Raw genomic sequence first — 57,671 nt, 5'->3', positions numbered from 1 at the left:
GTACAGAAATTGCACCTACAGGATCATCAACTTTAAGTTTTTTATCAATAAAATCAATTGAGAAAACAACTACAACACCCGCTATTATTCCAATAATAAAAGCTCCCATTGGGCTAACCGCAGCACATCCTGCAGTAATAGCAACTAAACCTGCTAATGCACCATTAAGTGTCATTGAAATATCAGGTCTTCCATAATATAACCAAGTAACAATCATAGCGGTTAAAGCTGCCGCTGCTGCTGCTAAGTTTGTTGTAATGATAATTCGTGAAACATTATTTGCGCTATCTCCTGAAATAGCTAACTCAGAACCTCCATTAAATCCAAACCAACCTAACCATAAAATAAACACACCTAAAGCGCCAAATATTAAATTATGACCAAGAATTGCATTTGATTTTCCATCAGTATATTTTCCTATTCTAGGACCAACTACAATAGCTCCTACTAAAGCAGCCCATCCACCTACCGAGTGAACTACAGTTGAACCGGCAAAGTCAATAAATCCAAGTTGAGTTAACCAACCATCTCCTTGCCATACCCAGTGCCCTGATATTGGATAAATTATAACCGTCATTATAAATGAAAAAATAATGTAGGTGGAAAATTTAGTTCTTCCGGCTACAGCACCTGATACAATAGTTGCAGCAGTAGCAGCAAAAACAGTTTGGAAGAATAAATTGTGCATATCTTCAGCATTGTCATAAAACAAATTCGGTTTACCTATAAAAGATCCTATTGATTCTCCATACATAACGGTATAACCTAAAGCCCAAAAACCCAGACTACCAATGCATAAATCCATAAAATTTTTCATTACTATATTCCCGGCATTTTTTGATCTGGTAAATCCTACTTCAACAAGAGTAAATCCAGCTTGCATAAAAAACACCAAAATTCCCGCGACTAAAATCCACATTAAGTCTAATACAGCGTTAGCATCCATAATATTATATTTTTTTAAAGTTTATTGATTAGTTGTAAATTTTGATTATTTAAGAGAATCTGACCCTTTCTCTTTGGTTCTAATTCTGTACGCTTCCTCTATATCAGAAACAAAAATTTTACCATCTCCTACTTGGCCTGTGTAAGCCGTTTTAAGAATTGCTTCTACAGTCCTTTCAAGGAATGGATCGGAAACAACAATTGACAAAAATCTTCTCTGAATATCTGAGGTACTATAAGTTATTCCCCTATAAACATGTCCTTCTTTTTCATTGCCAACTCCGGTTACATCCCAGTAACTAAAAAAATTGACCTCAATTTGATGTAAAGCTTCTTTAACTTCACCAAATTTAGATTTTCGAATAATTGCTTCAATTTTTTTCATAATAAAGTGGTTTTTTATAATTGATTTCGTATCAAAAGTATGTATATATATTTTCAACCCCTAATTTTTTAGGGGTCAACTATTAATTTTTATATTTTTTTAATTATAGCCCCGTAATTTTATGGGTATAGAAAATAAAATTGATTTTTTTGTTAAAAAAATGATAAAAAAAATAAAATCTTACTTTAATTTTAAGAAAAAAACATAGATTTATATGAGTTTTGAGAAGTATAAACCTAAAAAAACCGCTAAAAAAGCTAAAATAAGTGAACCAAGTGTGTATGGAATAAAACTCAAAAAGTCTCCGTTCTTTAAAAATAGATGGTTCTCATAAGCAAATGTTGAAAAAGTAGTAAATCCACCACAAAATCCTGTTGCCAACAATAATGATTGACTATCAGACACGTTAGATGTTTTTGCTAAGTACCCTAAAATCAATCCAATTAAAAAACTGCCTAAAATATTTGAAAGCATTGTACCATACGGTATAGCACTCTCAATATTATTTAACCATTTTCCCAGTAAATATCTTGCAACACTACCCAAACCTCCACCAACAAAAACTAAAAAAGAATATTTCATATCTTATAATTTTACATCCTCTGCATCAACCCAACTCCATTTACCGGTTACAGTACCTTTATTTAGTTTAACTATACCCGGATTTGCTCTTATAATTGTTTTCAATGTAGTTTCATCTCCAAACAACATTTCAAAATTAAAATTATATTTGTTCTTTAAAGCAATAAACTCTTCATTTGAAGATGATGACAACAGATAAACATGACACCCTTTATCTAAAGCTTTATCAGTCAGATTTTTAATATCAGAAAATCCATTTTCATCACTTTTACTCAAAGTATTTGCTATAATTAACAGTACATTTTCACCCGCTAAAACTTTATCGGTTACATCTTCACCTTCATTTGATTCCAAATAAAAATCGTGAATTGGAGGCTCTTCAGTTCCTTTATACTCCATTCCTTCAGGTATATTTTTACCAACTGCATAGGGTCTGAAATCTATAATTGGCAAATGTACCAACACATGATATGTCAGATATAAAAAAACAAAGAACGATAAAAAAGTTACCCATTTTGAAAAATTGACATTAAATAAAGGCTTAATATCTTTAACTCGAAAAACCAACAACAGTACAATAACTATTAATACTACATTTTTATAAAACGTTCCCCATTGTGATAATTTTACCGCATCTCCAAAACATCCACAATCCGACACTTTATTATAATAAGCTGAATACCATGTTAGAAATAAAAATACCAACATAATACCCAATAAACTCCAAACCGTTAATTTTGGTAAATAACCAACAAGCAACATTACCCCAAGCATTATTTCTACCAATATTAAAACTATTGCAAATGGTATTACATACGGAATTAAAAACTCTAAATTAAGAACATCAGCTCCAAAGTATTCTTCAAATTTATATGCAGAGCCTAACGGATCTACCAATTTTACAAAACCTGAGAAAATAAATGTTAACGCAACTATTAAACGAGCTAATTGAACTAAAAATTTCATTTTTTCTATTTTTGATGAATATGAATTAAAGCAAAAACCGCATAATTTATCATATCTTGATAATTTGCATCTATTCCTTCAGATACTAGTGTTTTTCCTTTATTATCTTCAATTTGTTTTACTCTTAACAATTTTTGCAAAATTAAATCGGTAAGTGAACTCACGCGCATATCTCTCCAAGCCTCACCATAATCATGATTTTTATCCTCCATCAATTGCTTGGTAATTGTTACATGCTTATCATACAATTCTACGGCCTCATCAATAGTTAAATCCGGCTGCTCAACAATTCCTTTTTCCAATTGTATCAAAGCCATTACAGAATAATTAATAATACCAATAAATTCAGAAACTTCACCTTCATCAACTTTTCTGGTAGAATTTTGTTGAAGCTGACGAATACGCTGTGCTTTGATAAAAATTTGATCTGTTAATGATGGTAACCTTAAAATTCTCCAAGCACTACCGTAATCTTTTAACTTGTTGATGTATAATGAACGACACTTTTCAATAACCTCGTCGTATTGTTTTGAAGTTTGTTGCATGTAACTTTAATTATTTCCGTAAATTTCGGACAAATTTAATGAAATAAAAATCAATTATTTAAATAATGAAAAAGATTGCGGTTTTTTGTGGTTCAAGTTTAGGCTTTAAAGAAATTTATAAAAATGATGCAATAAAGTTAGGAAATTATTTTGCCAAAAATACTATTGGCTTAGTTTACGGTGGTGGCAAAATTGGAATGATGGGTGTTTTAGCCGATACAATTATTGAAAACAAAGGTGAAGTGATTGGCGTTATCCCGGGTTTATTAAGGCATGAAGAAGTTGCCCATAATGGAATTACACAAATGTTTGTTACTAAAACCATGAGTGAACGTAAAATAAAGATAAGCAAATTGGTTGATGGCTATATTGCTTTACCCGGAGGTTTTGGAACATTAGATGAAATTTTTGAAGCACTTACACTAGGTCAGCTTGGTATTGAACAAAAACCCGTTGGTATTTTAAATACCAATGGCTTTTTCGACCATTTAATTAAACAGCTTGATGTAATGGTAACTGAAGGTTATTTAAAACAATCTAATAAAGAAATGTTAATAGTTAGCAATTCTGTTGAAGATTTAATTACCAAAATGTACACATACAAAGCTCCGGATATGAGTAAAGTAATTAATAAAGTTGTTAGTTAAAATGAGTAGTATAAATTGTAACGGAAAATTAATAGACTTAACTTCTCCCAAAGTAATGGGAATTTTAAACATAACACCCGATTCTTTTTTTGATGGTGGAAAATACAATAATTCCGAAACCATTTTAAGCTGTGTTGAAAAAATGCTGAATGATGGAGCTACTTTTATTGATGTTGGAGCGTACTCTTCACGTCCTGGAGCAAAACATATTTCCGAAGAAGAAGAACTTGAACGTATTTTACCTGTTATTAAATTATTGACCGACACATTTCCTAAAATCGTTATTTCAATAGATACATTTAGAAGCAATGTTGCAGAAAGATGTATTGATAAAGGTGCTTGTATTATAAACGACATCTCTGCCGGTGATATGGATGAAAATATGTTTAACATTATTGCTAAAATGCAAGCACCCTATATAATAATGCACATGCAAGGTACGCCTCAAAATATGCAAGCCAATCCAAATTACACAAACATTGTAACTGATGTTCTATTTTATTTTTCAAAAAAAATTGCTGAATTGCGTAAACTTGGTGCTAATGATATTATTACAGATGTAGGTTTTGGTTTTGGAAAAACCATTGAACATAATTACACATTATTAAAACATTTGGAATTATTCAAAAATTTAGATTGTCCAACACTTGTAGGTTTATCTAGAAAATCGATGCTTTACAAACCTTTAAAGATTTCACCTGAACTGGCTTTAAATGCAACAACCTCAGCAAATACCATTGCGTTGCTAAACGGAGCAAATATTTTAAGGGTACATGATGTTAAAGAAGCCGCTGAAGCCATAAAAATTGTTGAATTATTAAATAATTAAAATGAAAAGGTTACTTATACTTTTAATCTCTATTTTATTTTTCAGCTGTGCAAAAAAGGAAGTTAAAATTCCTACGCTTTCTGAAAAAGGAATCCAAGAAATATATAATCATTCACAAGTTTGGATGTTTTTTGAAGTTGAAGAAAATGACACATTGGCTAATATTAACAGAAAAAATACCATTAGTACAACACATTGGCTTTTTAACATAGACAAAAGATTACCTTTAAAAACAATCATTCCTTCAATAAAAAAATTAAAATACAAACACTCCAATTCTTTACATTCTGAAGAAGGAATGCATAATTATTTTAGTTATTCTGATACTATTTCAAAAAAACTCTCCTTTTTAGAATTTGATGAAGTTGAATACATGCAAGACAGTATTATCTCAAAAAATTATATCAAAAAAAACAGTGATACTTTTTTAAGTTACAATAATATAAGTTTAACTTTTAATCCAAATTCTGTTTGGATTGATGATGCTAAAATTGAAAAAAATGAGTTTAAGGAAACCTTATTAGAGTTCATTGATTTTTCTTCTGAAAATAATAAAACGATGCTTCATCTAAACTTTAACCAAAATATTTTATACCAAGATTATCTGTATTATAAAACACTCATAAACAGTATAAGTAACAATAGTATTGCTACAAATAATATTGAATTTATATTCGACAAAAATAAAGTTCCGGATTGTGGCTGTGAATAACTTAAATAGTATACAATCTTTTTGTTATTTTTACAAAAAACAAACCCAATGTTAGATTTTTTAAACATTTCTTTTCTCGATATATTAGATATAGTTTTAGTTGCACTTCTATTATACTATGTTTACAAATTACTTAAAGGAACTGTTGCCATAAATATTTTTATTGGAATTGCATTAGTTGTGCTTATTTGGAAAATAACTCAGGCTTTACAAATGGAAATGTTAAGCGGTTTATTAGGCACGTTAATAAGTGTTGGTGCCATAGCTATTTTAATAGTTTTTCAACCTGAAGTACGTAAGTTTTTATTAATGATTGGTTCTACTAATTTTACCAATAAACGTAATTTTTTAAAGCAAATTAAATTTTTAAAAACCGAGATTCATACAACAATGGATGTTGAATCGATAATTGCAGCATGCGAAAGTATGTCTGCTTCCAAAACCGGAGCTTTAATTGTATTGGAAAGAACGCACAATTTAGATTTTGTAAAATCTATTACAGGCGACAAAATGAATATTGAAGTTAACAAACCAATTTTAGAAAGCATTTTTTTTAAAAACAGCCCTTTACATGATGGTGCTATTATTATAAAAGAGAATATTATAGTTGCAACCAGAATAATTTTACCCCTTTCTAAAGAAGCATTGCCTTCCAGATTTGGTTTACGACACAGAGCAGCTATTGGAATTACCGAAAAAACGGATGCACTTTGTATAGTTGTATCTGAAGAAACCGGAAAAATATCGTATATAAAGGATGGTGAATTTGTGTTGTTTAAAAATACAAATGAATTAATTGAAACTATTAGGTACGATTTGAATTAAGCAACTTCATTTGCAAACTGCATATCGTATAAATTTTTATAGTATCCATCTCTATTTAAAAGTTCTAAATGTGAACCTTGCTCAACAATTCTACCTTTATCCATTACAATAATTCTATCTGCTTTTTTTACTGTTGTTAACCTGTGTGCTATTATTATTGAAGTTTGATGTTTTGTAATTTTATCGGTTGCTTCTTGTATTAATTTTTCTGAATACGAATCTATTGATGATGTAGCTTCGTCTAAAATTAAAACACTTGGATTGCTAACATATGCCCTTAAAAACGCTATTAATTGACGTTGCCCTGCCGAAAGCATTATACCACGTTCTTTTACATTGTAATTATAATCATCAGGCAAACTCATAATAAATTTATGTATTCCTATTTCTTTTGCAGCTTTTTTAACTTCATCTAAAGTAATTTCATTATTACTTAATACAATATTGTTGTAAATAGTGTCTGAAAATAAAAAAACATCTTGTAAAACTACTGCAATTTGATTTCTTAGTGTCTGTAAAGTGTATTGCTCAATATTATGACCATCAATACATATTTCTCCCTTATCAATTTCATAAAAACGATTTACCAAATTTATTATAGTAGATTTTCCTGCACCTGTAGCTCCAACAATTGCAACAGTTTCACCGGCTTTAACATTAAAAGAAATTCCTTTTATAACTTCTTCTCCTTTAACATAACTAAAGTATACATTTTTAAAAGCCATATCTCCTCTAAAGTGAGTAGCTTCAACATTACCTGTTTTGGTAATTTGACTTTGAGTGTCTAATATTTCAAAAATTCTATCACCGGCAACCATACCCATTTGCAAGGTATTAAACTTATCGGCTATTTGACGTAAAGGTCTAAACAACATTTGAGACATCATAATAAATGCAATAATTTCACCTGCATTTGTATTTCCGGAATTAACAATATCTAAACCGCCATACCATACAATTAAACCAATAGCAATTGACGATAAAATTTCTGCAATTGGAAAGAAAATTGAATAATACCATACCGTTTTTACATGAGCTTTTTTATGCTTATTATTTATTTCAACAAAGTTATCATACTCTATCTTTTCTCGGTTAAACAGTTGTACTATTTTCATACCGGTAACTCGTTCCTGAACAAAACCATTTAAATTAGCTACCTGTATTCTAACTTCTTGAAAGGTTGATTTTATTGCTATTTGAAATATTTTGGTTGCATAAATTAATATTGGAAGTATTATAAATGCAATTAGTGCCAATTTCCAATTCATCCAAAGCATAACAGCAGCTACAACTATCATTTTTAACAAATCACTTATTATCATAAATAACCCTTGTCCAAAAAAATCAGCTATAGTTTCCGTGTCAGAAACTAATCGGGTTACCAATTTTCCTACTGAAGAGTTATCAAAATAAGCCATTTTAAACTGCAACATATGCTTTTGCAATTTTACTCTAATATCTTTTATAATATGCTGCCCCAACCAATTTACCTTGTATATAAAAATGAACTGTAAAAAGACTTCAAGTAATAAAAACAATAACATTAATAAAGAAAAATATAAGATTCCTTCTTTATCTTTATTTTTAAAATATAAATTAACTATTTCATCTAATAAAATAGGTTTTACTACAGAAACCAACGATAGTAAAATTGCAGACAAGGTTCCAATTATAAATTGCCAACGGTATTTTTGTGCAAACGTCATAAGACGCATAAATATTTTGGCATCAAAAGCTTTTCCTGTAACTTTTTTACTCATGTATAAAAATTGTTTTTGGATAGGTTACTTGGGTTAAAAACAACCCTTGTGCCGGTGCAGAAGGTCCGGCCATACTTCTATCTTTACTTTTAATTATTTGCTTAAACTGTTCTATACTTATTTTTTCTGTTCCAATATCTAATAATGTTCCAACTATTGCTCTAACCATATTTCTTAAAAATCTGTCAGCAGTAATATGAAACACAAGTAATTTATCATTTAAAATCCATTCAGCTTTAATTACATCACAGTCATACGTTTTCACATCAGAATTAGAACGAGAAAAACACTTAAAGTTGGTGTAAGTTAGCAAAATTTTTGCAGCTTCGTTCATTTTAGTAATATTTAACTTTTTATTAATTAACTGCCATGTAGTTTCAGTTAAAAACGGATTTCTGCCTATATATATTCGATATTCGTAACTTCTACTTAACGCATCAAATCTGGCATGTGCATTTTCATTTACTTCAGTAATATTGTAAATACAAATATCATTTGGTAAAAGTGCATTTACTTTATAAAGTACTTCAGAAATTTTAAATTCATTTTCAACATCAACGTGTGCAAAAAGCTGTTCGGCATGTACTCCGGCATCAGTTCTACCAGCACCAACTACCTCAATTGGTGTTCTAAATATTGTAGAAAGAGCTTTATTTATTAATTCTTGAACAGTAGTTGCATTAGGTTGCACTTGCCAACCATGATAGTTTGTTCCTTTATATGCTAATTCGATAAAATATCTCAATTGAAATACTATTTTTGTATTGGCGCAAATATACAGCATATTTGTGAGTTAAGGATTTTAGGGATTTATGAAAAAAATAGTATTGCTTTCTGATACTCATGGATACATTGATGACCAGATTTTAAAATTTATAAAACAAGCTGATGAAGTATGGCATGCCGGAGATATTGGTACTATTGAAGTTGCTGATACCATAGCAAATTTAAAACCTTTACGAGCCGTTTATGGAAATATTGATGGTAAATTAATTAGAGCTGAATACCCTTTAGATACTAAATTTATTATTGAAGATGTTTCTGTTTGGATTACTCACATAGGCGGTTATCCAAATAAATATGATTTTAGAGTTAGAGAAGAGTTAGCTAAAAATCCACCCAAATTATTTATATGTGGTCATTCACATATATTAAAAGTTATTTTTGACAAAAAATTAAACATACTTCATATGAATCCTGGCGCAGCAGGCAAACAAGGTTTTCACAATGTAAGAACCATGTTGCGTTTTGAAATAGATAAAGGAGCTATAAGTAACTTAGAAATTATTGAATTAGAAAAACGTTAATACTGAATTGGAACCGAAATAAAAATTCGTGTTCCTGTATTGGCAGATTTAATTTCAAATAATCCTTTTAATGCCTTTACTCTGGCTTCAACATGGCTTAACCCAATTCCGTTTTTTTCATCTAAAATAGCAGTATCAAAACCAATACCATCATCAAATACAATAACTTGCAATTGCCCATTTAACTGCTCCAATTTAATTGTACCGTTTTTAGCTTTACTATGTTTTAGTATATTATTTACCAATTCAGTAATAATATTGAATATTTTAATTTCAAAATTTTGATCAAATCGTTCTATATTTTTTGATTTACAATGTAGCTGAATTTCCGAGTTGGATGATTTTTCGCACAAATCTTGAACCGCAGTAGCCAAACCAAATTTTAATAAAACAGACGAAATTAATTTATGAGAAAGATCTCTTATTTTTTCTGATGCTTCTTCAATAATTTTTTGAGATTTTTCTATTTCAATAGGCGCATCACCTTTTAACTGTTTTTTACTGGCATATAAATGCAAATTTGCGGCCGAAAGTAAGGCACTAACATTATCGTGTAAAACTGTTGCAATTTTTTTTCGTTCTTCAATACCTCCATCTAATGTTGCTACCAATATTTTAGATTGTGATTCGCTTTTGATCTTTTCTATTTTACTTTGATGAATTAATTGTTTTTGATTTATTTGTAATTTATAATTCTTTTTACTTAACCTGTAAAGTTTGTAAAGAATATACAATCCTAAAAGTGAAATACCGGTAACTAAACCTAAACCAATTGATAAATACTCTGCTTTTAAACGTTTTGATTTTTCAATTTCTGCTTCTTTTTCTTTAGTTGCAACATTGTATTTAGATTCTATTTCGGCTATTTCTTTATATTTTAATTCTTGTTGTAAAGAATCGTTCAAAGAAAAATACCTGTCTTGAAATTCAAAAGCTTTCTCAAAATCATTTAATCCACTATAAGCGTAAGCCATATTAATAAATGCAGTACATCTCGTTTTTTTTTGAAGTTCATCTTGTCCATATCCAACAATATCTAAAGCTTTTTGAAAAGAATTTAAAGCTTCTTTGTATTTACCTTGCATGTAATAAATACCTCCTAAATTATTAAGTATTCCTGCTTCAATTTCTTTATTACCTAAAGCTTCTTGGTAACTTGCCGCTATTTTTGAATGCTCAATAGCTTTATCGTACATTTCTTTTAAGTAATAAATTCCTGATAAATTAGCATGAATTTTAGCTTTTGAATCTTCATCATTAGAAATTTTTTCACTGTTTAATAATGCTTTTTCATAATTTATCATTGCACTGTCAACCTCTCCTTCTAATTGAAAATTACCTCCTTTTTTAAAAAAAATATCTTGCAAATTTTTGTAATCTTCTTTTACCAATGGTAACAATTTATCGAAATATCTGTTCGATTTTAAATAATCGCCGTTTTCTCTTAAAATATCAGCTAAAAGTTTATTACTTTCAATTATCAGCAACGTATCATGTTTTTTTTCAGCTTCATTAATAAAAGCATACAAATTATTTAAAGCATCCTCTGTATTTCCACTTTCCAGTAATTTTTTAATTTCTTTTAATCTAACATCATCCGTGCTAAATAATTTATTTTCAATTAAATAATCTAAATCATAACTATATGCGAAAGAACTTATACTAAAAAATACGAACGAAATTAGTAGTGTAATGTTTTTAAATAATTTCATGCTAAACGCTTAATTAATAAATTAAACAATATTATTTTTAACTGCATAAATAGCCAATCCTACCACATTTTTTACATTTAACTTACTAATTAAATTTTTTCTATGTGTTTCAACTGTATTTACACTAATATGAAGTAATTTACTTATTTCTTTAGAATTGTATTGCTTTGCTATTAAACGAAGAACTTCTATTTCTCGAGGGGTTAATGAGCTAAAAAATGAACCATCTTGTGAGGGTAAATCACTTTTCGTTAATTGTTTTGTAAATGTTGACAAGAGTTTTTCTTGAATACTTTTACTAAAATATTGTTTCCCATTATAAACTGCGTTTATTGCTTCAACAATATTTTCTCCGGCACATTTTTTAGCCAAAAAACCATTAGCACCAATTTTCAACACTTCTTTAATTAGTTTTGTTTCATCATAGCTTGAAAGCACTATTACTTTTTGTTGAAAACCTTGCTCTAAAAAATTTTGCAGAACTCCAATTCCATCAACTTTCGGCATATTGATATCTAAAATTAAGATATCGGCTTCATTGGAAGCAAACCAGTTTAAAACATCTTTACCTGTTAGAGAGTATCCAACAACTTCAATGTTTTCTTCAGAAGATAAAACTGCAATTATACCATCAATTAATATCTTGTGGTCATCTGCAATATGAACTTTAATCTTTTTCATGAAATTCCCCCTATTCAAAAGTATTTAATTTCTAAACTTTAATTATACCCAAATGTAATGATATTTTTACATCACTGAAAACCGTTAAAAATAAAAACCATTCCAATTTAAATTGAAATGGTTTTTGTGCACTAAATATACTAAGATGTTAGGCTTACCGTAATCTATCAACAGATTTTACAAGTTCTTCATCCTTTTTAATTGCTTTATTGGCTAAAACCACTAATACAATTGTAAAAATTGGAATGAGCAACCCAATACCTTTCTCAGAAACGTTAATTTCTCCAGATAAATTTTGTGAAAAATACACGAGTAATCCTAATAAAATAAAATTGATCAAAATTGCTAATCGCCCCAACACAAACTGTAATTGTCTGTTTTTATACTTGAAAATTGCAATAAAAGTAATTAAAGCAGACACAAAAAATAGTGCAGACGTAATTATTAAAACTATATTTTCTGACTTAAATGAATCTATTACATAAAACTTGTTTCCAGATTCTTCTACCCAAAGATTAAACACAAATATTAATCCCGCTGACAGTAAGGTAGCAATTAATAAATATATTGATTGTATTCTTTGAATCATAATTATAATAATTGAGTGCAAAAATACGTTTTATTTTTAAAGATTTATATATAACTTATATAAAATAAATTTATATATTTGCACTACTGTATTTTTAAACAGCTATACAGTAGCTACAACTAAAACAACTATCACCACTTATAATTCACAATAATATTCTTAATATAACAAGAAGAAAATATTAATACATTAACAATTATTACAAATTAACATAATGTTTGAAATTTCCCAACTAAAGGAGAAAACTCTTGTGGAATTACAAGAGATTGCAAAAACAATTGGAGCAAAAAAATATAGTCAGTTAAAAAAATTAGATTTAATATATTTAATTTTAGACATACAGGCAGCTAAACCAACAAAAATTGCAAAACAAGAGCCTTTAACAAATGAAAATAAGCCTAAACGTAGAAGAATACAAAAGAAAGTGTCTCCTAACAAAGAAAACAAGGCTATACCTACTAAACTTCCTGAAAAAGAAAATGTAACAGAAACCAAAGTTAATGTTCCTAAAGCTACTAAAGAAGTTAGACAACACGTAAAACAAACTACTAACTCTGATACAGTGATACCAGATTCTAAAAAAAATACTGTTACTACAGAAAACAAAGTTGACACTTCAAATAATCAACAAGAAAAAAAACAGGTTCAACCTAAACAGGTAAATAAACCCAGACCACAAAATAAGCCTCAAACAAGGCAACAAAAGGACCCAAAAAACCAACAACAAAGATCTAATGGAAACAGATATAGAGATCCGGATTATGAATTTGAGGGAATAATTGAAAGTGAAGGGGTTTTAGAAATGATGCCTGATGGATATGGTTTTTTACGCTCTTCAGATTATAATTATTTATCATCACCAGATGACATTTACTTATCTCAATCTCAAATTAAATTATTTGGTTTAAAAACCGGAGATACTGTTAAAGGTATTGTTAGACCACCTAAAGAAGGAGAAAAATATTTTCCATTAATTAGAGTATCAAAAATTAATGGTTTACCCCCAAATGTTGTGAGAGACCGTGTTTCTTTTGAACATTTGACTCCGCTTTTCCCTCAAGAAAAATTTAATTTAGCAGGAAGATCGAGTACTTTATCAACTAGAATTATTGACCTATTTTCACCATTAGGAAAAGGTCAAAGAGGTATGATTGTTTCTCAACCAAAAACAGGTAAAACAATGCTTCTTAAAGATATTGCAAACTCAATAGCTGCAAATCACCCTGAAGTGTATCAAATTATTTTATTAATTGACGAAAGACCTGAAGAGGTTACAGATATGCAACGTAGTGTTAAAGGAGAAGTTGTGGCTTCAACTTTTGATGAACCTGCCGACAAACACGTAAGAGTAGCTAATATTGTTTTAGAAAAAGCTAAACGATTGGTAGAATGTGGGCACGATGTTGTAATTTTATTAGATTCTATTACGCGTTTAGCTAGAGCATACAATACTGTAGCTCCTGCTTCCGGTAAAATTTTATCGGGAGGTATTGATGCCAACGCTTTACATAAGCCAAAACGTTTCTTTGGTGCTGCTCGTAATATTGAAAATGGAGGTTCGTTATCTATTATTGCAACGGCATTAACCGAAACAGGTTCAAAAATGGACGAAGTTATTTTTGAAGAATTTAAGGGAACAGGTAATATGGAATTACAATTAGAAAGAAATATTGCTAACCGAAGAATTTACCCTGCTATTGATTTAGTTAAATCAAGTACTCGTAGAGACGATTTACTTTTAGATGCTAAAACAGTACAAAGAATGTGGGTATTACGAAAATATTTGGCCGATATGAATCCTGTTGAAGCTATGGAATTTATTAAAGATAAAATTCAATATACAACTTCTAATGAAGAGTTTTTAATCTCAATGAATGGATAAAATAACTCTTAACTATATAAAATAAAAAAGCGAGCATTTAAGCTCGCTTTTTTATTTTCATACTTTTAAATATAATTTAAAAGAATTTAGCTCTGTAATCTTCAATATCGGCTGTTTCTTGTAATACTTTATATAATTGGTATTCCCTTCCTTTTAAATTACCTAATATCTTTTTACGAAAAGTATCGTAATTTTCTAATTCAACAGGAGTCTCACGTTTTGTAACCTTAACCATAAATACTCCTTTTTGTCCTTCAATTTTATCAGAAATTTCATCTAATTTAATTGTAGACATTGCTCCAACAACAGCCGGTTCGTTTCCTACACCTGAAAGTAGCGGACTTGCTAATGTAACTGATGAAGCAGACCTAATAGTGCTATTATTATTTTTAGCAATTTCTTCTAAAGAGTTTCCATTCATCTTTCCTTTAATCAATGCTGCTTTTTTCTTATTTATTAATTCAGGTCTAACTTTTGAAATTACTTCTGAATTTACAGCAGAACCATCTTTTTCAGTTTTACCACTTAAAAGAACAACAGCATAAGCTCTTTTTCCTAAAATATCAACATCAAAACGTTTTGAGTCACCAATTTCTCTTTCGCTGTCAAAAGCCCAAGTTACAACATGACGTTGATTACTTAATCCAGGAATATTTTCGTCTAAAACTTTTAAATTTAAAGCAGATTGAATTTTATAATCATTTTCAGAAGCTATTTCTTTTAACTTAACACCATCTGCTAATTTAGATGCTATGGTCTCTGCTTGCTCAAATATCTTATTTTCAGTTTCTTCAGAAGCTTCAATTATACGTCCAAATGTTGCTAACTTAACAGCCTTTTCAGGTTTTGTTTGCTCATCTATTCTAATAATATGAAAACCAAAAGAAGTTTCAACCACATCTATACTTCCTGTTTTGTTCTTATAAATAAATTCAGCAAAATCTTTATCAAAAGACTGAGAGAAAGCTTGATTTTTACGAATCCAACCTATATCACCACCTTTACCTTTTGTTCCATCAGTATTTATTTCATCAGCTATTTCAGTAAATTTAGTTTTATTATTTTTTACCAATGCAAATATACTATCAGCTGTTTTTTTGGCTTCTTCTTTAGTTTTTGTTGATGTAGATCTGGTTGATCCTGAATAAGGAACTAATATATGGCTTGATTTAACCGAGTCCGGCAATTGTATAACTTCAACTACTTTAGAAATTTTATAGTACCCGTTATCTTTATATGGACCTACAACATCTCCTTCAGAAGCATCAAAAATAGCATCCGCTACAATTGAAGCTACCTGACTTTTATATTTATAACTATTATCAAAAGACAAATCAGATTTATTGTCATTTAAAAAAACTTCGTAGTGTGTAGCATTTTTTAATCCTGCAATTTTAACGGTAGTTTTAGCTGCGTTACTGTATTCTTCTCTATCTTCAATAAAATTCTCTACAGTTTGTTTAACTTCTGCATCATCAGCTTCTGATGGCTCAATATTTAATTTAATATATTGTAAAGAGCGTGTTGCCTCAGGTTTAAATTTAGCCGGATTTTCATTTACATATTTTTCAATTTCACCCTTAGTTATTGTAACTAAACTATCTGGTATTGATGTATAAGGAATGTATACATATTGAGCGTCCATTTTAGTATTATTGTACAAATAATCTCTTTTCCCTTCTTCTAAAGAAACTCCTAAACCTGCTGAAACTAATGAAGTATAAGCCTGACGTTGTAAGTTTTGCTTAATTCTTTTTTCAGTTTCTAACCAATTTAGCCATGCAGTACTATTTCCTGCTTCAGCATCATCTTTCATATTCGCTATATATTCTTTTAGCTTTTCTTCATTAAAAAGATTTGCTTCATTTCTAAATAAAGGTGAATTTTGAATTTCAGGCAAAGCAACCATTGCGTCCCAAATATCTTTTTCTCCAACAACAATACCTGCTTTTTCCAACTGACTTTCAAATATTTTTTCACTTATCATAGAATTCCAAACAGCATTTACAGCTTGCATTTGCGTTGCTCTACCACCTGATTGTGTTCTATAATTCTCTACTTCACGTGCAAATTCTTCTCTGTCAATTTCCTCGCCATTAACTTCTCCTACAGCATTTACTTTGCTTGAACTAAAAAATTGTTGAATTGAGCTAGGATCAAGTACAAATGCAAATAGCGCCAATCCTACAATAAGGATTAAGAACATTGAACGATCTCTAATTTTTGATAAAATTGCCATTATAATATTTCTTTTAATTATAGTGTGCGAAAATACGATTTAGTATTTAATTATGAAAGTGAATTAATTAATATTAATTATGAAAAAAGGCTTATTTTGAGTAAAAATTATGAATCAATCTGCTTTGTCTAAAACTTTTAGATAAACTTCCATAATTTTAGAAGAATCTACCTTCAGCATTTCAAATTGCAAGTTATTTATTTCAATTATTTCACCTTCTTTTGGAATATCTTCATTAAAATAAACAATAAAACCGCCTAAGGTTTCGTAGGCTTCATTTTCTTCAATATTCAAATCGTACGTTTCATTTAAATAATCTACCTCCAAACGTGCGGAGAACTCAAATTCTCTGTTATTGATTTTATTTTCCAATAATTCTACAGTATCGTGTTCATCTATAATTTCTCCAAAAAGTTCTTCAACAATATCTTCAACAGTTATAATGCCTGAAGTACCTCCAAATTCATCTAAAACAACTGATATGCTTTTTTTCTTCTTTATTAAAACATTAAGCACATTATTTATCATCATACTTTCCGGCACAAACTCTACCGGCAGTATCATTGAACGTATGTTTTTAGGCCTTTTAAACAACTCGAATGCATGCGCATAGCCTACAACATCATCTAACGAACTTCTATAAACCAATATTTTTGAGTAACCTGTTTTAACAAATAGTTTTTTTAGGTTAGTTATACTTTCATTAATATCTACAGCAACTATTTCGGTTCTGGGAATCATAATTTCTCTTGCCTTTACATTATCAAATTCCAACGCATTTTGAAATATCTGTATTTCAGAATCTACCTCTTCACTATCGTTTGCATGTCCTAATTGTTCTGTAATGTAATTTCCTAGTTCTTCTTTACTAAACTCCGTTTGTTTAACATCTTTTGTTGTATTGAAAAACAGTTTCAATAAAAAATCAGAAATAACTGTGATAAAATCAGAAATAAAATGAAATATTATATAAAAAAAATAAGCAAACGGTGCAAAAAACCATAACATTTCATTTGCATAAATTCTAAAAATTGCTTTTGGTAAAAACTCTGCTGTTACTAATATTATTAAAGTTGAAACTACTGTTTGAATTAGTAATATTGTAAACTCATTTAAATTAGAAACAGGTAATAATCCTGTAATAAGTTCACCCATAAAAAAACTATAAACAACCAAAGCAATATTATTGCCCACTAACATTGTTGTTATAAATTTTGATGATTTCGAAGTAAGTTTAGTTAATATTTTAGAAACAAAACCTTCCTTTTTTTTCTGTAGCTCTACCTGAAACTTATTTGAAGAAACATAAGCTATTTCCATTCCTGAGAAAAAAGCCGATAGTAAAATTGAAATTAATATTACTGCTATTTGAAGTTCCAATTTATTTAATTTCTATTTTTATTTTTTTTTCTGAAATGCTTTCTAAAAAAATACATAAAAACTGCCAGTACCGAAAAAACCAACATTAAATATGCTCGCTCTCTGTTTGAGTTCCAATTTAAAATAGTTTCTATAATAAAAACTACTGCTATTATTAAATACCCTATTTCAAATACTTTCCAAATTTTTTGCATTATTTATTCTCTAACGTTTATAACTCCACTCTGATTTTTAACCCACCACGTTTTTAAATCTTCTGACGCTTCAAAACCGGTTCCATAAATGGTATCGGTCAAGGTATAAAAAATAAACTTTTTTTCTGTAAAAAAATAATGTGTTTTTTGATCCCAATAAACCTGATCAGTAATTAGCTTATGCTTTTGTGCATAGTTATAAATTATAACATTATCTCTAATTTCAGACACTTCCGTATTGCTATAACTTTTAGCATAACTTCCTTCAATAGTAACCGAATCTCCATTCTTTTCAATGGTTGAAATTTTAATTCCTTTTGGAAATTCTGAATAAGGATGCTTATCTCTATTACTAAAATCAAGCATTAAAGGCGCTTTCATTTTAATATCAACTCTCCCTGAATCTGTATGAACATGATTAATATTATACGCCTCTCCTATTGGTAAGTTTTTATCAGCTAAAAAATCCCTAATCTCTTTAATATCATTAGTGCATGAAAAAAACATTGCTGTTGTTAAAACAACAGCAATGTTTTTTATTTTATGTACAATTGATTTTGTCATTCAACAAATATATCAATTCTAAAATTTTAAATCTAATTTTATGGAACTCTAACTGTTTCGTTAATCCAACATCCAATTCTATGTGTAGAACCAGATTGAACACCTGCTACAAACAGATCTTTTTTAGAAGGTATATTTTGAGAATAACTAGATATTAATTTATTAGCTAAACTACTTACACTTGGGTCAATAGATTTTGCTTTAACAGCCATATTTAAAGCTGCCACATATACCATTCTTTTTGAAACAATATCGGTACCACAAGAATTTGCACTTGAAGCGTACATAGTTGAAATTAACAGGTAAGCATTACCCATAGTCGGTTGGTATTGTAATGCTTTATAACAATAACTTCTTGCTTCGCTTTTTTGACCTTTTTTACTCAAAATTTGAGCAATTTTCAATAAATTTCCGGCTTTCTTATAAGAATCTGTTTCTTGATCTACGGCTTTCTTAAAATAATCCATCGCTTTATTTGTTTCTCCTTTTTTCATTAAAATACCTGCATAAAATACAGATGCTTGAGGAGAAGGGTCTGCATGAACATAAGCTTCTACCAAAGTATCATAAAAAGGATCATCAGTACATTCTTTATTATACATTCTTGACACTGCTCTTTTTAACCACACAGGATCATTTTTCTTCTCTTCAAAATATTTTTTATTTAAAGGTATCAAGTTCTCACAAGTAGAAATTTCAGATATTTTTGCATCCAATCCTGATTCAACTAATGTAAGGTTAGTTAAAATTTGCTGATATAAATCTCTGTTCTTTTTGTCCTTTGCACTTAAACTTGTTGAATCTTTAGCATTAATAGCATCAATTTTTTTAGAATACTCAGCTCTTTTTAATTCAAGACCTTCTCCTACTTCATCATAAGTATCAAAAACTTTTTGTGCATTAGTATCTTTATTTCTATTTAAAATAATATCAAAATATTTATACATATTTTTAGAACCTAACGCAGTTGGGTCTTCTTTAAAAGCTTTTTCCAGCCAACTATAAACTTCGTCTTCAGAAGCGCCTTGCTCGGCTTTGAAGGTTGCCATATCATCGTAGATGTCTGCTTTGTCTTTTGGGAAATGCTCTATACGTTGCAAATAAACTCTCTCTACAAGTTTTTCAGCTGCTGGTTTTTCGGCAGGTGTTGCTTTTGCCAATCTGTCTTCAGCAATTTTAATACCTAATTTATATATGTTAACTGACAATGTAGGGCAGTTATCCATACACCAAATCCAATTTTCATAAGCTGCATCATACTTTTTTGCTTTATAATCTCCTTTAAACAAATTGTATTTTATATGACATTGGTCTGCCTGTGAAAATACAACCGGTATTGAAATCATAAAAAATAATAAGGCTAAAGTTTTTTTTATTTTTTTCATCTTCTCATCCTTTTAAATTAAAATATTTGTCTTTTATTGAACCATTTATCATTTAATGAAAGGCTTAATCTAAAATTAAAATAATTTTCTTCAACTAACCCTTTTGTGGCTTTACCTCTTTTTCCAAATTCAAAACCAAAGTTTAAACTAGATAATTGTTTGGTTACTGGTAATCCTACACCAAAAGATATGCCAAAATCTTTTATAGATGTAAAATCAGTTCCATTACCTGATGAATCCACCAACAACCCAGTATTCTCAAATTTAAATCCCGCTCTATAAGTAACTCTTTCCCAATAACTTGTTATAGAGTTAATTTTTGGAGTATAAAAACCACCAACAGAAACTTTACTATAATTATCGTAATCAGTTTTTGAAAAATTATCAAAAACGTCTCCTTTTAATTCCAAAGCATTTTGAAAACTATAATCTACTCCTGCATACCATTTATCTTGCTTTCCTATGCCAACACCTAACGTTGTTTTTAAAGGTGATTTTAATTTCCCATCACTTTTTTTATTTAAAATTGTATCTCTAGGTGATTCACTATTGCTTAATATTACAGAATATAAATATTCATTTCCTTCAGCATTAATTTCATTTCCAAACTCAAAGGCTCCACCAATATGCAAATTTAATTTATTTTTTAATGTGGTTTTATATTGAATCCCTGCATTTAATGAAAATCCATCAACATTTGATTCTGTTTTGTATTTTGTTGCCAAAGACGCATCTTTAACCTGATTTAAAATACTGTTTTCTATTTTTCCAAAAACATAATTACCTTGTAAACCAAAGCTAAATCCTTTAAAAATCTTATATCCAACTCCTAAAAAAACTTTATTTGTGCCACCTTCACCTTCATATAGGCTAGCTTCAATAGTCTCATCTCCTTCATATTTATTTGACAACAACGAGTATCCAACAGTAGAGTTTGGCAATAAACCAAATACTAAACCTCCCTTTTCTCCTAACGGTATACCCATTGCTAAATATGACAAATAAGTGGCTGCTGCTCGTTGTTTATCATTACTGTCTTTTGCCCTTGTATTTTTATTTTCTAATGCTAAAGAATATGTTGTTAATCTTAAAGACGCATTTGAAGCCGGATTCAATAAATTCAAACGATAACTTTCTGCCAAAGTTACACCTACACCTCCCATACTTAGCTGTTCTACAGTACTTGAATTATTTTTATCACCAATACCAAAAAAGGAATATGCTGATGTATTATTTTTTTGAGCAATGCTTACTACTGATATAAATAGAGTTATAACTACTATTATTTTTTTAATCATTTATTATATATTATATGTCAAAATAGAGTTCAATCCTTCTAATAAAAAATTAGGATTGGCAAATATGCTATTTTTTAATCTATTAGCCAAGAAATTAACGTCTCCACCTGTTAAAACTACTGTTAAATCTTTATTTTTTTTTCTATATTGTTCAATAAAACCATCAATTTCACTTATAACACCTTTAATAACCCCCAAATGTATACTTGTTTTTGTTGAATTCCCAATTAACTCATCAATATATTCAGGTTCTAAAAGTGGCAATTTTTGGGTAAACTTATTAAGCGCCTTATATCGCATTTTTATACCGGGCGAAATTGCTCCTCCGTGATAACACGCTTTATCATCAACAAAGTCGTAAGTTATACATGTACCTGCATCAATTATTAAAGTGTTTTTATTTGGATATTTTGAAACTGCTGCAGAAACCAACGCAATTCTATCAACACCTAACGTTTGGGGTGTTTCATATTCATTTCTAAACGGAATTTTAGTCTCAAAATTAAGGTCAATAAGGTTGATTTTATTTTTTAAAAGATTAATTTCCGATTTTTTTATTGAACCTACAGAAGCAATAATTGCATATTTACAATTATATTTTTCAATTACATCAAAAACACTTTTCATGAAGTTTACTTTTGTAAACACTTCATTATAAATCATTTCACTATTTTCAAAAACAGCTATTTTAATTCTTGTATTTCCAACATCTATTATTAAGTTCATCCTCTTTTTTAAATCAGCTCCAAAAATACAACAGATTTTTTTAAAATTGTTTTGAATTGTATAAAAAATAGGTTTATATTTGCATCCGCTAAAGCGATGGTGCCTTAGCTCAGTTGGTAGAGCAAAGGACTGAAAATCCTTGTGTCCCTGGTTCGATTCCTGGAGGCACCACCATAAAAACCGAACTAAACGTTCGGTTTTTTTTTTATTTAAATTACATACAAAAAAAGCTATAAACAATTGTATTTATAGCTTTTTTAAATTATTTTTTTTTGTAAATATTTTATTCTTCTTCCTCAATATCAATATCAACATCACCAAAATCTACACCATCACCATCATCAATGTCTGCCGGATATGTATCAGTGTCATCCTCATCATAACTCTCCATACTATCAACTAGTTCATCACTAATTTTCACCAAATATTTAGTATCATCGGTTGATACTTCAACAGCTTCAATGTATTTCCCTTTATGGTTGATAAACTTAACTATGTCTTTAATGCCATAACCATCTGGGAATTTCTCAACTAACAAATTTAAAATTTCCGGAGTTAGTTTTTTATAATCTACAATTATTCTCTTCAAAATAAATTAGTTATAATTAGACTTAAAAATATTTAATTTCATCTTGATATTTTTTTATACCATTCCAAATATAAAAAATTAATAGCACCAACAAAATTTTTTAAAGAAATGTAAAAACTTTTTTTAAACAAAAAAATCAGGGTAAATCCTGATTTTAAATTAAGCCTTAAAGCATTTTTAATGTATTTACCTCCATTTCGGTTAAGTGACGCCAATGCCCTCTTGGAAGGTCTTTTTTTGATAAACCTGCAAAAATAACCCTATCTAATTTTATTACATTATAGTTAAAATGTTCAAATATTCTACGCACTATCCTATTTCTACCAGAGTGAATTTTAACACCGACTTCATTTTTAGGTTCATTATTTATATATGAAATTTCATCAACAATAACTTTTCGGTTGTCTAACATAAAACCTTCAGCTATTTTTTGTAAATCACTCATTGCGAGTTTTTTATCTAAAGTTGCATGGTAAATTTTCTGAATATTATGTTTTGGATGCGTTAATTTTTTTGCCAATTCTCCATCATTTGTAAAAAGCAATAACCCTGTTGTATTTCTATCTAATCTTCCTACCGGATAAATTCTTTCTTTTGATGCATTTGCAACTAAATCCATAACTGTTCTACGCCCCCTGTCATCTTCCATAGTAGTTATAAAGTTTTTAGGCTTGTTTAACAAAACATATCGTTTTTTTTCAGGATTTATTGATGTTCCATCAAACTTAACCTCATCAGTTGGCAAAACTTTATAACCCATTTCGGTAACTACTTTTCCATTAACCGTTGCGCTACCTGCTTTTATAAATACATCTGCTTCTCTACGAGAACAAATTCCTGCATTTGCAATATATTTATTTAGACGAATACCTTCCGTTTCTGTATTCGTTTTAGTAGGTTTAGAAACCGAATTATTCTCAGTTTTTTTTGAAAATTGTTTTTTACCTACAACTTTTTTATTGTGAGGCTTTTGAAGTTTTCCTTTTCCCTGTTGTCGTCCTCTCGACGAGTTTTTATTTGTATTCATTATATTATTTTTTGCAAAAATAATTTTTATTCTTCTAACTAAATGAAAATAAAATTTTATTTAACAAGAATTCTGTCTATAATAACAGAATAATCAATTAATGCTAAGCTAAATACACCTGCTACAATTAATAACTTTATAATTAAATGTAATTTAACATATTGTTGCTTGGTTTTTCCAATCCATAACAAAACATTAAAAATAATAAGTACTGCTACACTAAAATAAAAGTAATATCTCATACCACCAACTTCAGGTAACTTTAATAAAAAATAAACAGGATTTAATGTAAATACAGAAAGTATGGTTATTAATGTTTTTGTAAACTGCTCTCCATATTTTACAGCGATGGTTTGATAGTTTTGAATAAAATCGCCTTTCAATTTTTCAAGGTCTTTTATTAATTCTCGTATCAATAAGATAAAAAACAAAAATGCAGCATGAGTAAAAATAATTTCAGAAAAGTTTTTAAAATATACAAAAACCGCAAAAAATGGCAGAATTGAAATTATGGCACCTGAAAACAAGCCGGTTAAAGGATATTTTTTAAGTTTATGAGAATAAAACCAAATTGAAAAAATATATACTGAAAAAAACAACGCTGCTCTCCACGAAACCATTAATGCAATTAACACACCTAAAAAATTCAACGCAAAATAAATCTGCAACTTTACTTTTTGACTAACAATTGCGTCAATTTTAGATTTTAATGGTCTGTTTATTTTATCGGCTTCACTATCGTAAAAGCTGTTAATTATGTACCCTGCAGCTATCACACATGTAGTTGAAAATACGATAAAAAATAAATTTACATCCAGCAATACATGTTTCAACGATTTTTCAGCTGAAAAAATAAATATAGATGCTAAATACTGTGCTATTACAATAAGTAAAATATTATAGCCTCTTACAACAGAAAACAAACTCAACATCTTTATATAAAATGGTGCATTTCTTTTACTGTTATTTTTAGCCATTTCGAGTAAATCCATCAGGAAAATAAAATTTAACAACAAAACTACTTATTAAACTTTACTTGGAAGTAATTATTTTATGATTAAAATCTATAAACCAATTCTAGTTTATAATCTTTAAGAATAATTTTTGTTTTATCAAAATCTTCCGTGAAACCTAAAATATATCCTCCACCACCAGAGCCGCAAAGTTTTAAATAATAATCGTTAGATTCGATTCCACTTTTCCAAATTTTATGAAAAGGTTTTGGTATCATTGGTTTAAAATTATCTAAAACAACTTTCGATAATTGTTTAACGTTACCAAATAAAGATTTCACATTTCCATGTAAAAAATCATCAATACAAGCGTTTGTATAATTAGCAAAATCTTCATCAATCATTTTTCTAAAGCCTTCATTTTTCATTTTATTCATAAAAATGTTTACCATTGGTTCCGTTTCTCCAATCATTTCAGAATCTAATAAAAATACAGCGCCTTTTCCTTCTTTTTGCGATGGAATTCCTGTTGGCTCTAAATTATCTTTTGAGTTGATTAATATAGGAATACTTAAATAAGAATTTAGCGGATCTAACCCAGAGCTTTTACCGTGAAAAAATGATTCCATTAAAGAAAATATTTCCTTTAATTTCAGCAATTTATCTCTTGTTAAATTTTCTAAAACCGTAATTTTATCATTTGCATATTTATCATAAATAGCAGCTACCAAAGCCCCTGAACTTCCAACTCCATAACCTTGAGGAATACTTGAATCAAAATACATTCCATCTTCAATATCAGTCTTAAATTCATCTAATCTAAAACTAACAAGCTCTGTTTTTTCTAAGTTTTTAAGAAACGTATAAAAATTCAATAAATTTTTATTTGATTTTTGAGCATCTTCAGTAAGTTCTTCTGATTTTTTTAACGCTCCTTGATAACTGTTATACGGAATTGCCAATCCTTTGGAGTCTTTAATAATTCCATACTCACCAAAAAGTAAGATTTTTGCGTAAAAAAGTGGTCCTTTCATAGTATTTGAATTGACAATTCACAATGGAAAATTGACAATTAATTTTATTTTGATGTTTTAATAATACTTACTAAAATTTTTAAAATTTCTTTTATATTTTCCTGTATACTAATATACTCTAATTCATTTAAATAATCTGTCTCTTTTAATAAATCTAACCAATATTCTGTTTCATTTGCTTCTTTTAAAGCTACTGATAATTTATGAATAAAGTCGGCTTTACTTTCAGCATGTTCTGACTCTCTAACTAATGCTCCTACACTTGTACCTGAACGTAATAATTGTTTAGAAATAATAAATTCCTTTTTTTCTTGAGTTAAAAATTTATACAAATTAACAATTCTAACAAAAAACAAAAAACTCTTTGTTTTTATAACATTGTCCTTCCCTATTATCAATTGTTAATTCTCAATTTTAAATTTCTTCGCACCAACTCCAATTCTATCACAAATATAATGATTTTCTTGACAAAATTGAATTAACTCACTAACAATAAAATTGTTAACAACCTCCTTTTCATTTTCAGGAAATAATACATGAACATTTGCTCCTGCATCTAACGTAAAACAAATATTTGAATTTGTTTCTCTTCTAAACTCCCATATTTTATTGATAATTTTCAAGGTATTTGGTTTCATCAAAATAAAATACGGATTGCTGGTCATCATCATTGCATGTAAACTTAATGCTTCACTTTCAACTATCGCAATAAATTCTTTTAAATTACCATTTTGAAGCACTTTAGAGATTTTTGAAATGTTATTATTAGCCTGATTAAAACGCTGTTGTGCAAACGGATGATTGTGCATTAATTGATGTCCGACAGTACTTGAAACTTGTTTTTCTCCTTCATCAACCAATAAAATAGTATCGTGATAATTTTTAAAATTCTTATGAACTTTATAAGGAAATTTAATTCCGTATAAATTTGAACTTTCTGATATTTCAGTATGACTTCCCCAAACTACCAATTCGCCTTCAATACTTCTGCACGCACTACCGGAACCCAATCGAGCTAAAAATGAAGCTTTTTTATTGAAATATTCATCTGTCATTTCTACTCCGCTTAATAACCGTTCTAAACTCATAATACATAATGCCAAAGCACTCATTCCACTTGCTGAAGATGCTATTCCGCTGCTATGAGGAAAAGAATTACGAGATTTTATTACAAAATCAAACTCTTTTAAAAAAGGCACGTAATGTTCTATTCTTTTAAAAAATGTGGCAATTTTAGGCTTAAAATCATCCTTTTTTTTACCTTCAAAAAAAACTTCGAAATTAAAATTTGTCTTGTCATACTTAACTCGTTTCAGCATCTCATGATAGGAACCTGAAATAAATTCAGGTTGACGTACTTCTTTTTTAGTAAACTCCAATGTAGTTAACGTAAAACAAGCATCTAATGTAAAACTAATAGAAGTATTTTCAGGAATTTGAGGTTCTTGCTTTCCCCAATATTTTACCAATGCAATGTTGCTAGGTGTTTTCCAAGTTACACTTCCGTTTGAAATGTTTTCTACTGAATATTTATTTAAAATAAAGTCTGACTCAATCAAAACAAAAATTTTGGCAAATATACTAAAAGTCGCTTAAGCTAACTTCTTTTTAATTTTTTGAATGAGCTTAAACATTTTCTAACCTAAAAAGCACATTATTTTTGTAACTTCTACTTATTGGAAGTGCCTTTTTATTAATTTCAATAAATTCATTGGTAAAAGACTCCATTTTAGGTATCGAAACTATAAACGACCTGTGAATTCTTAAAAAGTCTTTTTGTGGAAGTTTGGCTTCTATACTGGTTATTGTTTCTCTTGTAACAACCGTTTTATTATCAATATGAATTTTAATATAATCGCTTAAACTTTCTATATAATGTATTTCAGAAAAATCTATTTTAATCATTTTTCTATCTGAACGTACAAAAATAAAATCATTTTTATCTTCACTAATTTCTGTTGTCAAATCTGCATTTACATTACCGGCTTCTCCTAAATACTTATTAACCGACTGTAATAAACGATTGAATGAAATTGGTTTTAATAAATAATCAACCGCTTGTAAATCAAAACCGTCAACTGCATATTCTCGGTAAGCTGTAGTAAATATTACCTTTATATTTTTATTGATGGATTTTGCAAAAGACAATCCTGAAATCTCAGGCATATTGATATCTAAAAAAATTAAATCTACCTGTTTTGAGCTTATTTCATTAAAAGCTTCAATAGCATTTTTACAAGTAGCAACAACAGTAACAGCGTTAATTTTACTCAAATGATTCTCTAAAATTTCGCGAGCTATAGGCTCATCATCAACAATTAAACAGTGTATATTTTTAGCCATTATTTATTTCATTTAAGTTATAAATAGTAAGATTTACTGTAAACCAATTATCATTTTTTTCAATATCTAATTTATAATTATTAGCATACAATAAATTTAATCGTTTTTTAATATTTTCGAGACCAATACCTTTATTCCCTTCCAATTCATCATTTGTTAAAACCGTATTTTTTATTTGAAAATCTAATTTATCATCATCTAAAGCAATAACAATTTCAACTTTTAAAAATCCTTCAATTAAATTACCGTGTTTAAATGCATTTTCAACAAATGGAATCAATAACATTGGAGCTATTTGTTTTTCTTCTGAAATATCATTGGCTTTAAATGAAACTTTTAAAGTATCTTGAAATCTTATTTTTTCTAAGGCTATATATTCCTTTATATGTGTAACTTCTTCTTTTAAACTAACTTTTGGTTTATTTACTTGGTACAAAATATAATCAAGTAAGTTTGAAAGCTTTAAAATTATTTCGGGAGTATCTTTAGATTGCTTCAGCGCAAAACCATAAATAGTATTTAAGGTATTAAACAAAAAATGTGGGTGAATTTGCATTTTTAAAAACTTTAATTCCTGCTCTTTAAGCTGTAATTGTGTTTCCAAAATTTTACTTTTTAGGCTTTCGTTTTTAACAATTGATTTGTAACTATAAATTATCAAATTAAGTGATACAACAATTGTAACCACAAAAAATACTCCTAATATTATAAGTGGTAATGTTTTTGTTAAAGGAACCGTACTCTTGTGCATTAAACCTTCCGAGTAGACCAAGCCATATAAAATTGACAGATTTATTAGGTAAACAGAAATTATGAATGTATAAATATTGTATAAAATAAAAAGCTTGTACTTCTTGGTAAATAAATAGTTAGGTATTAAATAATATATTAAAAAATAACTGATAAAAATTGTAACAGGCATTAAAAAGCCTGAAAACAAATTAACATATTTAGTATTTGTACTTCCGTAACCTAAAAAATAGGCATAAAAAAAGTATATAATTACCCAAAATATTGAGTGAATTAAAAAAGTAATTAGATATTGAATTACTTTATATTTTTTATCCATAACTTGCAATATCGGATATTTTAAAATTACATTTTTGCATTATCGATAGAAATAATATAATAACCTTGATATTACTAATTTTCATCTCTTTTTAACAAAAGAGGCTTTTAAATAGTTGAATATACTTTCTTTTCTGTTACTAATCGAAATAATCTAAATTTCTTTGATTAAAAATAGATATTTAAAATATAAATTTTAAAAATTCATCTTATGTATTTATTAGTTCTACAAAGCGACAAACCTTCATTTTTAAATCAATTTTTTGACAGATTAAATGAAGGTGGACCGCTTTTTATGTACACTACTCTTATTTTATTAGTTGTAATTATTGCTCTATTGATAAAAGCATTTATCAAACGTAATAATAATGAGAGAACAATCAAACTAGTTAGTTCAATAAGTTTATTTGCATTGGTTTGGGGGTTTTTAGGGCAAATGATTGGATTTATTGAAGCTTTTGATGCAATTCAGGTCGCCGGAGATATTTCTCCCGCTATGCTAGCCGGTGGTTTAAAAGTTGCTATTTTATCTCCTTTATTTGGAATGTTTGTTTTTTTAATTGCCAGAATAGGTATTATTATTCTCACTTTGCTGCAAAAAGAAAAATAACTTCTAAAGTTTTAAAAAGACATTCTTTAGTAACCATAAAAGGATGTCTTTAAAATAATCATAAATGCTTCTTTTTAGTTAATTTTACCAAATGAATTCTAAAAAAGCATTTTTATTACTTAATGGAGCAAAACCTACTGTTTTACCAGATTTAACTTCTTATAAATTAGTTTGTGCAGTAGATGGTGCATACAATTTTTTAAAATCAAAAAATATTATTCCTGATTTGGTTACCGGGGATTTTGATTCTATTAACAAAATTCCAACAAATACAGAAGTTATAGAAACTGAAGATCAAAATTTTACCGATTTTGAAAAAACATTGTTAATTTTAAAAGAAAAAGGATTTAATGCTATTGATGTTTATGGAGGAAGTGGCTTGGAACACGATCACTTTTTAGGAAACATAAGTACAGCATTAAAACTTAAAAATGAGCTGACAATTACTTTTTTTGATGACTTTGGCCGCTATTTTTTTATTGAAAAATCGATTACCTTAACTAACGTAAAAAATAAAACCATCTCTTTAATTCCGTTTCCTGAAGCTCAAAATATAACTACAAAAGGCTTAAAATATCCTTTAAAAAATGAAATATTAACTTTTGGAACACGAATTGGAACACGAAATAAAGCCTCAGAAAATGAAGTTATCATTTCATATAAAAGCGGCGAATTATTAATTTTTGTTGGAAATAAATAGCACTTAATTTTGAATAGAAAACTTAAACTTATTTGGGATTTTAGAGGTCCTTCTGCTGAAAAAACTGCTGAACATCACTGCATTCATCTAAAAGAATTCGCTGTAATTGAAAAACTACACTATTACGAAATTAATTTCTCAAAAATTTCAGAAATGCACACTATTGCCTATATAATTGTTGATGAAATTGATATGAAAACATACAGAGATGCATTAAAACCACACAGAGGGCAGTTAGCTTAATTATAAAATTTTAAAATATAAATTGTTTCTTGTTTAATTATGAAGATTTAAGTAAATTTACGCAACCGATTGCGGAAACTTAAAACATTCTTAATTTATGAAATTTTTTAAAATAATTCTATCCTTATTCATCTCAATAATTCTACTTACAAATTGTACTCAAAAAACAATTCAAAAAGAACAAAAATCACTTAAAAAAACTTTTGAAAATGATTTTTACATTGGAGCTGCTTTGAATGAATTTCAGTTTAACAAAACTGACTCTGTTGAAACTGCTTTAATTATAAATGAATTCAACAGTATTACTGCTGAAAATATGATGAAATCAATGCATATTCACCCTCAAAAAGACACATTTAACTTTAAACAAGCAGATAAATTTGTAGCCTTTGGAGAAAAAAACAATCTGTTTATTCATGGACACACATTAATATGGCACAGTCAACTTGCCCCTTGGATAAAAGAAATTAAAGACAGTACTGAAATGGTTAATTTTATGAAAAATCATATACAAACCATAGTTAACAGGTACAAAGGAAAAGTAAATAGCTGGGATGTTGTTAATGAAGCTTTAAATGATGATGGCACATTACGTAAAACTGTATTTTTGGATGCGTTAGGTGAAGATTACTTAGCCTTGGCTTTTAAACTTGCTGCAGAAGCTGATCCAGTAGCTGAATTGTATTATAACGATTACAGTATGGCTGATGCCCCAAAAAGAAAAGGTGCTATAAAGCTTGTAAAAAGTTTACAAGAAAAAGGAGTAAAAATTGATGGTATTGGTATGCAAGGTCATTGGGGATTAAATTTTCCTGATTTAAAAGAAATTGATAAAAGCCTTACTGAATATGCTGCTTTAGGCATAAAAATTTCAATTACAGAGCTCGATATTACTGTATTACCAAACCCTTTTGAAGTTCATGGTGCTGATGTTAATATGAGTTTTGAAAATAATGAAACGATGAATCCATACCCTAACAAACTTCCTGATTCTATAAATAATAAATTAGCAAAACGCTATGAAGACATATTTAAAATTCTTTTAAAACATAAAGACAATATAAGCAGAATAACTTTTTGGGGTGTTAACGACGGTCAATCTTGGTTAAACAATTGGCCTATAAATGGTCGTACTAATTATCCATTATTGTTTGACAGAGAATTCAAACCAAAAAAAGCATATAAAACTATTTTATCATTAAAAGATGGAAAAGAATAAGCTAATCATAATTGTTAATATAACAAGACACTTTTATCTTGTATTGTAACTATGTTTTAATTAAATTTACGCAATCGATTGCCTATATTTAAACTTATGCTTTAAAATTAAAATAAGCAATTAAAGATATCATCCTAAAAAAGCACTTAATGAATACAAATTCACAAAAATTATCCGTCAGAGAAAAAGTCGGATACAGTTTAGGCGATCTAGCCGCAAATTTAGTTTTTCAAACATTAATTACATATCTGGCATATTTTTATACTGATATTTATGGTTTATCTACAGACCATTCATCAATAATAATGCTAACAGTAGGTTTAATTGCTGCATTTGGATTTAATCCAATTATTGGTGCATTAGCTGATAGAACTGTTACAAAATGGGGTAAATTTAGACCTTGGATTTTATATACGGCAATACCTCTTGGAGTTGTTGCATTATTAGCATTCACAACACCTGATTTTTCTTATAAGGGCAAAGTTATTTATGCTGCTGCAACTTATAGCTTATTACTACTTCTTTATGCCGCTAATAATTTACCTTACTCTGCATTAAGTGGCGTTATTACAGGAGATATGGCAGAAAGAAACAGCATTTCATCATATAGATTTGTTGCTGTGATGTTTGCACAATTTTTTGTTCAAGTTTTTATGTATCCTATTATTCTTACTGTTGGTGGTGGAGATAAAGCTTTAGGAATTGAAAAGGTAATGACTGCACTTGCCATTGTAGGAACAATTATGTTAATAATTACCTTTTTTACTACAAGAGAACGCATTGTTCCTAAACCTGAACAAAAATCAAGTTTAAGTGAAGATTTGAAGGATTTATTTAAGAACAGACCTTGGATAATAATGCTTGTTCTTACCATATTAGTATTTACAACTTTAGCATTAAAAGGTGGTTCTTATTTATACTATTTTGAAAATTATGTAGACAAAGATAGACTAGCGCTATTTATTCAGCCAATACTTGATTCACTGTCGGCTGTTGGACTCAATATATTTGAAGATGACGTTGTTTCTACAGGATTTGGTTTATTCAATGCCGGAGGAATTATTTTTATGATTGTTGGAATAACATTATCAAAAAGATTTGCCGATAAATATGGAAAACGAGATGTATTTGCAATTGCATTGGTAATTTCAACACTATTTATAATTGCATTTTATTTCTTTCCGTCAAAATCGGTTAGTTTGATGTTTATTTCTCAAATTCTTCATGGGTTCTTTTACGGAATTACCATTCCGCTTTTATGGGCTATGATTGCTGATGTTGCTGATTACTCTGAATGGAAAAATAATAGAAGAGCTACTGCAATCATTTTTTCAGCTATGATGGTAGGATTAAAAGCAGGATTAAGTATTGGAGGAGCTCTCGTTGCTGCTGTATTAAATTTTTATGATTATGTTCCAAAATCTTTAAGTCAACCGGAAAGTGCCATCAACGGCATTAAATTATTGGTAAGTGTTTATCCGGCTGTACCATTTTTAGTAGGTGCAAGTTTATTATTCTTTTATGAAATAAATAAGAAAATGGAAACACAAATAGAAACAGATTTAAGGGACAGAAGAATTGAAACTGAGTAATTATTATAAAAGTAAAATATATTGAATTATGCCAGAAGATAGTATTGATCATATTAACTTTGATGAATTAAACAAAAAAGCGATTTCGCAACCTTTAGTAAAACATATTTATACAGCTGATCCTTCAGCACACGTGTTTAATGGAAAAATTTACATATATCCTTCTCATGATATTGATGCCGGTGAAGCCTTTGATGATTTAGGAAGCCATTTTGCAATGGAAGATTACCATGTTATTTCTATGGATACTATCAATGCAGAAGCTATAGATAATGGTGTTACACTCCATGCAAAAGATGTTCCTTGGGTACATCAACAAATGTGGGCACCTGATGCAGCACATAAAGACGGAAAATATTACTTATTTTTTCCTGCAAAAGCACATGACGGAATTTTTAGAATTGGCGTAGCTGTAAGTGATTCACCAATAGGACCATTTACACCACAACCCGAAGCTATAAAAGGAAGTTTTTCAATAGATCCTGCTGTTTTTGAAGATGAAGATGGAAACTATTACATGTATTTTGGAGGGATTTGGGGCGGACAATTACAACGTTGGAGAACAGGAACTTTTAATGCAGAACAACCTGAAAGCCCTACAGCGCATTTACCAAAAGATGATGAACCTGCTTTATTACCTTATGTTGCTAAAATGACAGATGATTTATTAGAATTTGCTGAAAAGCCAAAAGAAATTGAAATTGTAGATGAAAATGGAAATTTGTTGTTAGCAGGTGATAACGATCGTAGGTTTTTTGAAGCTGCATGGATGCACAAATACAATGGTACCTACTATTTTTCTTACTCAACAGGTGATACACATTATATTTGTTATGCAACAGGTGATAATCCTTACGGACCATTCACTTATCAAGGACGTATCTTAAATCCTGTGGTTGGGTGGACATCACACCATTCAATTTGCGAAGTTGAAGGTAAATGGTATTTATTTTACCACGACTCCTCATTATCAAAAGGAGTTACCCACTTAAGATCAGTTAAAGTTGCTGAAATTACTTATGATAAAGAAGGAAAGATTAACACGTTAAATCCTTATAAAGATTAATCAAATTTTGAATTAATTTGAGTTTTGCATGTAGCCCGGATTTTAAAAAAAGTTCGGGCTATATTTTAAATGATTGAGTTAACAACAATCCAACTGCCTGTCCAAGCATTTTGAAAATTAAATCCGCCTGTAATAGCATCAACATTAAGTACTTCGCCTGCAAAAAATAAGTTTTTATGGAGTTTACTCTCAAAACGTTTAAAATCAATTTCTTTTAAATCAACGCCACCGGCTGTAACAAATTCATCTTTAAACGTACTTTTTCCTTCCACTTTAAAAATACTTTTTGTAAGTTGACTTGCTAAATTTTCTAATTGCTTATTACTTAATTGAGCCCATTGTGTAGTTACTGAAATTTGAGCAGTAACCACAAATTTTTCCCATAAACGCTTAGGAATTTCTTCAAAAACAGCACGCAATACAACTTGTTTTTTAGGTTGTTCTTTTTTTACAGATTTTAATTTATTTAAAACTGTATCGAATTTTTTACTCAACCAATTTACTTCAATTTCAAATTTATAGTCTTTTTGATACAATTCTAAAGCTCCCCAAGCTGAAAGTTTTAAAATACCCGGACCACTCATTCCCCAATGTGTTATTAATAAAGGTCCTTGTTCTTCTAATTTTGAACCTATAACTTTTACAGTTGCCAACGGAACTGAAATTCCCGGAATATCTTTAATTCTTTCATCCAAAATATTGAATGTAAATAAAGAAGGAACCGGTGAAACAACCGAATGCCCCAACGCTTCAATCATGCTCCAAACCTTAGCATTACTTCCGGTTGCAATTAGTAGATAATCAGCTTCAAAAGACTGCTCAGCAGTTTGTAACATAAATTTTTCTTGATGTCTTTCAATAGAATTTACTCTGGTACTTGTTAAAACTTTAACTCCGGCATTTTTGGCACTTTCTAAAAAACAATTTATAATAGTTTGAGATGAATTTGACTCAGGAAAAACACGATTATCATCTTCAATTTTTAAAGAAACTCCTCTGTTTTCAAACCATTCCATTGTATCACCGGTCATAAACTGATGAAAAGGTCCTAACAACTCTTTTTTTCCTCTCGGATAAAATTCTGTCAGTTCTTTTGGCATAAAACAAGCGTGTGTAACATTACAACGTCCACCTCCACTCACTTTTACTTTTTGCAACACATTATTGCTTCCTTCTAAAATAATAACTTCTAATTCCGGATGTAATTCTGCAGCATTGATTGCTGCAAAAAAACCTGCTGCTCCACCACCTACTACTATAAATTTCTTTTTCATTTATTGTACAAATAATTGTTATCCCTTTATTACATATCTTTCGTCAACCTGAATTTATTTCAGGTTCTCATAATAGTTCATAACCAATATATTGAGATTCTGAAACAAGTTCAGAATGACGTTTTTTCACCTTCTTTTACAGAATTAAATCTCGATACGGAATCACCGTTTCAAATCCTTTTTGTTTAAAATAATTAAGAGTATTATCATTACCTGTTGCTAAAATAAAATCGCCTCCCCAAGCACCTAAACTTTTTGTTTGTCCGAAATAATCTGAAAACAACAATTCTTGAACAGGTTTTAATTGAATCGTTTTTGAAACCAATTTTTCGTGCTCAAAAAGTAGTTTCTCAAAATCATGTAAATTATCTGCTTTTAAAATGGCTTCAGTTAAACTTGAAATTTGGTTCACTTCTGAAATTAATTTCCCTTTTAATGTGTTAAACCGCTGAATGCCTTCTCTGCTATTTTGCTTTTTATTGAGATATACAAAATACAATTGCTCTTTAAATTCAGGATTAAAAATCACTTCTTCAACAATTGGTTCTGTAGCTGTTTTAGTGTATAAAATTGGCGAATTGTGTTGCGCACACGCAATATCGTAACCGCTTCCTCCAAAAGTAGTTGCTAATAATTTATACGGATTCACTTTTGCCCAACTTGCCAAGTTATTAATTAAGGTTGAAGATGTTCCTAATCCCCAATTTTTAGGAAATGTTACGTTCGTTTTTACCAAAAATCCATTTTCTGAATTTAAAAAATCAGGATTTAACGCTCTAACTTGAAGTAATATTTTGTTTAAATTTTCAGCAAAATTATCATTTCCTCCTTCTTCTTCTGAATTAAAAGAAGCATTTACTAAGCGAAGTTTTGGTAAATCAAAAACAGCTTCCAACCAACAGCTTCCTTTTTCAGTAAAACTGCCCCAAATTAATTGAGGTTCTTTTATATGTTCTACCACTAAATCTTGTCCAAATTTAGTAGGTACAGCTAGTGATTTTGCTCCTTCTAACACAAAATATTCTCCTGTAATAAGTAATTTTCCGTTGCTGTAGCTTCGACTCTGCCCAACTATATTTTGTTTTTCGTTATTTTCAGAATTTTCATTCCGGTGGCTGAGCGGAGTCGAAGCCTTTTTAGTATAATGTGTTTCATTATTACATTCTGAAAATTTAGGCAAGTTCTCAATTTTCTTATTTATTAAAGCAACTTTCTTTTTCCTGCTCCATCCTTGAATTTGCTTTTCCCTATAAAAAGCTTCTGAAATAGTGGTAAACTCTTCAATATAAATTAGTTTAACAGGAAGCCGTTCAGCAGTATATTTTGCGCCTATTCCATTTTGATGTTGATTTAATCTAAGCTCTATATCTTTGGTGCTTCCTGTATAAAATGTACCATCAGCACATTCTAATATATAAACAAAACCTTTATCCATATCCATATTATGATTGGCTTCGACTCCGCTCAGCCACCGGTTTATTTTCTCTTATTTATAACTATTTCCAACCTCCTCTGTAATTTTCAAAATTTATTTATCCTGTACTAACTTATTATAAGCCTCAACAACTGCATTATGTGTTACCGTTTTATTTTCAAAATACTTAATTAAAAACTGTTTTTCGTCTTCACTTGCACCTAGTTGTTTGATAATATTGGTTAGGTGCATTTTCATATGTCCTTTTTGAATTCCGGTAGTAGTTAAAGCCCTTAATGCTGCAAAATTTTGAGCCAATCCGGCAACTGCAACAATTTCCATTAATTCTTTTGCTGACGGATTTTCTAACAATTGTAACGATAATTTCGATAAAGGATGTAAAGCTGTTAATCCACCCACAGTACCTAAAGCTAACGGTATTTCAATCCAAAATTTAAAAATTCCGTTTTCAATACTTGCATTAGTTAAACTCTTGTATTTTCCACTACGTGCTGCATAAGCGTGTGCTCCGGCCTCAATAGCTCTAAAATCGTTTCCTGTTGCTAAAACAACGGCATCAACCCCATTCATAATTCCTTTATTATGAGTAACTGCTCTATGAGGTTCGGCGTTAGCAATTTGTACCGCCTGAATAAATTTTTGAGCAAATAATTCAGCATTTTCAGCATACAACTCTTCCACTCTACAACTTACTTCAGCACGTACCAAACACTCAGGAACATAGTTTGACAAAATACTCATTACTATTTGAATATCATCCTTTTTAAACTCATTTGCAATGGCTTCTAAACACGAATTTATAAAGTTTGCCCCCATACTATTGGCAGTTTCAAACGTAACATGAAGCTGGTAATAATTGGCTAAAGCTGCCGTTTTATCTCTAAGTTCAACAGCTAAAATTCCTCCACCACGTTTACGCATATTTTTTGTAATGGATTCAGTAGCTTTAAATAAGTCTTCTTTTTTTAAATTGAAATACTTTTGAAGTTCTTTTTTATCACCTTCATACATAAAATGAACCTGACCAATTTTAGTAGTGGAAAGTACTTCAGCCTTAAAACCTCCTCTTGTACTCCAAAATTTAGCCACTAATGAAGCTGCTGCAACAACTGAACTTTCTTCAATAGTCATTGGTATGGTATAATCTTTACCATTAATTACAAAATTAGGTGCAATAGCAAAAGGTATATAAAAGTTAGAAATGGTGTTTTCAATAAAATCATCGTGCAAATCTTGTAATACTTTATTGCTATTCCAATATTGCTCTAAAACACGTTTAATTTTTTCATCTTCATTAAAAAAAGTTGAAACCAACCAATCAATTTTCTCAAACTTATTAAGTTTTGAAAAACCACTAACAGTTTTTAACATTCTGTTTAAATTTTAATAATGCAACAAAGATAATTTATTAATAATAATTTATTGCTTAAACTATATTTTGTTGTTTTTTATGATATATTTTACCTTAATTATGCTATTTTTTTCTTAAACTTGGCAATCATTTTAAGAAGTTTAAATTAGATGTATAAAATACTTATTTTCTTTATAGCTATAACATCAATAGCAACAGCTCAAAACAAAGACATAACTTTAGACGAAATTTGGAACGGCACCTTTAGAACAGAGCGAATGAACTCTCTAAATTCTATGAATGGTGATTATTATACTTTGCTTAATTTTAATAATTATACTCGCTCTACATCAATTGACAAGTACAGTTACGAAACTTTAGAAAAAGTTGAAACTATTGTTGACAGTAAAGATTTAAATGAATTAAAATATTTTGAAAGTTATACTTTTAACGATAACGAAACAAAATTGATTTTAGGAGTAGATTCTGAACCTATATACAGACATTCAAGTTTGGGCGTTTTTTATATTTATGATATTGCCTCAAAATCGCTTAAACTAATTGATTCTAACAAAATTCAAGAACCAACCTTTTCACCTGACAGTAAGAAAGTTGCCTACGCTAAAAACAATAACCTTTTTATTAAAAACTTAGAAACTAACGAAGTTATACAAGTTACTTTTGATGGTAAAAAGAATAATATTATAAATGGTATTTGTGATTGGGTGTATGAAGAAGAATTTGCTTTTGTAAAAGCTTTTGAATGGAGTAAAGACAGTAAAAACCTTGCTTTTTTACGTTTTGACGAATCTGAAGTACCAACGTATTCAATGGATATTGTTGGCACAGGATTATACCCAACTCAACAAGTTTTTAAATATCCGAAAGCCGGAGAAAAAAATGCTGAAGTTACATTACATATATTCAATATTGACACTGCTAAAACTTCTAAAATTGATGTTGGAAATTACGAATATATTCCTCGTATAAAATGGACAAATGATGCTAATATAGTATGTGTAACTACCTTAAATCGTCATCAAAACAATTTAAAATTATACTTTGTAAATGCTTCAAATTCATCTTCAAAAATAATATTGAATGAAATTGATAAAGCTTATATTGATATTAATGATAACCTAACTTTTTTAGCCGATAACAGTTTTTTATGGACTAGCGAAAAAGATGGCTATAATCATATTTACCATTACACAAAAGAGGGTGTTCTAAAAACCCAAATAACCAAAGGAAATTGGGAAGTAACCGATTTTTACGGTGTAAATGAAAACACAAACACATTGTATTATCAATCTGTAGAAGATGGTTCAATTAACAGAACTATTTACTCCATAAATTTAAATGGAAAAGATAAAAAGCGTTTAACTAACGAGTCCGGTACAAATGATGCATCTTTCAGTAAAAACTTCAATTATTTTATAAACACTTTTTCTGATGCAAATACACCTCCTATTTATACATTATACAATGGTGAAGGTTTGCAATTAAAAGAAATACTCAATAACAATCAGCTTTTACAACAATTAGCCAATTATAAATTAAGTAAAAAGGAATTTTTTACCCTAAAAACACCAAACGGTGGGTTTAATGCCTGGATATTAAAACCTGCAAATTTTGACGCCAACAAAAAGTATCCTTTATTTATGACACAATATTCCGGACCGGGATCTCAATCTGTTAGTAATAGTTGGAATAGTTATAACGATTATTGGTATCAAATGTTAGCGCAACAAGGTTATATAATTGCTTGTGTTGATGGAAGAGGAACCGGTTTTAAAGGAGCTGATTTTAAAAAAATTACATATAAAGAATTAGGAAAATACGAAGTAATCGATCAAATTGAAGTTGCTCAAGAATTAGCTAAACAACCTTATATTGATAAAAATGAAATTGGAATTTGGGGTTGGAGTTATGGCGGATTTATGGCAACCAACTGTTTACTTAAAGGCAGTGAAGTTTTTAAAATGGCAATTGCGGTTGCTCCTGTAACAAGTTGGCGTTTTTACGATTCTATTTATACCGAACGTTATATGCAAACTCCCCAAGAAAACCCAAGTGGATATGATAACAATTCTCCTTTGAGTTATGCAGGACTTTTAGAAGGTAAATTCTTATTAATTCACGGTAGTGGCGATGATAATGTACATTTGCAAAATACTTTGCGTTTAAAAAATGCTTTTATTGAAGCAAATAAACAATTTGACTCAGAAATTTATCCTGACAGAACTCATGGTATTTATAGAGGTAAAAATACAAGGCTTCATTTATACAATAAAATGACTACTTTTATAAAAGAAAATTTGAGTGAAAAAGAAAATAATCTGAAACAAATTAAAAGCTAATTAACTTAAAGTTACTTACATTTATTAATCAATTAAATAATCATATATGACTGACAAAACTATAAAAGAAGGACATCCAAAGGCGCTCTATACACTTTTTGCCACTGAAATGTGGGAAAGATTTAGTTACTATGGAATGCGTGCTTTATTAACTTTATATCTTACTGCTGAATTAGCAAATGGTGGATTTGGATTAAACAGAGAAGAATCATTAGCTCTTTATGCTATTTTCACAGGTTTAGTTTACTTAACTCCTATACTTGGTGGTTGGGTAGCAGATAATTTCTTAGGTAAACGTAAAACAGTTTACATTGGAGGGTTAGTTATGGCTGTTGGACAATTTTTATTGGCTGCCAGTGCATTTTTAGCACATTCACTAGATCCTGTAACTCGTCTTTTTATATTTAACTTCGGTTTAGGTGTGCTTATTATTGGTAACGGATTCTTTAAACCAAATATTTCAACCATTGTAGGTGATTTTTACGATGATAATGACCCAAGAAAAGATTCTGCTTTCAATATTTTCTATATGGGAATTAACTTAGGAGCTATTTTAGGCCCTTTTATTGCGGGTGCCTTAGGTGAAAATGTTTCTTGGGGTTATGGTTATTTAGCTGCCGGTGTTGGTATGATTATAGGTGTTGTTTGGTTAAAAGCCAGAGAAGCTACACTTGAACAAAAAGGTCTTCCACCAAATTCTCCAGAAAACAAATTTGTTTTAGATACAAAAGATTGGAGAGATATTGTTATGTATGCTATTGGCTTAGTAATTGCGACTTTTGTTGTAGTTTTTATTTGGAGAATGTTGCCTGATAATGTTACAAGTATTATTACTTCTGTTGGCTTTGCTGTTGGTATAATTGGTTTAGCATACGTTATTTTCAAAGGAACAAATGGTTCTGCTGAATGGAGTAGAATGGCTGTAATTTTAGTACTTGCTTTTTTTAATATAGCTTTTTGGGCTGGATTTGAACAAGCCGGTGGTACAATGAATTTATTTGCTAAAGAGAATACAGACAGGCTAATTTTTGGTTGGGATGTTCCGGCTTCTTGGTTTCAAAATATCAATCCGTTAGCTATTTTAATCTTTGCTCCTATTTTTTCAGTAATGTGGTTAAAATTAGATGCTTTAAAGTTTAACCCAAGAACACCTATTAAATTTGCCATAGGTTTATTTTTAGGTGCTTTTGCATTCTGGATTATGACTCAAGCTAGTCATGCTGCTAATGGAGGTAATTTAGTTTCTCCATGGTGGTTAGTAGCTGTATATGTAATTTTGACATTAGGAGAATTAATGTTATCTCCAATTGGACTTTCAATGATCACAAAACTAGCACCTAAAAAATTAGTTTCGGTTGTAATGGGATTATGGATGGCGAGTTTTGCAGCCGGTAACTATTTGGCCGGTATGCTAGAAAGTATTTTACATAAATATGATTTTCAACTATACCCTTTTATCACAATGTTGATGTTAGGTTCTGGTATTTGTCTAGTGGTACTCTCTCCATTCCTAAACAAAGCTATGAAAGGTATTCACTAAAATATGTTTACAAATTCAATTTATATAGATATTAAAAAGCTCAAATAATTAATTATTTGGGCTTTTTATTTAAATTTTACACTTATGATTACAGAAAATAATGATTTAGGTTTTATTGGACTTTTAAAGTCGTTTACCAAGCCTTTTTGGGTAGCAAGTGCAATGGAATTATTTGAACGTTGGGCATGGTATGGCTTATTTGCAGTTCTAGCATTATATTTAACTGGTTCAATTGATGAGGGAGCCTTAGGTTTTACACATGTTGAAAGAGGAGAAATAATGTCGTATGTTACATTTATTTTATACTTACTGCCTATTATTACTGGAGCTATATCAGATAAAATAGGCTATAAACTATCACTAATTATTGCTTATTTACTATTAGGTATTGGTTATTATTACATGGGTAACGTTACTTCATATCCTGCTGTTTTTATTATGTTTCTTATTGTAGCCATTGGTGCTGCAATGTTTAAACCTGTGGCATCAGCTATAGTTACTAAATCTACAGATAATCGAAATTCATCGTTTGGATTTGGTGTGTTTTATATGATGGTAAATATAGGAGGTTTTTTTGGGCCTCTTTTTTCAGCAAAATTAAGAGATGAATATGGTTGGAAAATTGTATTTATAATGGCTACTGTGGCAATAGCTATAAACTTAATAATAGTTATTTTATTTTTTAAAGAGCCAAACAGAGAAAAAAATGAAGATTCATTAGGCAAAACAATCATTAAGTCCTTGAAAAATATTTTTGAAGCTCTTTCTGATATGAAATTGACTTTACTTCTTTTAATTATGGTCGGTTTTTGGCTAATGTTCAATCAATTATTTTATACTTTGCCTGTATTTATTGAAGAATGGGTCAATACAAAACCACTATACGACACCTTATCAAACTACACTCCTTGGATTGCAGAATTTTTCAAAAATAAACATGGAGGTATTAATCCCGAAATGGTTGTAAATCTTGATGCATTTTTTATAGTTATTTTACAGATGATTGTTTCAACAATTATATTAAAATGGAAACCAATTAATGCTATGATGACTGGAATTTTCATCGCAGTTATTGGTATTGCTTTATCTTTTTACACATCAAATGTATTCTTCACAATATTTGGTATTTTAATTTTTGCTATTGGAGAAATGACTTCAAACCCAAAGTTTTCAGATTATATTGCTAAAATTTCGCCAAAAGGTAAAGAGGCACTTTATATGGGAACTTATTTTTTACCTATTGCATTTGCAAACTTATTAACCAAATGGATTACAGGTGATTTATATGAAAAAATGTCGGATAAAGTTCTTTTGATACGAAAAGAATTATCCACAAAAAATATTGAATTACCTCAACTAGATGAAAATTACACAAAAAATAATTTTTATACTGAAGCCGCAGAAAAATTACAAATGACACAAGAGCAGATGACTACACATGTTTGGAATAATTATCATCCAGGTAATATTTGGTTTGTTATTGCTGGTATTGGTATGCTTACAATTATAGGTCTCGTTATTTATGATCAAGTAATCAAACGAAAAGAAAAAAACTCTTAAATAGGTTGACTAAAACAACGCTTCTTCATATTAGAAGCGTTTTTTGTATCTTCGAGCCATTAATTTTTTTATAATGAACACAACTTCAAACGATTTTTTTAAAACACAGGTCTTAGGACATCCGGCTGGGCTTTTTGTATTATTTTTTACTGAAATGTGGGAACGCTTTTCATTTTACGGAATGCGAGCATTATTGGTACTATTTTTAGTAAGCTCATTAGGTTTAGGTGGTTGGGATTGGCCCAGAGAAAATGCTTTAGCCTTATACGGAACTTATTTAGCTCTTTTATATTTAACACCAATTATTGGAGGAACTTTAGCCGATAGATATTTAGGCAATAGAAAAGCTATTATAATTGGCGCTTTGGTTATGACCTTTGGTCATGCCAGTATGGCTATTGAATCTAACCCGTTTTTTTTGTACTTAGGCTTAGGGCTATTAGTAATTGGAACAGGCTTTTTTAAACCTAACATGACTTCATTAATTTCAATTCTTTACAAAGATTTTCCGGAGAAAAAAGATGGTGCTTATACTATATTTTATATGGGTGTAAATGCAGGTGCTTTTTTAGGAATTATGCTTTGTGGTTATTTAGGTGAAATTTTAGGTTGGAGTTGGGGATTTGGATTGGCCGGTATATTTATGCTTTTAGGTTTACTGCAATTTACTTTTGCACAGAGTATTTTTGGTGATGTTGGTAAAAAACCAAATGTTGAAGACAAAACTATTGAAACTGACGACCACACTAAAATTGAAGATAAACTAAATCCTTTTACAATTATTGATAAAACTATTATAGCTGTTATTGCTATAGCAGGTTTAACATGGATTATAAACGATCCTCTTTCTAAAATTGCAAATTTTAATATCCTTAGTATTGGCGATTTTGATTTCTCAAATCATACTATAATAGGCACACTACTTCTGTTTGTTTATCTACTAGCCTCAAGAATTGTGAGGTACAGTAAAATTACTCGTGATAAAATGATTGCCGTTGTATTTTTTGCCTTTTTTATCATTTTCTTTTGGACATCTTTTGAGCAAGCCGGAGGTTCTATGAGTATTTTCGCTAAAGATTATACCAACAGAATTTTATCAGGTAATTCGGCATTAATCTTTAATGTAATTGATGTTATTATAACCGTAGTTCCAATAGCTATTATTACATGGGTTTTGTTTTTACTTTTTAAACAAACTTTTAAAAAATACCTGATTTCTAATATGATTTTAGGATTTAGTTTTGTACTTATTTGGGGAATTGTAATATGGAAAATTAACAATAACTTCAACACATATTCTTATGAAATATCTTACCCAACGTATCAAATAACATCAACCAATGATAAAGGTGAAGAAAGCACAAAAGAATTTGCTGTAATAAACAAATCTGAATTACCTGAAGGTGCAGTTTTAGGTGAAAAAACTACCGTAATTAGAGCATCAACAGAATTTATTAAAAACGATAAAATTTCTATAATTGATATTGATAAAAAAGGTGTAAACTTCAAATATCTGCCTGAAGAAAAAGCAGCATCAATCTCAACAATAATTACAGCAAATGTTCTCAGAAAAAAGGAAAATGAAATTCAAATTCCTGCAACGTGGTTCTTAATTTTAAATTCATTATTTATCATAGCATTTGCACCACTATTTTCTAAATGGTGGGAAAGTAAATACAATCCAAATCCTGCTTCTAAATACGCTATTGGTCTCTTTTTCTTGGGTATTGGATTTGCTTTTTTAGCTTATGGAGCTTCAGGCATTCCTCAAGGAGCTAAAACAGCATCAGTTAGTATGGCTTGGTTAATACTAGCCTATCTGTTCCATACTTTGGGTGAGCTCTGCGTTTCTCCTGTTGGTCTCTCTTATGTTAGCAAATTGGTACCTCCAAGAATGATTGCTTTTATGTTTGGAGTATGGTATTTAGCATTGGCAATTGGGAATAAAACATCTGGTAAAATGGGTGAAATGATTGATGATATCACAGTAAAATATGATATTTCAACTTTCTTTTTAATATTTACGTTTGTCCCAATGGCTATAGGTGTTATTGCCTTACTTTTAACTCCTGTACTAAAAAAATTAATGCATGGCGTTACATAAAAAAATGTTAAATTTTGATGTTAACAGTCATACTTTTAGCAAATTAGAGAAAACTTTGTATTTTTGGCAACATTCTTGTTTCAAAAAAACATATCATTAAGAATTAAAAAATTAGAAAATTGAGAAAAACACTAATAGTAGCACTTACACTTTTTACACTTTCAATAAGTGCACAGGAAATAAATTGGATGACTTTAGAAGAAGCGGTAATAGCTCAAAACAATAAACCAAAAAAAATTATTATTGATGCTTTTACTACTTGGTGTGGACCATGTAAAATGCTTGAAAAAAATACTTTTCAAAATAAAGATGTTGCAGAATATATCAATAAAAACTATTATGCAGTAAAATTTAATGCTGAAGGAAATGAAACTATAAATTTTAAAGGGAATACTTTTACAAACCCAAATTTTGATCCAAATAAAACAGGTAGAAACAGCCCGCATCAATTATCTTCATATTTTGGAGTAAGAGCTTATCCAACTATTATCTTTTTAGATGAAGAAGCTAATTTATTAGGTCCAATTCCAGGATACCAAAGCCCACAACAATTAGAAATTTTTCTAAATTTATTTAAAGATGACACCTATAAAAGTGTTACAACTAAAGAAGCTTGGGAAGATTATATTGCAAATTTTAAACATGAATTTAGAGAAACCAATCCTGAAACTGGGCTAAATTTATCAACAAATTAAAAAATAAACTTATTCAAATATATAAGCTCCTTTTTGCATAGTACTGTAAAAAGGAGTTTTATTTTTTATACAACTTTGTTTCCATCTATTTATATAACTTTTATAATTAGAACCATCGGCTATAACCAATTTAGGATTATGCAATTTCAACAATCGTTCTAAATTTATTTTAGGTGATTGTTGTAAAAGTATAACTGTTGGTTGTATAGATTTTAAGTTATAAATCCCTAAACTATCAATTACTAAAATAATTTCTTTATTAAATTTATATACATTTTCTTCTTTTCCGATATTAAAATTCTTTCCAATTCCAGAACCAATTATATAAGATTTTATAGGGTTTTCATCTCTTTTTAAAGAATCTATGGAAGAATAAATTGTTAATTTATCACCTGATCTAGAAGCTATTATTGATTGTTTATTTTTATTAAAAACAATAAATTCGTTGGTAGATTGCAGTTTGTATTTCTCATAAATAAGAACAAACTGTATTATGAGTATTGAAATTAACACCCAAATTATTCTGTAAAAAAGCCTTTTTTCAAACCATTTTAATACTACAAACACAAATAAATAAACGGCAATCATCAGTAAAAATGAGAAAGAAATATATTGAATTACAAATTGCTCCTGATTTGAAATCCAACTAACAAAATTGTTCATTTTCTGTATCACAAAAATGTAAGATTCACTTAAAAATTGAGGTAAAATATGTAAAAGAGCTAATAGTATAGTTATAATTCCGGCTATTAAAATTAAACCTAAAAATGGTATTATCATTAAATTTGAAAGAAAAAATAATCCCGGAAATTGATGAAAATAGTACAAACTCAAAGGTAAAATTCCTATTTGTGCAGCAATTGAAACCGTAAACAATTGCCAAAATTTGTCTATTAACCAAAATTTAGAACTCCATAAATTATATAACTTAGGTTGAATCCAAACAATTGAAAAAACGGCCAAATAACTTAATTGAAAACCTACTTCAAATAAATAATAAGGATTAAATAATAATAAAAAGAACATTGAAATAAATAATGTATTATAAATATTTGAAGGTTTGTTTAAATACATTCCAATAGCAACAGCAGTAAACATGGTTACTGCTCTAACAACCGAAGCCGATAAACCTGCAATAATTGCATACATCCATAAAAATAAGATAATTAAAAGAGATGCTATTAATTTCCCGTTTTTAAAATAATGAAACGGCTTAAAAATAAACGTTAAAAACAATAAAATAATTCCTATATGTAACCCAGAAACTGCTAAAATATGTATGGCTCCGGCATCAACATAACTTTCCATTAAATCATCCGTAATTTGTTGTCTTTGTCCTAATAATAAAGCATTAACAACTGCCAATTCATTAGCAGTAAAACCATTATTTTTTAGAGCAACATTTACTTTATTTCTAAATTTTTCTGCTATTAAATTAATAGAAGTTTTAGACGGCATCAACTTCAAAAAATATCCTTTTTTAAGAACAATCTGATGGTGAATTTGTTGATTTTCTAAATATTGCTTGTAATTAAATGAATACGGATTTGCAGGTCTCTTAATTTCAATAAATGCTGCTTTGGCTAAAATTCGATCTCCAACTGTAATCAAAGATTGTAAACTGTCTTTTTCAATATTCACAATTATTTTTCCAATTGTTTTTTCATTTTCAAATTGCAGAACTTTCCCTTCATATTTATGATGAAATAAAGTTGGCTTTAACTCTTTTTTAATTAAAATAATTGAATTAACAGCATCAGTTTTTGAAAATAAATGATAGTTAGCATAGTGTTTTTTATTGTTAAGTTGATTTTTAAACGTTATTGCTCCAATTCCTATTAAAACTGAAAAAACTAAAGCGGTTACAGAAAATAAGTATGAAGGATTGAATTGTTTATTAGAGCGGAAGTAAATTACACCAAAAAAAACGATAAAAGCTCCATAAATTTGAACTAAATAAATGGGAGGAATAGGAAAATAAAAACCAATCAAAATCCCTGTAATTAATAGGAATGTGAGTTGAATTGGTACAAACCTTACTAACTTTATCATAGCTCGATAAAACTACTAAAATTATTTTATTCAGCAGTTTAATTTTAAAAAAACAGCAGTTTTTCCTTTTACGAAATTCTTTTTTTGTAACTAAAGTTACATAATGATTTATATCAGTATAGGCCACTTTAATATAAGGTAATTTTGACTTCTTATAAATTATAAAAACATGAAAAATCTAATTTTAAGCAGTATAGTATTGTTATTTTTTGTGGGTTCTTTTGCCCAAAATATATCATTATCACCCTACATAAAAGTTGGTGAATCTTCCGAAAGCATTCAACAGATTAGTGATAATGTAATCAATGCTTTAAAAAGTAATTCATTTACTATTTTAGGTACTTATAATCCTTCAAACAAAAGCAGTTTAAAAGTAATAACATTTACAAAAGCTAGTTTAAAAAATACTGTTATAAAAGTAACTGACAGAGGTGCTTTAGCAGCTGTGTTAAAAGTTGGGTTAGTACAAAAAGATGGAAAAGTAACAATTTCATATACAAATCCAGAGTATATTTTTAGAGCATATTTGGGTGATAATTATAACTTATATAAAAGCACACTAAGTAAAGTTAGTTCCGATTTAAAAACTGCTTTATCGGCAGTTGGAAGTGAATTTTCACAATTTGGAGGAACAGTTAAAGCTGATAAATTAAAAACCTATCATTACAAAATAATGATGCCTTATTTTACTGATCCTGTTGTACTTAATGAATTTTCATCATTTGAAGAAGGATTAAAAACTATTGAAGCTAATTTAAACAGTAAAAAAGGAAATACCTTACTAGTTTATAAATTAACTTACGAAAATGAAAAAGTAGCTGTTTTTGGAGTTGGTTTACAAAATAAAGAAGATGGAGAAGCTCATTTTTTACCAATTATTGGAGAGGACCATGTGGCTGCTATGCCTTACGAAATTATTTTACAAGGAACTAAAGCCACCATGCTTCATGGAAAATATAGAATTGCTTTACATTGGCCGGAACTAACCATGGGTACTTTTATGAAAATTATGAGTACACCCGGTGATATTGAAGATACACTAGAAGAAATTTGTAAATAGAATCATCTAAATTACATATATTTAAAACTCTGGGATATTAATTTATTTCAGAGTTTTGTTTTATAATTAACTCGGCAGTTTTTTCAGAAGCGCCTTTACCTCCAAGTTTTTGTTCCAAATCGTAATAGTCTAAAAACATAACTGCACGTTGGTAGCCTTTCAAAATTCTTTTAAGTTCTTTTTCTAAGTTAATTTCATTAAAATCGTTTTGAATAAGCTCTTTTACAACTTCCTTATTCATAATTAAATTAACCAGTGAAATAAATTTTAAATCAATTAAATTTTTACCAATTTGATAGGATATCCAACTTGTTTTATAACAAACAATTTCAGGAATTTTAAAAATAGCCGTTTCTAAAGTTGCAGTACCGGAAGTTACAATAGCAGCATACGAAACGGATAATAAATCATACGTTTTATTGCTGATAAACTTAACATTATCCTTATTTATAAATTGCAGGTAAAAATCATAATCCTGACTTGGAGCACCGGCAATTACAAATTGATAACCCTCAAATTTATCGGCCATTTTAAGCATTACCGAAAGCATTTTTTTTATTTCTTGCTTTCTACTTCCCGGTAATAAAGCTATAATCGGTTTATTAGATAGTCCATACTTTTCTCTAAAAGTATGTTCATCAACCTGTTTTCTATTTGAAATGGCATCAATTAGCGGATGTCCAACAAAATGAACAGGAAAATTATGTTTTTTCTCGTAAAAATCTTTTTCAAAAGGCAAAATCACATACATAAAATCAACATCCTTTTTTATTTTTTTTATACGATTTTCTTTCCAAGCCCAAATTTGTGGAGAAATATAATAATGAACCTTTATGCCTTGTTTTTTAGCTAATTCGGCAATTCTCATATTAAAACCGGGATAATCTATCAAAATCAAAACATCCGGTTTAAATTGAAGTATATCCTTTTTACAAAGTTTAATATTGTTTAAAATTGTACGTATATTCATTAAAACTTCAGCAAAGCCCATAAATGCCAAATCACGATAATGTTTTACCATTGTACCGCCAACTTTTTGCATTAAATCGCCTCCCCAAAATCTAATTTCAGCATTTTTATCTTTTTCAATTAATGCTTTCATTAAATTAGAGCCATGCAAATCACCCGAAGCTTCTCCAGAAATAATGTAATACTTCATTTTAAAAATTTACTTTGAAAATAAGGTTAAAAATAAGACTATTAAAGCTATTAAAAAAGTTTCTATCATAACACCTCTTGCTCTGTAAATTTGTTTCTTTTTCAAAAAAACAAAGAAAACAAAAAAATTGGCAATAGCACCTAATACCAATACTTTACCTATTAAACCACCTTCCTTTATTAACTCAATACTTTTATAAAAATCGTACTTTGAAAAGAATTCTATAAAAATAAAACAGCCGAAAGAAGTTGCTATTAAGGCTACAAAAAAACCTATAAATAATTCCTTCTTCATAAATAGTAAACAATAACTGTAAAGTTACAAATTCCAGCTATTTAATTTCTGAATAAAGTGATGTGCAGTTAAATCAAATTGAACAGGTACTATTGAAATGTAGTTATGAGCTAAAGCCCACTCATCGGTATCTTCACCTTTATCCATATTTACAAACTTACCGGTTAACCAATAATAATCTCTACCTCTTGGATTGGTTCTTTTCTCAAATTCTTCTACCCAATTAGCTCTTGCTTGTCTGCAAATTTTAATTCCATTAAATTCTTCACTTTTAGGAAAGTTTACATTTAAAACAACACCATCTGGCAAACCATTTTCCAAAACATTAAGTGCAATTAATTTTATATGTTCTTTTAATGGTTCAAAATTGGCATTCCAAGAATAATCCAGTAACGAGAAACCGATAGCGGGAATTCCTTCAACTCCGGCTTCAACAGCAGCACTCATAGTTCCGGAATAAATTACATTGATTGATGAATTTGAACCATGATTAACACCCGAAACACATAAATCGGGTCTGCGATCTAATATTTGGCTAACTGCCAACTTTACACAATCTGCCGGTGTACCGGAAGATTTATATTCTTTTTGTGGCCCATCATCAATTTTTATTTTGCTGCAATACAAAGTTTCATCAATTGTTACCGCGTGTCCCATACCACTCTGCGGACCATCTGGTGCAACTACCACCACATCTCCAATCTCATTCATTACAGAAATTAAATTTCTAATACCGGGTGCTGTTATACCATCATCATTAGTAACTAAAATTAAAGGTCTATTATCCATATAATTAAAAATTAAATAACAAAACTACTATATTTTATCTGGTTACAATCAATTAAACTTTAACATTTTGTAAAGTAACATTGATAATATAAATAGCTAATATTGTATTATTAATTTTTAATATGCAAAAGAAAATTATATTTAAACCAACATTAAAGTTTAATTTATACGTGTTTTCTTAGTAAAATGTATAAAAAAGATTAATTTAGGCAACCAGCTATAATAATGGCATTATTTTGGTGGTTTATATTAAACATAACTATTGACTTGAAAGACGATGATTAGAAAATTTAAATTTGTATTGCCTATTCTTTTTGTTTTAGGCTTAATTACTAGTTTCCACTCTGTAGCACATACCGAAACAGACCCTAAAGATAAGGTTCTGTTAACAATATTAAAGTATGTTTTAACACAAGGACACTATCAGCCAAAAGAAATTGATGATGCTTTTTCTGAAAAAGTATATACTAAGTTTATAGAAAGTATAGATCCTTCAAAACGTTATTTTTTACAATCTGATATTGATGAGTTTTCTATATATAAAGATTTAATTGACGATCAAATTAATAATGAAGATCTAACTTTTTTCTTTTTTGTTTACGAACGTTTAAAACTAAGAACCGAAGAATCTAAGGCATATTATAAAGAAATTTTAGCTCATAAATTTGATTTTGATCTTAATGATACTTTAAATGTTGATTACGAGAATACGGCATATGCCAAAAACAAAAATGAACTTTTAAAAACATGGAATAAACAATTAAAGTTTAATACACTTTCTCGTTTATATGATAAATTAAATGATGAGGAAGATAAGAAAAAAGAAGATAGTACTTACGAGAAAAAATCATTCAAAGTTCTTGAAAAAGAATCGAGAGAAGCAACTTTAACCAGCATGAATGATCTTTACGAACGTATTGATGAACTTACTTATTCTGATTGGTTTTCTACATTTATAAATTGTATCTCTGAAGAGTTTGACCCTCATACAACCTATTTCGATCCAAGTGTAAAAAAACGTTTTGATATTTCTATGGCAGGGAAATTAGAAGGTATAGGTGCTAGACTTCAAAAGAAAAACGACTATACAAAGGTAGTAGAATTAATATCCGGAGGTCCGGCATGGAAAGCAGGTGAATTAGAAGTAGGCGATTTAATTTTAAAAGTTGCACAAGGAGATGAAGAACCTTTGGATATTGTAGGTATGCGCCTAGATGATGCCATTGAATATATTAAAGGAAAAAAAGGTACAGAAGTAAAACTTACTATAAAAAAAGTTGACGGAACTATAAAAGTAATTTCAATTATACGCGATGTTGTTGAGTTGGAAGAAACTTTTGTAAAATCGAGTGTAGTTAAAAAAGATGGAAAAACTTTCGGTGTAATTAATTTACCAAAGTTTTATATTGATTTTGATGAAAAAAATTATAGAAACTCTACAACTGATATGGCTTTAGAAATTGAGCGATTGAAAAAAGAAAATGTTGAAGGTTTGGTTATAGATTTAAGAGATAACGGTGGAGGATCTTTACAAACAGCCATTGAAATAAGCGGCTTATTTATTAATAAAGGCCCTATTGTACAAGTAAAATACAGAGATTCTGAGCCAAGTATAAAAAAAGATAAAGATCCTAAAATTCAATGGGATGGTCCTTTAGTTATTTTAGTTAATGAATTATCTGCTTCGGCTTCAGAAATTTTTGCTGCTGCAATGCAAGATTATAAAAGAGCTGTAATTATCGGAGGCAAACAAACGTATGGTAAAGGTACAGTGCAAACTGTTTACGACCTAAATAGACATCACAACCTAAATGAAGATATTGGTGCATTAAAAATGACTATTCAAAAGTTTTATAGAATTAACGGTGGTTCTACGCAATTGGAAGGTGTAAAATCTGACATAATGTTACCGGATAGATTTAGTTATATGCCAATTGGTGAACGTGATTTAGAAAATCCTTTAGAGTTTGATAAAGTACCCGAAGCAACCTATACATTATGGAATAATTACGAAAATTTTGATACAGTAATTAACGACAGCAAAAAAAGAATTGCCAATAATGAATATTTTAAATTAATTGATACTAACGCTAAATGGTTAAAAGAATCTCAAGATGATACTTCAATATATCTGAATTTTGAAGCCTACAAGAAGGATTTAGAAAGTCATCAAAAGGAATCATTAAAATTTAAATCAATTAATGAGTATACTACTAATTTAACTTTCTCTTCGCCACTTTATGAAATACCTCTTTTAAATGAAGATAAAGATTTAGCTGAAAAAAGAGAGGCTTGGCATAAAAATTTAAAGAAAGATATATATATAGAAGAGGCTTTAAATGTTGTTAGTCAATTAAAAATAAAACCAGAATATCATTTGGTTAAAAATTAAATGTTTAAAATTGTAACTTTACAACAGTAAAGTAAAGCTATTGAAAACTAACGCTAACTCTTTAACATCACTTGCACTCCAGAAGTTTAAAAAAAATACTACTGGAGTGCTTAGTTTTTGGTTTATTGTTTTTTGTGGTTTTATAGCTGTTTTTTCATACGCTTTAGCACCTGACAATAGCAGTAATGCAAATCAAATGCACTTGGAAATTCATTCAAAAAAACCCGGATTTAAAGTACAAATGCTTACAATTCCTTCAGAAAAAAAATTAAATCAATCCTTTTTTAACAAGTTATTATTTGGTAACAAAAATCAACATACTGAAATACCTATTTCTAGTTATAAAATTTTAAATGATTATTTAATTATTCAAACTTATACTGAAAGTACTTCTGAAAGTTTAACAAAAAAATATCCTCTCTCACTATTTCAAAATAATGATGTTCGTAAATTCATTAAAACTAAAACCTTTTATCTTGGAACTGACAGGTATGGAAGAGATTTATTAAGCAGAATGATAGTTGGCACTCGAATTTCTTTCTTTATAGGTTTTATCGCTGTTTTTATTTCATTGGTGGTAGGCATTATAATTGGAGCAATTGCAGGCTATTTTGGAGGGAAAACTGATGCGTTTATTATGTGGCTTATCAATATTACATGGTCTATACCTACTTTACTTTTGGTTATTGCAATTACTTTAGCTTTGGGAAAAGGTTTTTGGCAAGTTTTTATTGCTGTTGGATTGACCATGTGGGTTGAAGTTGCTCGAGTTGTTCGAGGTCAAATTATGAGCGCCAAAGAAATGCAATATGTTGAAGCAGCAAAAGCCTTAGGATTTTCAAATTTTAGGATTATCTTTAAACATATTTTACCCAATATTATAGCACCTGTTATTGTAATTTCAGCAGCTAATTTTGCTTCGGCAATTTTAATTGAAAGCGGATTAAGTTTTTTAGGTATTGGTGCTCAACCGCCAATTCCTTCATGGGGTGCTATGATTAAAGATCATTACAGTTATATAATTTTAGGCAAAGCGTATTTAGCAATTATTCCGGGTATAGCAATCATGCTGTTAGTGATGGCTTTTATGCTTATAGGAAATGCTTTGCGTGATGCTTTAGATGTTAAAAATTAAATTAAACTATGAATTTCGAAGTTATTTTTAAAACAAAATGGTCAGATTTTGACCCAAATAGACACATGAGACACACTGCATACAATGATTATGCTGCCGAAGTTAGAGTTCGTTATTTTCAAGAACACGGTCTGTCTATCAATGAATTTGCAAAACTTAATATTGGCCCTATTTTATTTAAAGAAGAAACCTCTTTTTATAAAGAAATTCATATTGGTGAAAATATTACGGTCAAAATGGAACTCGAAGGTGCTTCTAAAGGAATTGAACGTTGGCGTTTTAATCATCAAATTTTTAATGAAAAAGGTAAACTTTCTGCTGAAATTAAAGTTTATGGAGCTTGGATTGATTTAGTTAAGCGAAAACTTACTGCACCTCCTCAAAAATTTTTATCGATTTTTGAAGATTTGCCAAAAACCCATAATTTTAAAGAAATACCATTAAAAAGTGAGGAATAGAAGAAATATTTACATCTTTTTTTCAGTACTACTTACTGTTGGTTTTTTTCTATACGACAATTATTCGTTAGAAGATTTAAAAAACATTGGTAAAAAAACTTCAGTAAATACCTCAATAAATTATTTACCTACTTCAACAACTGGCCAAATAGTACAGCATAATTATTATACGCTTTCTTATAACGAAAAATATGAACAAGCGGAATGGGTTGCGTATAACTTACTAAAAGAACACATTTCAAATTCGGATATTAAAAGACCTTTTTTTGAAAAAGATTTGAAAGTTAAAACTCAAAGCGCTCATTACAAAAATTATAAAAATTCAGGATATAATAAAGGGCATTTATGTCCTGCCGGTGATAGAAGATTTTCAAAACAAGCTTATAATGAGACTTTTTTAACCTCAAATGTATCGCCTCAACTATACGAGTTTAATGCAGGTATTTGGAATCGATTAGAACAAAAAGTACGTTATTGGGCTACAAAATATGATAAATTATATGTTGTTACCGGCGGTATTTTAACCAACGGTTTAAAAACTATAGGAACTGAAAAAGTAGCTGTTCCTAACTATTTTTATAAAATTATTTTAGATTATAAAGAGCCGGAAGTTAAAACCATTGCTTTTTTATTTCCACACGAAGAATCCAATAAACCGCTTTACAAATTTGTAACAAGCATTGATGCTATTGAAGAACTAACAGGTGTTGATTTTTTTTCCGAACTTCCTGATGATATTGAAAACAAACTTGAAAAATCAAGCAACTATAATAGGTGGAGTTTTAGATAAAAAACCTGTTTAAAAAGTTTTAAACAGGTTTTTTTATTTATTTTACTAATTTCTTTATTTCCAGAAAGCAGCATAAAGAGCTACCAAAATAATCATAACAGCAAAAGCTCCTATGTTAAACTTCGGACTGGTTTTAAACAACTCTTTTGTTAACGGAATTCCTTTTGCATCATCCGCTCCTTTATGTTGGAAATAACTAACCATTGCAATCACTATCATAGTCAAAATAAAAGTATATCCCATTTGATCCATAAAAGGAACATCTACAAAAAATGAACTTGTTGACCATCCTTTCGGTGCTACCTTAAAATACATTGCTATAGGAATTGAAGCTAAAGCACCTACAATAGCTCCTTTGTTTGTTGTTTTTTTCCAGAATAGTCCTAACATAAATACCGCTAAAATACCCGGACTAACAACGCCTGTGTATTCTTGTATAAATTGAAATGCCTGATCAATTCCTCCTAATAATGGTGCCATTATACAAGCAATTATCAAAGCAACTCCTGCTGAAATTCTACCCATATTTACTGTTGCTTTATCACTTGCATTTTTATTGATATATTGCTTATATATATCCATTGTAAAAATAGTAGATGTAGAGTTAAGCATAGATGCTAATGATG

At 29.3% G+C, this 57,671-nt stretch carries 53 protein-coding genes, 1 tRNA gene and 1 pseudogene (1 of these 55 running past the window's edge); 23 read left to right on the top strand and 32 right to left on the bottom strand.

Going from position 1 to position 57,671, the window contains the following annotated elements; genetic code table 11:
• From HGB55_RS12215 to HGB55_RS12195, 5 genes are all read right to left on the bottom strand, one after another.
• Window positions 1-946, bottom strand: the 5' portion of a protein-coding gene (locus HGB55_RS12215; RefSeq protein WP_168817180.1) for an ammonium transporter. The gene continues 254 nt to the left of window position 1, outside the view; 946 of the gene's 1,200 nt are visible here — the first part of the coding sequence; it begins with the start codon at window positions 944-946; the stop codon falls past the left edge of the window.
• A 45-nt stretch (window positions 947-991) separates the two neighbouring features.
• Complete coding sequence (locus HGB55_RS12210) at window positions 992-1,330, bottom strand: P-II family nitrogen regulator (protein WP_168817179.1); 339 nt, start codon at window positions 1,328-1,330, stop codon at window positions 992-994.
• A gap of 210 nt (window positions 1,331-1,540) precedes the next feature.
• Complete coding sequence (gene crcB / locus HGB55_RS12205) at window positions 1,541-1,912, bottom strand: fluoride efflux transporter CrcB (RefSeq protein WP_168817178.1); 372 nt, start codon at window positions 1,910-1,912, stop codon at window positions 1,541-1,543.
• Between the two features lie 3 nt (window positions 1,913-1,915).
• Window positions 1,916-2,878 (bottom strand): BT_3928 family protein, encoded by a 963-nt coding sequence (locus HGB55_RS12200; RefSeq protein ID WP_168817177.1) that lies wholly within the window; start codon window positions 2,876-2,878, stop codon window positions 1,916-1,918.
• 5 nt (window positions 2,879-2,883) lie between these two features.
• Window positions 2,884-3,423 carry a DUF1599 domain-containing protein gene (locus HGB55_RS12195; RefSeq protein WP_168817176.1) on the bottom strand — a complete coding sequence of 180 codons (540 nt, stop codon included), beginning with the start codon at window positions 3,421-3,423 and terminating at the stop codon, window positions 2,884-2,886.
• 65 nt (window positions 3,424-3,488) lie between these two features.
• Between HGB55_RS12195 and HGB55_RS12190 the strand changes: the two genes are divergently transcribed.
• Genes HGB55_RS12190 through cdaA form a run of 4 tightly spaced genes read left to right on the top strand, consistent with a single transcriptional unit; the run spans window position 3,489 to window position 6,436 of the window.
• On the top strand, window positions 3,489-4,070 hold the full coding sequence (locus HGB55_RS12190; protein ID WP_168817175.1) for a TIGR00730 family Rossman fold protein: 582 nt from the start codon (window positions 3,489-3,491) through the stop codon (window positions 4,068-4,070).
• A gap of 1 nt (window position 4,071) precedes the next feature.
• Window positions 4,072-4,899 (top strand): dihydropteroate synthase, encoded by an 828-nt coding sequence (gene folP, locus HGB55_RS12185; RefSeq protein WP_247649217.1) that lies wholly within the window; start codon window positions 4,072-4,074, stop codon window positions 4,897-4,899.
• 1 nt (window position 4,900) lies between these two features.
• A complete protein-coding gene (locus HGB55_RS12180; RefSeq protein ID WP_168817174.1) occupies window positions 4,901-5,611 on the top strand; it encodes a hypothetical protein in 711 nt (236 codons plus the stop codon).
• Between the two features lie 48 nt (window positions 5,612-5,659).
• On the top strand, window positions 5,660-6,436 hold the full coding sequence (gene cdaA / locus HGB55_RS12175) for a diadenylate cyclase CdaA (protein WP_168817173.1): 777 nt from the start codon (window positions 5,660-5,662) through the stop codon (window positions 6,434-6,436).
• On the opposite strand, the gene HGB55_RS12170 is transcribed toward cdaA, so the two are convergent.
• Both HGB55_RS12170 and truA read right to left on the bottom strand, forming a co-directional pair.
• Window positions 6,433-8,196 (bottom strand): ABC transporter ATP-binding protein, encoded by a 1,764-nt coding sequence (locus HGB55_RS12170; protein ID WP_168817172.1) that lies wholly within the window; start codon window positions 8,194-8,196, stop codon window positions 6,433-6,435. The genes cdaA and HGB55_RS12170 overlap by 4 nt on opposite strands.
• Complete coding sequence (truA, locus tag HGB55_RS12165) at window positions 8,189-8,941, bottom strand: tRNA pseudouridine(38-40) synthase TruA (RefSeq protein ID WP_168817171.1); 753 nt, start codon at window positions 8,939-8,941, stop codon at window positions 8,189-8,191. Before truA ends, HGB55_RS12170 begins: the two co-directional genes overlap by 8 nt.
• 67 nt (window positions 8,942-9,008) lie before the next feature.
• Between truA and HGB55_RS12160 the strand changes: the two genes are divergently transcribed.
• Window positions 9,009-9,503 (top strand): metallophosphoesterase, encoded by a 495-nt coding sequence (locus HGB55_RS12160; protein WP_168817170.1) that lies wholly within the window; start codon window positions 9,009-9,011, stop codon window positions 9,501-9,503.
• On the opposite strand, the gene HGB55_RS12155 is transcribed toward HGB55_RS12160, so the two are convergent.
• The 3 genes from HGB55_RS12155 to HGB55_RS12145 all read right to left on the bottom strand — a co-directional run bounded on the left by HGB55_RS12155 (window position 9,500) and on the right by HGB55_RS12145 (window position 12,485).
• Window positions 9,500-11,215 (bottom strand): tetratricopeptide repeat protein, encoded by a 1,716-nt coding sequence (locus tag HGB55_RS12155; protein ID WP_168817169.1) that lies wholly within the window; start codon window positions 11,213-11,215, stop codon window positions 9,500-9,502. The genes HGB55_RS12160 and HGB55_RS12155 overlap by 4 nt on opposite strands.
• Before the next feature lie 21 nt (window positions 11,216-11,236).
• Entirely contained in the window at window positions 11,237-11,896 is a 660-nt protein-coding gene (locus HGB55_RS12150; protein WP_168817168.1) for a response regulator transcription factor, read from the bottom strand.
• A 154-nt stretch (window positions 11,897-12,050) separates the two neighbouring features.
• A complete protein-coding gene (locus tag HGB55_RS12145) occupies window positions 12,051-12,485 on the bottom strand; it encodes a DUF4293 domain-containing protein (RefSeq protein WP_168817167.1) in 435 nt (144 codons plus the stop codon).
• Window positions 12,486-12,699: 214 nt separating this feature from the next.
• Here HGB55_RS12145 and rho point away from each other — a divergent pair, with 214 nt between their 5' ends.
• On the top strand, window positions 12,700-14,367 hold the full coding sequence (rho, locus tag HGB55_RS12140; RefSeq protein ID WP_168817166.1) for a transcription termination factor Rho: 1,668 nt from the start codon (window positions 12,700-12,702) through the stop codon (window positions 14,365-14,367).
• 76 nt (window positions 14,368-14,443) lie between these two features.
• Here rho and HGB55_RS12135 read toward each other — a convergent pair whose 3' ends face one another.
• The 6 genes from HGB55_RS12135 to HGB55_RS12110 all read right to left on the bottom strand — a co-directional run bounded on the left by HGB55_RS12135 (window position 14,444) and on the right by HGB55_RS12110 (window position 22,153).
• A complete protein-coding gene (locus tag HGB55_RS12135; RefSeq protein ID WP_168817165.1) occupies window positions 14,444-16,606 on the bottom strand; it encodes a peptidylprolyl isomerase in 2,163 nt (720 codons plus the stop codon).
• 114 nt (window positions 16,607-16,720) lie between these two features.
• Window positions 16,721-17,986, bottom strand: coding sequence for a hemolysin family protein (locus HGB55_RS12130; protein ID WP_168817164.1), 1,266 nt, complete (start codon window positions 17,984-17,986; stop codon window positions 16,721-16,723).
• A gap of 197 nt (window positions 17,987-18,183) precedes the next feature.
• Window positions 18,184-18,744, bottom strand: coding sequence for an LPS export ABC transporter periplasmic protein LptC (lptC, locus tag HGB55_RS12125; RefSeq protein ID WP_247649216.1), 561 nt, complete (start codon window positions 18,742-18,744; stop codon window positions 18,184-18,186).
• A 38-nt stretch (window positions 18,745-18,782) separates the two neighbouring features.
• On the bottom strand, window positions 18,783-20,129 hold the full coding sequence (locus HGB55_RS12120) for a hypothetical protein (RefSeq protein ID WP_168817163.1): 1,347 nt from the start codon (window positions 20,127-20,129) through the stop codon (window positions 18,783-18,785).
• A 17-nt stretch (window positions 20,130-20,146) separates the two neighbouring features.
• Window positions 20,147-21,427 (bottom strand): hypothetical protein, encoded by a 1,281-nt coding sequence (locus tag HGB55_RS12115; RefSeq protein WP_168817162.1) that lies wholly within the window; start codon window positions 21,425-21,427, stop codon window positions 20,147-20,149.
• 3 nt (window positions 21,428-21,430) lie between these two features.
• Window positions 21,431-22,153 carry a type III pantothenate kinase gene (locus HGB55_RS12110; protein WP_168817161.1) on the bottom strand — a complete coding sequence of 241 codons (723 nt, stop codon included), beginning with the start codon at window positions 22,151-22,153 and terminating at the stop codon, window positions 21,431-21,433.
• A gap of 98 nt (window positions 22,154-22,251) precedes the next feature.
• Here HGB55_RS12110 and HGB55_RS12105 point away from each other — a divergent pair.
• Window positions 22,252-22,327, top strand: a tRNA-Phe gene (locus tag HGB55_RS12105).
• 109 nt (window positions 22,328-22,436) lie between these two features.
• On the opposite strand, the gene HGB55_RS12100 is transcribed toward HGB55_RS12105, so the two are convergent.
• The 8 genes from HGB55_RS12100 to HGB55_RS15535 all read right to left on the bottom strand — a co-directional run bounded on the left by HGB55_RS12100 (window position 22,437) and on the right by HGB55_RS15535 (window position 28,703).
• Window positions 22,437-22,742 carry a hypothetical protein gene (locus tag HGB55_RS12100; protein WP_168817160.1) on the bottom strand — a complete coding sequence of 102 codons (306 nt, stop codon included), beginning with the start codon at window positions 22,740-22,742 and terminating at the stop codon, window positions 22,437-22,439.
• Window positions 22,743-22,908: 166 nt separating this feature from the next.
• Complete coding sequence (locus tag HGB55_RS12095; protein WP_168817159.1) at window positions 22,909-23,769, bottom strand: pseudouridine synthase; 861 nt, start codon at window positions 23,767-23,769, stop codon at window positions 22,909-22,911.
• A 56-nt stretch (window positions 23,770-23,825) separates the two neighbouring features.
• Window positions 23,826-24,761: a geranylgeranylglycerol-phosphate geranylgeranyltransferase gene (locus HGB55_RS12090; RefSeq protein WP_247649215.1), complete on the bottom strand. Its 936-nt coding sequence runs from the start codon at window positions 24,759-24,761 to the stop codon at window positions 23,826-23,828.
• Between the two features lie 65 nt (window positions 24,762-24,826).
• Complete coding sequence (locus HGB55_RS12085; RefSeq protein WP_168817158.1) at window positions 24,827-25,756, bottom strand: mevalonate kinase; 930 nt, start codon at window positions 25,754-25,756, stop codon at window positions 24,827-24,829.
• Window positions 25,757-25,800: 44 nt separating this feature from the next.
• Window positions 25,801-26,148 (bottom strand): four helix bundle protein, encoded by a 348-nt coding sequence (locus tag HGB55_RS12080; RefSeq protein WP_371807821.1) that lies wholly within the window; start codon window positions 26,146-26,148, stop codon window positions 25,801-25,803.
• Between the two features lie 9 nt (window positions 26,149-26,157).
• Window positions 26,158-27,315: a diphosphomevalonate/mevalonate 3,5-bisphosphate decarboxylase family protein gene (locus HGB55_RS12075; protein WP_168817156.1), complete on the bottom strand. Its 1,158-nt coding sequence runs from the start codon at window positions 27,313-27,315 to the stop codon at window positions 26,158-26,160.
• 67 nt (window positions 27,316-27,382) lie between these two features.
• Window positions 27,383-28,099, bottom strand: coding sequence for a LytTR family DNA-binding domain-containing protein (locus tag HGB55_RS12070; protein ID WP_168817155.1), 717 nt, complete (start codon window positions 28,097-28,099; stop codon window positions 27,383-27,385).
• Window positions 28,092-28,703, bottom strand: a complete 612-nt coding sequence (locus HGB55_RS15535; protein WP_247649214.1) for a sensor histidine kinase — start codon at window positions 28,701-28,703, stop codon at window positions 28,092-28,094. The genes HGB55_RS12070 and HGB55_RS15535 overlap by 8 nt, the downstream gene beginning before the upstream one ends.
• Before the next feature lie 675 nt (window positions 28,704-29,378).
• On the opposite strand from HGB55_RS15535, the gene HGB55_RS12060 reads away from it, so the two are divergent.
• From HGB55_RS12060 to HGB55_RS12035, 6 genes are all read left to right on the top strand, one after another.
• Window positions 29,379-29,777: a MotA/TolQ/ExbB proton channel family protein gene (locus HGB55_RS12060; RefSeq protein WP_168817153.1), complete on the top strand. Its 399-nt coding sequence runs from the start codon at window positions 29,379-29,381 to the stop codon at window positions 29,775-29,777.
• 91 nt (window positions 29,778-29,868) lie between these two features.
• Window positions 29,869-30,477, top strand: coding sequence for a thiamine diphosphokinase (locus tag HGB55_RS12055; protein WP_168817152.1), 609 nt, complete (start codon window positions 29,869-29,871; stop codon window positions 30,475-30,477).
• 9 nt (window positions 30,478-30,486) lie between these two features.
• Complete coding sequence (locus HGB55_RS12050) at window positions 30,487-30,720, top strand: hypothetical protein (RefSeq protein ID WP_168817151.1); 234 nt, start codon at window positions 30,487-30,489, stop codon at window positions 30,718-30,720.
• Window positions 30,721-30,817: 97 nt separating this feature from the next.
• Window positions 30,818-31,939 carry an endo-1,4-beta-xylanase gene (locus HGB55_RS12045; RefSeq protein ID WP_168817150.1) on the top strand — a complete coding sequence of 374 codons (1,122 nt, stop codon included), beginning with the start codon at window positions 30,818-30,820 and terminating at the stop codon, window positions 31,937-31,939.
• A gap of 149 nt (window positions 31,940-32,088) precedes the next feature.
• Window positions 32,089-33,531 (top strand): MFS transporter, encoded by a 1,443-nt coding sequence (locus tag HGB55_RS12040; RefSeq protein ID WP_168817149.1) that lies wholly within the window; start codon window positions 32,089-32,091, stop codon window positions 33,529-33,531.
• Between the two features lie 28 nt (window positions 33,532-33,559).
• Complete coding sequence (locus HGB55_RS12035; protein ID WP_168817148.1) at window positions 33,560-34,597, top strand: glycoside hydrolase family 43 protein; 1,038 nt, start codon at window positions 33,560-33,562, stop codon at window positions 34,595-34,597.
• Between the two features lie 65 nt (window positions 34,598-34,662).
• Here HGB55_RS12035 and HGB55_RS12030 read toward each other — a convergent pair whose 3' ends face one another.
• The 3 genes from HGB55_RS12030 to HGB55_RS12015 all read right to left on the bottom strand — a co-directional run bounded on the left by HGB55_RS12030 (window position 34,663) and on the right by HGB55_RS12015 (window position 38,677).
• Entirely contained in the window at window positions 34,663-35,871 is a 1,209-nt protein-coding gene (locus HGB55_RS12030) for an NAD(P)/FAD-dependent oxidoreductase (protein ID WP_168817147.1), read from the bottom strand.
• 136 nt (window positions 35,872-36,007) lie between these two features.
• Window positions 36,008-37,312 carry a GYDIA family GHMP kinase gene (locus tag HGB55_RS12025; RefSeq protein ID WP_211047389.1) on the bottom strand — a complete coding sequence of 435 codons (1,305 nt, stop codon included), beginning with the start codon at window positions 37,310-37,312 and terminating at the stop codon, window positions 36,008-36,010.
• Window positions 37,313-37,399: 87 nt separating this feature from the next.
• On the bottom strand, window positions 37,400-38,677 hold the full coding sequence (locus HGB55_RS12015) for a hydroxymethylglutaryl-CoA reductase, degradative (RefSeq protein ID WP_168817146.1): 1,278 nt from the start codon (window positions 38,675-38,677) through the stop codon (window positions 37,400-37,402).
• A gap of 150 nt (window positions 38,678-38,827) precedes the next feature.
• Here HGB55_RS12015 and HGB55_RS12010 point away from each other — a divergent pair, with 150 nt between their 5' ends.
• From HGB55_RS12010 to HGB55_RS11990, 5 genes are all read left to right on the top strand, one after another.
• A complete protein-coding gene (locus tag HGB55_RS12010; RefSeq protein ID WP_168817145.1) occupies window positions 38,828-41,017 on the top strand; it encodes a S9 family peptidase in 2,190 nt (729 codons plus the stop codon).
• A gap of 46 nt (window positions 41,018-41,063) precedes the next feature.
• Window positions 41,064-42,557, top strand: a complete 1,494-nt coding sequence (locus HGB55_RS12005) for a peptide MFS transporter (protein WP_168817144.1) — start codon at window positions 41,064-41,066, stop codon at window positions 42,555-42,557.
• 84 nt (window positions 42,558-42,641) lie between these two features.
• Window positions 42,642-44,117: an MFS transporter gene (locus tag HGB55_RS12000; protein WP_168817143.1), complete on the top strand. Its 1,476-nt coding sequence runs from the start codon at window positions 42,642-42,644 to the stop codon at window positions 44,115-44,117.
• 73 nt (window positions 44,118-44,190) lie between these two features.
• Window positions 44,191-46,221, top strand: coding sequence for a peptide MFS transporter (locus tag HGB55_RS11995; protein WP_168817142.1), 2,031 nt, complete (start codon window positions 44,191-44,193; stop codon window positions 46,219-46,221).
• Window positions 46,222-46,340: 119 nt separating this feature from the next.
• On the top strand, window positions 46,341-46,916 hold the full coding sequence (locus HGB55_RS11990) for a thioredoxin fold domain-containing protein (RefSeq protein ID WP_168817141.1): 576 nt from the start codon (window positions 46,341-46,343) through the stop codon (window positions 46,914-46,916).
• A gap of 9 nt (window positions 46,917-46,925) precedes the next feature.
• Here HGB55_RS11990 and HGB55_RS11985 read toward each other — a convergent pair whose 3' ends face one another.
• On the bottom strand, window positions 46,926-48,968 hold the full coding sequence (locus HGB55_RS11985; protein ID WP_168817140.1) for a ComEC/Rec2 family competence protein: 2,043 nt from the start codon (window positions 48,966-48,968) through the stop codon (window positions 46,926-46,928).
• A 169-nt stretch (window positions 48,969-49,137) separates the two neighbouring features.
• Here HGB55_RS11985 and HGB55_RS11980 point away from each other — a divergent pair, with 169 nt between their 5' ends.
• Window positions 49,138-50,028, top strand: a complete 891-nt coding sequence (locus HGB55_RS11980) for a hypothetical protein (RefSeq protein ID WP_168817139.1) — start codon at window positions 49,138-49,140, stop codon at window positions 50,026-50,028.
• A 37-nt stretch (window positions 50,029-50,065) separates the two neighbouring features.
• Here the strand turns inward: HGB55_RS11980 and lpxB are convergent, their stop codons facing one another.
• From lpxB to surE, 3 genes are read right to left on the bottom strand one after another with little or no spacing between them, the layout of a single operon-like run.
• On the bottom strand, window positions 50,066-51,187 hold the full coding sequence (gene lpxB / locus HGB55_RS11975) for a lipid-A-disaccharide synthase (RefSeq protein WP_168817138.1): 1,122 nt from the start codon (window positions 51,185-51,187) through the stop codon (window positions 50,066-50,068).
• A 9-nt stretch (window positions 51,188-51,196) separates the two neighbouring features.
• Entirely contained in the window at window positions 51,197-51,481 is a 285-nt protein-coding gene (locus HGB55_RS11970; protein ID WP_168817137.1) for a hypothetical protein, read from the bottom strand.
• 24 nt (window positions 51,482-51,505) lie between these two features.
• Complete coding sequence (gene surE, locus HGB55_RS11965) at window positions 51,506-52,270, bottom strand: 5'/3'-nucleotidase SurE (protein ID WP_168817136.1); 765 nt, start codon at window positions 52,268-52,270, stop codon at window positions 51,506-51,508.
• A 277-nt stretch (window positions 52,271-52,547) separates the two neighbouring features.
• Between surE and HGB55_RS11960 the strand changes: the two genes are divergently transcribed.
• Genes HGB55_RS11960 through HGB55_RS11945 form a run of 4 tightly spaced genes read left to right on the top strand, consistent with a single transcriptional unit; the run spans window position 52,548 to window position 57,045 of the window.
• Window positions 52,548-54,662, top strand: a complete 2,115-nt coding sequence (locus tag HGB55_RS11960; RefSeq protein WP_168817135.1) for a carboxy terminal-processing peptidase — start codon at window positions 52,548-52,550, stop codon at window positions 54,660-54,662.
• Between the two features lie 40 nt (window positions 54,663-54,702).
• Window positions 54,703-55,797, top strand: coding sequence for an ABC transporter permease (locus HGB55_RS11955; RefSeq protein WP_168817134.1), 1,095 nt, complete (start codon window positions 54,703-54,705; stop codon window positions 55,795-55,797).
• Between the two features lie 8 nt (window positions 55,798-55,805).
• Window positions 55,806-56,255 carry a thioesterase family protein gene (locus HGB55_RS11950; protein ID WP_168817133.1) on the top strand — a complete coding sequence of 150 codons (450 nt, stop codon included), beginning with the start codon at window positions 55,806-55,808 and terminating at the stop codon, window positions 56,253-56,255.
• On the top strand, window positions 56,245-57,045 hold the full coding sequence (locus HGB55_RS11945; RefSeq protein ID WP_168817132.1) for a DNA/RNA non-specific endonuclease: 801 nt from the start codon (window positions 56,245-56,247) through the stop codon (window positions 57,043-57,045). The genes HGB55_RS11950 and HGB55_RS11945 overlap by 11 nt, the downstream gene beginning before the upstream one ends.
• A gap of 54 nt (window positions 57,046-57,099) precedes the next feature.
• Here the strand turns inward: HGB55_RS11945 and HGB55_RS11940 are convergent.
• Window positions 57,100-57,671, bottom strand: a pseudogene (locus HGB55_RS11940) (sodium/glucose cotransporter); the annotation flags it as partial.

Source organism: Lutibacter sp. B1, assembly GCF_012524075.1.
Lineage (GTDB): Bacteria > Bacteroidota > Bacteroidia > Flavobacteriales > Flavobacteriaceae > Lutibacter.
The sequence above is the reverse complement of the archived record's forward strand: the minus strand, read 5'-3'. Positions and strand labels throughout refer to the sequence as shown.

Excerpts from the sequence above, each read along its gene's own strand:
- HGB55_RS12210 (WP_168817179.1), bottom strand. The coding sequence starts at position 1,330 with ATGAAAAAAATTGAAGCAATTATTCGAAAATCTAAATTTGGTGAAGTT.
- crcB (WP_168817178.1), bottom strand. The coding sequence starts at position 1,912 with ATGAAATATTCTTTTTTAGTTTTTGTTGGTGGAGGTTTGGGTAGTGTT.
- HGB55_RS12200 (WP_168817177.1), bottom strand. The coding sequence starts at position 2,878 with ATGAAATTTTTAGTTCAATTAGCTCGTTTAATAGTTGCGTTAACATTT.
- HGB55_RS12195 (WP_168817176.1), bottom strand. The coding sequence starts at position 3,423 with ATGCAACAAACTTCAAAACAATACGACGAGGTTATTGAAAAGTGTCGT.
- HGB55_RS12190 (WP_168817175.1), top strand. The coding sequence starts at position 3,489 with ATGAAAAAGATTGCGGTTTTTTGTGGTTCAAGTTTAGGCTTTAAAGAA.
- folP (WP_247649217.1), top strand. The coding sequence starts at position 4,072 with ATGAGTAGTATAAATTGTAACGGAAAATTAATAGACTTAACTTCTCCC.
- HGB55_RS12180 (WP_168817174.1), top strand. The coding sequence starts at position 4,901 with ATGAAAAGGTTACTTATACTTTTAATCTCTATTTTATTTTTCAGCTGT.
- cdaA (WP_168817173.1), top strand. The coding sequence starts at position 5,660 with ATGTTAGATTTTTTAAACATTTCTTTTCTCGATATATTAGATATAGTT.
- HGB55_RS12170 (WP_168817172.1), bottom strand. The coding sequence starts at position 8,196 with ATGAGTAAAAAAGTTACAGGAAAAGCTTTTGATGCCAAAATATTTATG.
- HGB55_RS12160 (WP_168817170.1), top strand. The coding sequence starts at position 9,009 with ATGAAAAAAATAGTATTGCTTTCTGATACTCATGGATACATTGATGAC.
- HGB55_RS12155 (WP_168817169.1), bottom strand. The coding sequence starts at position 11,215 with ATGAAATTATTTAAAAACATTACACTACTAATTTCGTTCGTATTTTTT.
- HGB55_RS12150 (WP_168817168.1), bottom strand. The coding sequence starts at position 11,896 with ATGAAAAAGATTAAAGTTCATATTGCAGATGACCACAAGATATTAATT.
- HGB55_RS12145 (WP_168817167.1), bottom strand. The coding sequence starts at position 12,485 with ATGATTCAAAGAATACAATCAATATATTTATTAATTGCTACCTTACTG.
- rho (WP_168817166.1), top strand. The coding sequence starts at position 12,700 with ATGTTTGAAATTTCCCAACTAAAGGAGAAAACTCTTGTGGAATTACAA.
- HGB55_RS12135 (WP_168817165.1), bottom strand. The coding sequence starts at position 16,606 with ATGGCAATTTTATCAAAAATTAGAGATCGTTCAATGTTCTTAATCCTT.
- lptC (WP_247649216.1), bottom strand. The coding sequence starts at position 18,744 with ATGACAAAATCAATTGTACATAAAATAAAAAACATTGCTGTTGTTTTA.
- HGB55_RS12120 (WP_168817163.1), bottom strand. The coding sequence starts at position 20,129 with ATGAAAAAAATAAAAAAAACTTTAGCCTTATTATTTTTTATGATTTCA.
- HGB55_RS12115 (WP_168817162.1), bottom strand. The coding sequence starts at position 21,427 with ATGATTAAAAAAATAATAGTAGTTATAACTCTATTTATATCAGTAGTA.
- HGB55_RS12110 (WP_168817161.1), bottom strand. The coding sequence starts at position 22,153 with ATGAACTTAATAATAGATGTTGGAAATACAAGAATTAAAATAGCTGTT.
- HGB55_RS12095 (WP_168817159.1), bottom strand. The coding sequence starts at position 23,769 with ATGAATACAAATAAAAACTCGTCGAGAGGACGACAACAGGGAAAAGGA.
- HGB55_RS12090 (WP_247649215.1), bottom strand. The coding sequence starts at position 24,761 with ATGGATTTACTCGAAATGGCTAAAAATAACAGTAAAAGAAATGCACCA.
- HGB55_RS12085 (WP_168817158.1), bottom strand. The coding sequence starts at position 25,756 with ATGAAAGGACCACTTTTTTACGCAAAAATCTTACTTTTTGGTGAGTAT.
- HGB55_RS12070 (WP_168817155.1), bottom strand. The coding sequence starts at position 28,099 with ATGGCTAAAAATATACACTGTTTAATTGTTGATGATGAGCCTATAGCT.
- HGB55_RS12060 (WP_168817153.1), top strand. The coding sequence starts at position 29,379 with ATGTATTTATTAGTTCTACAAAGCGACAAACCTTCATTTTTAAATCAA.
- HGB55_RS12055 (WP_168817152.1), top strand. The coding sequence starts at position 29,869 with ATGAATTCTAAAAAAGCATTTTTATTACTTAATGGAGCAAAACCTACT.
- HGB55_RS12045 (WP_168817150.1), top strand. The coding sequence starts at position 30,818 with ATGAAATTTTTTAAAATAATTCTATCCTTATTCATCTCAATAATTCTA.
- HGB55_RS12040 (WP_168817149.1), top strand. The coding sequence starts at position 32,089 with ATGAATACAAATTCACAAAAATTATCCGTCAGAGAAAAAGTCGGATAC.
- HGB55_RS12035 (WP_168817148.1), top strand. The coding sequence starts at position 33,560 with ATGCCAGAAGATAGTATTGATCATATTAACTTTGATGAATTAAACAAA.
- HGB55_RS12030 (WP_168817147.1), bottom strand. The coding sequence starts at position 35,871 with ATGAAAAAGAAATTTATAGTAGTAGGTGGTGGAGCAGCAGGTTTTTTT.
- HGB55_RS12025 (WP_211047389.1), bottom strand. The coding sequence starts at position 37,312 with ATGGATATGGATAAAGGTTTTGTTTATATATTAGAATGTGCTGATGGT.
- HGB55_RS12015 (WP_168817146.1), bottom strand. The coding sequence starts at position 38,677 with ATGTTAAAAACTGTTAGTGGTTTTTCAAAACTTAATAAGTTTGAGAAA.
- HGB55_RS12010 (WP_168817145.1), top strand. The coding sequence starts at position 38,828 with ATGTATAAAATACTTATTTTCTTTATAGCTATAACATCAATAGCAACA.
- HGB55_RS12005 (WP_168817144.1), top strand. The coding sequence starts at position 41,064 with ATGACTGACAAAACTATAAAAGAAGGACATCCAAAGGCGCTCTATACA.
- HGB55_RS12000 (WP_168817143.1), top strand. The coding sequence starts at position 42,642 with ATGATTACAGAAAATAATGATTTAGGTTTTATTGGACTTTTAAAGTCG.
- HGB55_RS11995 (WP_168817142.1), top strand. The coding sequence starts at position 44,191 with ATGAACACAACTTCAAACGATTTTTTTAAAACACAGGTCTTAGGACAT.
- HGB55_RS11985 (WP_168817140.1), bottom strand. The coding sequence starts at position 48,968 with ATGATAAAGTTAGTAAGGTTTGTACCAATTCAACTCACATTCCTATTA.
- HGB55_RS11980 (WP_168817139.1), top strand. The coding sequence starts at position 49,138 with ATGAAAAATCTAATTTTAAGCAGTATAGTATTGTTATTTTTTGTGGGT.
- lpxB (WP_168817138.1), bottom strand. The coding sequence starts at position 51,187 with ATGAAGTATTACATTATTTCTGGAGAAGCTTCGGGTGATTTGCATGGC.
- HGB55_RS11970 (WP_168817137.1), bottom strand. The coding sequence starts at position 51,481 with ATGAAGAAGGAATTATTTATAGGTTTTTTTGTAGCCTTAATAGCAACT.
- surE (WP_168817136.1), bottom strand. The coding sequence starts at position 52,270 with ATGGATAATAGACCTTTAATTTTAGTTACTAATGATGATGGTATAACA.
- HGB55_RS11960 (WP_168817135.1), top strand. The coding sequence starts at position 52,548 with ATGATTAGAAAATTTAAATTTGTATTGCCTATTCTTTTTGTTTTAGGC.
- HGB55_RS11950 (WP_168817133.1), top strand. The coding sequence starts at position 55,806 with ATGAATTTCGAAGTTATTTTTAAAACAAAATGGTCAGATTTTGACCCA.